Source organism: Streptomyces sp. A0958, assembly GCF_004795035.1.
Taxonomy (GTDB): Bacteria; Actinomycetota; Actinomycetes; order Streptomycetales; family Streptomycetaceae; genus Streptomyces.
The window spans coordinates 1-56,150 of sequence record NZ_SSBK01000039.1; the positions used below are offsets into that span (position 1 = coordinate 1).

The following is a 56,150-nucleotide window of genomic DNA, read 5'->3' on the forward strand; positions in this document are numbered from 1 at the left end:
GGGGGAGGCGGGGCTGGAGTGGACGGCCGAGGACGTCCGGCGGGCGCTGGCCGATTTCCTGGAGCGGCTGCCCCGCAAGGGGTGACAGGGGGCCGGCCCCGGCGGTGTCCCGCCGCCCGCGCCCGGCCGCCGTTTGACGTATGCCGTCAACCGGCGGCCGGGCCGGCACACCCGCCCGGCACCATGGACGGGTGAGCGTGACCATCGACATCGCGGGGCTCGACCCCGCCCGCATCGTCTTCGAGACCTCCCCGCTCGTGGAGCTGGGGGTCGCCCTGCACGCGCTCTCCGAGCCGGGGCACCACCCGGCCGTGCACGGCTGGATGACGGCCACCGCCACGGCGCTGGAGCCCGACCTCGCCGACCGGCTGCACGAGGCGGAGTTCCTGTGGCGGAACACCTTCTCGGACATCTTCATGCCGTTCGCCGGAGTGCGCGGCGGCGACGGCAGGACGGGCGCCGACCTCGCCGCCGACCTGGACATCCTGGACCGGCTGGACGACGACCGGTTCGTCTCCGCCGCCCTGGAGTTCACCTGCGCCGCCTTCTACGGGACCGGCTCGACCTCCCCGCTGCGCGACGCCAGGATGCGCGCCCGGGCCCTGGACATGGCGGCGGCGCGCGGCCCGCGGCAGGTGGAGTTCACCCAGCGGCTGCTGGCCGACCCCGCACCCGTACGCCGCTGGCTGCGCCGCCTGTTCGAGGACTGCGACCAGGCGTTCTTCGCGGACACCTGGGAGCGGGTCCGCTTCCAGCTGGTGGCCGACGCACGGCACAAGACGGACCTGCTGCGGCACAAGGGGGTCGGCGAGGCGATACGGGCGGTCTCCCCCGCGCTGGCGGTGGCCGAGGACGGTGGCCGGATCAGCGTGGACAAGCTGACCGAGGGCGCGACCGACGCGACCGACCCCGCCGTCGGCCCCGGGCTCACGCTCATCCCCACCAGCTTCGGCCGGCCCCATCTGATGGTGCTGCACGCCCCCGGCTGGCGCCCGGTGATCCACTACCCGGTGCACCGGCCCGAGCTGCCCTCGCCCGCCTCGGTCGAACTGCTCCAGCTGCGGCTGGAGGCCCTGGCCCACCCGATGCGCATGCGGCTCTGCCGGAACATCGCCCGTTCCCCGTACACGACCGGCGAACTCGCCGACACCAACGGCATCACCCCGCCCGAGGTCTCCCGCCATCTCGCGGTGCTCAAGAAGGCCGGGCTGGTCACGACCCGGCGCCGGGGGCGGTACGTCCTGCATCAGCTGGACCTGACCGTGGTGGCCCGGCTCGGCAGCGACTTCCTGGAGGGAATCCTGCGCTGAGCGGCGATCCGGGCTGCTCAGCCCGCGCCGCCGCCGGCGCGCACCAGACCCGTCTCGTACGCGAGGACGACGACCTGCACCCGGTCGCGCAGGGACAGCTTCGTCAGGATGCGGCCGACATGCGTCTTCACGGTCGCCTCGGAGAGCACGAGGCGCCCCGCGATCTCGCCGTTCGACAGGCCCTGGGCGACCAGCAGCATCACCTCGCGTTCGCGCTCGGTGAGCTTGGCGACGTCCTTGTGCTGCGGTTCGGGGTTGCCGCTGGGCAGCATCGGCGAGAACCGGTCGAGCAGCCGGCGGGTGGTGGACGGGGCGACGACCGCGTCCCCGCTGTGCACGGAGCGGATCGCGGCGAGCAGTTCGCCCGGCGGCACGTCCTTCAGCATGAATCCGCTGGCCCCGGCCTTCAGCCCGGAGAACGCGTACTCGTCGAGGTCGAACGTCGTCAGGATCAGCACCTTCGGCGGATCGGGCTGCGCGCAGATGCGGCGGGTGGCCTCGACGCCGTCCAGCCTCGGCATGCGTACGTCCATCAGCACCACGTCCACCGCGGTGGAGCGCAGGTTCTCGATCGCCTCCGCGCCGTCACCGGCCTCGGCGACCACCTCCATGTCGGGCTGCGCCGCGAGCACCATCCGGAAGCCGGTGCGCAGCAGCACCTGGTCGTCGACGAGCATCACGCGGATCGCCATGGGGTCTTGTCTCCTCTTTCGGTGGGCAGGCGCAACTCTTTCGGTGGGCAGGCGCGACGGTCTAGTCGGCGGTCTTGAGCGGCAGCAGCGCGCTGATCCGGAACCCTCCGCCGGGGCGCGGCCCGGCGTCCAGTGTGCCCCCGACCATGCCGACCCGTTCGCGCATGCCGATCATGCCGTGGCCGGCTCCGTCGGCCCCGCCGTCCTCGTACAGCTCGTGCGCCGCGCCCCGGCCGTCGTCCTCGACCAGCAGGCCGAGCCCGTCGTCGAAGTAGACCAGCCGCACACTGGCCCCGGCGTGCGGGCCGCCGTGCTTGCGCGTGTTGGTCAGGGCCTCCTGCACGATGCGGTACGCGGTCAGTTCGACGCCGCTGGGCAGTGGGCGGGCGGTTCCCTCGACCTTGAAGTCCACGGCCAGACCGGCCGCCCTGACCTGGTCCACCAGCTCCTCGATCTGCTCGACGTCGGGCTGCGGGACGTACTCCCCGCTCTCCTGCGCGTCCCCCGTCCGCAGCACCCCGAGCAGCCGCCGCATCTCCGCGAGCGCCTGCCTGCCGGTGCTGGAGATGGTGTCCAGCGCCTGCCGGGCCTGATCGGGTGCCGCGTCCATGACATAAGCGGCACCGTCGGCCTGCACCACCATCACCGAGACGTTGTGCGCGACGACGTCGTGGAGTTCACGGGCGATACGGGCCCGCTCGGCGGCCACCGCCACCTTCGACTGGGCCTCGCGCTCCCGTTCGAGACGGGCCGCCCGCTCCTCCAGCTGGTCGAAGTAGGCCCGCCGGGTCCGCATCGAGTCACCGAGCACCCAGGCCAGCACGAACGGCACCGTCATCACGACGACGACGAACGCGGTCTCCGCCCAGCTGCGCGGCCCCCCTTCCTCGTTGGGCCAGCGGAGCTGGGAGAGCGTGGCCGCGCCCAGGCTGCACGCCAGGGCGAGCCGGGAGGCCCAGCGCTCACCGATGGTGGCCACCGTGTAGGTGATCACCAGCATGGCGAAGTTCGCGACGGTCGGCCTGACGCCGAGGACCAGCTGCGCCACCCCCATCGCGATGGCGAGCAGCAGCATCTTCTCGGGCGCGCGCCGGCGCAGGGCGACGACGGCGCAGAGACCGACGACGACCGGCACGATGGCGACGCGTTCGAGGCTGCCGCCGCGTCCGGCGTCGCCCGCCACGATGGTCACGCCGGAGAGCCCGAGGAGGAAGACAGCCCAGAAGCTGTCGACGCCCGTCGGGTGTCTGCGGATGAAATCGTAGAGGCGCTGCACGTAACCCAGCGTAGGGAAGGCCGAGGGGTGCCGGGTCAGCCGAAGGGTCGATCCGGGTCCAGGGACCGTACTCCCCAAGGTGGAGACTGGGAAACGTGACGGATGAGTGGCGTGGGTGGCAGGAGGCGGCCGAGACCGCTCTCTACGGCGACGAGGGTTTCTACCGGCGCCCCGAGGGCCCCGCGGGCCACTTCCGTACCTCTGTGCACGCCTCCCCGCTGTTCGCCGCCGCCGTCGCCCGGCTGCTGGTCGCGACGGCGGCGGAACTCGGCACCACGGACGTGGACCTGGTCGACATGGGTGCCGGGCGCGGGGAGCTGGTGACGGGCGTGCTCGCGGCGCTGCCGGCCGAAGGCGGCGCCGGCCTCACCGTACGGGCGTACGCCGTCGAACTCGCCGCCCGCCCCGAGGGCCTGGACCCGCGCGTGCAGTGGTGCGCGAAGCCGCCGCGCGGTGTGCGCGGGCTGCTGTTCGCCAACGAGTGGCTGGACAACGTGCCGCTGCCGGTCGCCGAGACGGACCCCGACGGCGTCGACCGGTACGTCGAGGTACGGACCTCGGACGGCGCGGAGCGGCTGGGCGAACCGGTGGGCGGGGCGGACGCGGCGTGGCTGCGGGACTGGTGGCCCTCGGCGGGCCCCGGCAGCCGGGCGGAGATCGGCCGCCCCCGCGACGAGGTGTGGGCGGACGCGGTGTCGACGCTGTCCGCGGGGCTCGCGGTGGCGGTGGACTACACGCACGTACGCGCGGAACGCCCGCCGTACGGGACGCTGACCGGCTTCAGGGCGGGCCGCGAGGTGCGGCCGGTGCCGGACGGCAGCTGCGACCTCACCGCCCACGTGGCCCTGGACGCCTGCGCGGCGGCCGCCGGCCCGGACACGGAGCTGCGCACCCAGCGCGAGGCGCTGGCTGACCTGGGCATCAGCGGGGAACGCCCGCCCCTGGCGCTGGCGTCGACGGACCCGGCCGCGTATGTTCGCGCCCTGTCGACGGCGGGCGAGGCGGCGGAACTCACCGCCCGGGGCGGCCTGGGCGACTTCGGCTGGCTGACGCGGCGCGTACGAAGCCCCTCCGGCGCGCACCCAAGCCCCTCCGGCGGTTGAGGAGCGGGGTCCGGGGCAGCGACCCGGGGGGCTCCGCCCCCGAACCCCCGCTCCTCAATCGCCGGAGGGGCTGGATTTTGCGCACCGCTCCTCAATCGCCAAAGGAGCTCGATTTTGCGCACCCCTCCTCAATCGCCGGAGGGGCTTCGGACGAGCGATACTGTCCCGCATGACGGAGACGACAGTCGGCATCGGCGGCGCAGCGGAAAGCACCGACATGGTGCTCAACATCGGCCCGCAGCACCCCTCCACCCACGGCGTGCTCCGCCTGCGCATCGTTCTGGACGGCGAGCGCATCCAGCACGCCGAACCGGTCATCGGCTACATGCACCGCGGCGCGGAAAAGCTTTTCGAGGCCCGCGACTACCGCCAGATCATCATGCTCGCCAACCGCCACGACTGGCTGTCCGCGTTCTCCAACGAGCTGGGCGTCGTGATGGCCGTCGAGCGCATGCTCGGCATGGAGGTCCCCGAGCGCGCGGTATGGACCCGCACCCTGCTCGCCGAGCTGAACCGGGTCCTCAACCACCTGATGTTCCTCGGCTCCTACCCGCTGGAACTCGGCGGGATCACCCCGGTGTTCCACGCGTTCCGCGAGCGCGAGGAGGTTCAGGCCGTGATGGAGGAGGTCTCCGGCGGCCGGATGCACTACATGTTCAACCGGGTCGGGGGCCTGAAGGAGGACCTGCCGGCGGGCTGGCTCGGCCGCGCCCGGGACGCCGTCGCCTCGGTCCGCTCCCGGATGGACATCTACGACGGACTGGTCCTCGGCAACGAGATCTTCCGGGCCCGCACCCGCGGGGTGGGCGTGCTGTCGGCCGGCGCGGTGCACGCGTACGGGGTGTCCGGGCCGATCGCCCGCGCTTCTGGCGTCGACTTCGACCTGCGGCGCGACGAGCCGTACCTCGCGTACGGGGAGCTGCGGGACACCCTGAAGGTCGTCACCCGGACCGAGGGCGACTGCCTGGCCCGGTTCGAATGCCTGCTGGAGCAGACGCACAACGCCCTGGACCTCGCGGACGCCTGCCTGGACCGGATGGCGGCGCTGGCGCCCGGCCCGGTCAACCAGCGGCTGCCCAAGGTCCTGAAGGCCCCCGAGGGCCACACCTACGCCTGGACCGAGAACCCGCTCGGCGTCAACGGCTACTACCTGGTGTCCAAGGGCGAGAAGACCCCGTACCGGCTGAAGCTGCGCTCCGCCTCGTTCAACAACATCCAGGCGCTCACCGAACTGCTGCCGGGCACGCTGGTCGCCGACATGGTGGCGATCCTGGGCTCGCTGTTCTTCGTCGTCGGCGACATCGACAAGTAACGGCCGCGCGCGCCGCAGCCGTTACGAGATCGCGCTGCGCAGCTCCGCCACGTCCAGCTGCTCCGTCTCGTCGTGCGCGGTCAGGTCGATGACCTTGCCGACGGCCCGGTTCTCCGGCGTGCCCGAGCGGTGCGCGGCAAGCGCCTCCTCGCCCACCACGTCGGCCAGGTCCTCGTTCTGCACGGACTCGATCGCGGCGTGCGCCTTCTGCGTACCGAAGAAGTCGAAGCTGCCCTGCGGCACCAGGTGGCGGCGGGACGCGCTGTACGGGACGACCGCGCCGACGGCCGGCACCGGGCGCGGGGCGGGCAGCTCACCGGCGGGTCGGGCCGCGGGCAGGGCGGCGGGTGAGCGGTGCTCCTGACCGGCACCGGCACCGGCCTCGGGCGCCCCGGGCGCCCCGGCCGCCGCCTGCTTCTCCTGCGGCTCCTCCGGCTCCGGGGCCCGCTCCGCGATATCCCGCTGCTTGGCGTCCTCGGCGGTGCGCCGGGCCCCCTGGAGCGCGGCGTTGCGCGGGAGGTCGGCCAGCGCGCGGGCGGCACGGGCGTACGCGTCCGGGGTCGGGGTGCTGCGCGCGGCGGGCAGTGAGCGGGCCGGGGCGGACGCCTCGATGGCGAGCTGCCGGCGGCTCTCCAGGACGCTGGCGCGCTCGGTCTCGGCGTTGGCGTACCGCCGCAGCAGCGCGGCGTGTTCGCCCCGCAGCCCGGCGAGCTCCACCCGCTTGCGGCGCAGCTTCGTCTCCAGGCGGGCGCGCAGCTCGCGCGACTCCTCCAGATCGGCTTCGAGTTCCGCCACGCGTTCCTCGGCGCGCCACTCGTCGCCGGCGCGGGCGCGCGTCAGCTCCGCGACCCGGCGGCCCGCCTCGCGGTCCCAGCCGCGCATCAGCACCGCGCCGGTGACGGCTGCGGCCGCGGCGGCCGCGACCAGTGCGCGCAGGACCAGGGGGTCGGCGAGCAGCCAGGCTCCCGCGGCACAGACGACCGAGGCCCCGGCGACGGCCGAAGGCGGAAGGATTCTGTGCAGTGGTGGCGAATGGCGATGGCGTCCACGTGGCATGGCTCGAAATTTACCGTGTGTACGGCGTACTTGGGGAGCCGCCCGGCAATCTGTGCCCCGCAAGTTACCTGGCGGCCCCCGATTCCCCTTCTTCGGGGGACCTTCGCTACTTCTTGATCAGCCCCTTCGACTGGAGGTATTCCCGGGCCACATCGGCGGGCTTGGCGCGTTCGGCGTCGACCTTGCGGTTCAGTTGCGCGAGGTCCTCGGTGGTGAGTGCGCCGGTGAGCCTGCCGAGCGCGTCGGCTATGTCCTGCGCACCGGCGTCCTTGGCGTTGAGGACCGGCAGGACGTTGTCCGCGTTCTGGAGCTTCTTGTCGTCCTCCAGGAACACCAGGTCGTAGCTGTCCAGCACCGCGTCGGTGGTGGTGGTGAGAACGAGCTGGTCCTTGCCGTCCTTGACCGCCTGCTTGGACTGCGGGGTGCCGACGCCCTTGGGGTCGATTCCGGTGACGTCGATGCCGTACGTCTTCTTGAGTCCGGGCGCGCAGAACGGCCGCACCTCGCACTCGTCGCCCGCCGCGACCTTGACGCCGACCTTGGCGGCGCCGAGATCCGAAAGGGTCGTCAGCTTGTGCTTCTCGGCGAATTCCTTGGTGACCGCGAAGGCGTTCTGGTCGACGGCCTTCCCGGCCGGCAGCACCTTCAGTCCGCGCGGCTCGGCGAGCTTCTTCAGGGCGGCGACGGTGGCGGCGGTGTCGGCCGAGGCGACCGGCTTCGACTCGGCGGCCTTCGCCCCGTTCACCTTCGCGTTGAGGAATTCCGCGATCGTCGCCGCGTATTCCGGTACGACGTCGATCTCTCCCTTCTCGAGCGAGGGTTCGTAGAGTTCACGGTTGTTCACCGTGGTGACCGAGGTGCTGTATCCGGCGTCCCCGAGTATCTGCGCGTACAGCTGAGCGAGCACCTTGGACTCGGTGAAGGACGCGGCGCCGACGACGAGCGAGCCCTTCTCGGCGGAGTCCTTGTCCCCGGCCGGGGCGCCCTTGTCCTTCTCCAGGCTGTCTCCGCCGCAGGCGGCGAGCGAGCCCGCCAGCGCGATGACGCCGACGACCGCGCCGGCCATACGTGAGGTCCTGCTCATGTTCTTCTCCGTCCACGGCGGCGAGGCCGTATGCGACAAGGGTTATCGGTTGGCTGGGCCGGGCCGGGCACTCACGCCGGCCGGCGGCGGCGCAGCGGGGACAGCAGGCGGTCGACGCCCACCAGGACCGCTTCCACCAGCAGGGCGAGCACGGCGACCAGCAGCGCCCCCGCGACCACCTGCGGGGTGTCGTACGTGTTGAACCCGGCGGTGATGATGCGGCCGAGGCCGCCCTGCCCGACCATGGCGGCGATCGTCGCCGTGGCCACGACCTGGACCGCGGCCGACCGCAGCCCGGTCATGATGAGCGGGTAGGCCAGCGGAAGCTCGACGCGCAGGAAGAGCTGACCGCCCGACATGCCCATCCCGCGCGCGGCCTCCGCCACCGAACGGTCCACCTCCGTCATCCCGACGTAGGCGTTGGTCAGCAGCGGCGGCACGGCGAACAGCACCAGGGCGATGATCGTCGGTGTGTATCCGGTGTTGCGCAGCGGCGAGACCATGAAGAGGGCCAGGACCGCGAAGACGGGGATCGCCCGACCCACGTTGGCCAGGTTGACCGCGAGCGCGCCGCCCTTGCCCATGTGGCCCAGGTAGAGCGCGAGGGGCAGGGCGATGGCGCAGGACAGGACGAGCGCCACGCCGCTGACGTACAGGTGCTCACCGAGCCGGTGGGCGACCCCGCTCTCGCCCGACCAGTTGGCGCCGGTGGTGAGCCAGGTCCATGCCTCGCCGAGAACTCCCATGGTCAGACCGCCTTCGCCGGGCCGGGCGCGCCCGCGCCGCCGTGCGTGGCGCGTATACGGGTCCAGGGGGTGAGCAGCCGCTGCAGGCCGAGCAGCAGCAGGTCGGCGACGACCGCGAGCAGCACGCAGAGCACCGAGGCGGCCAGCACCTGGGCCTTGAAGAAGCTGGGCAGCGCGTCCTGGATGAGGTTGCCCAGGCCGCCCCGGCCGACGATCGAACCGACCGTCGTCAGCGCGATGGTGGACACCGTGGCGATGCGTATCCCCGCCATCAGCGCGGGGAGCGCGAGCGGCAGTTCCACCTCCCACAGCAGGCGGGCCGGCCCGTACCCCATGCCGTGCGCGGCCTCCTTCGCCTCCTGCGGGACCGCTTCGAGACCGGCGAGGATGTTGCGCACGAGAATGGTCAGCGAATACAGCACGAGCCCGGTGACCACGAGCGCCGCCGAGAGCCCGAACAGGGGCAGCAGGAGCGAGAACATCGCGAGCGAGGGCACGGTGTAGAGCACCGTCGTCAGCCCGAGCACCGGTCCGGCGAAACGCCGGCTGCGGCGCGCGAGGAGCGCCAGCGGGAAGGCCACGGCCACCCCGATCACGACCGAGACGGCGGTGATCCAGATGTGCTGGACCGTCGCGTCCGTCAACTCGTGGCTGCGGGAACGGAGGTACTCCCCGCAGATCCAGTCGTTCGTCACCAGGCAGCTCTGTCCGGCCATCCGTCCCCCCACCTCCCGATTGCCCTCTCGTACTGATGTCCGGCGAGCCTATCCTCGACCACTGACAATCGCCGAGGCCGTTGTATTCCAGCAACATGTCCTTCACAGAACACGCGCGACAATGGGGAACCATGATCCGTTTCGAGCACGTCACCAAGCGGTATGCGGACGGCACCACCGCCGTCGACGACCTTTCCTTCGAGGTCGCCGAGGGTGAGCTGGTCACGCTCGTCGGACCGTCGGGCTGCGGCAAGACGACCACCATGAAGATGGTGAACCGGCTGATCGAACCGACCGAGGGCCGGATATTCCTCGACGGGGACGACATATCCGCCGTCGACCCCGTCCAACTGCGCCGCCGTATCGGCTATGTGATCCAGCAAGTCGGCCTCTTCCCGCACAAGACGGTCCTGGAGAACACCGCGACCGTTCCCCATCTCCTCGGCTGGAAACGCGGAAAGGGCCGCGCCCGCGCCGCCGAGCTCCTCGATCTGGTCGGACTCGACCCTTCCATTTATGGCGACCGATATCCGGAACAGCTGTCCGGCGGCCAGCGCCAGCGCGTCGGCGTGGCCCGGGCACTCGCCGCCGACCCGCCGGTCCTGCTGATGGACGAACCTTTCGGCGCGGTCGACCCGGTCGTGCGCGAGCACCTTCAGAACGAATTCCTGAAACTCCAGGAACAGGTCCGAAAAACCATCCTGTTCGTCACGCACGACATCGAGGAGGCCGTCCGGCTCGGCGACCGCATCGCCGTCTACGGGCAGGGCTCGATCGAGCAGTTCGACTCCCCCGCCACCGTGCTCGGCGCCCCCGCCACCGGCTACGTCGCGGACTTCGTCGGCGCGGACCGCGGCCTCAAGCGGCTCTCGGTCACCCCCGTCGAGGAGAGCGACCTCGACCACCCGCCGGTCGTCCACCTGGACGACCCGCTGGCCGCCGCCACCGAACGGCTGCGCGCGGAGGGCGCCCGCTGGGCGGTGGTCCTGGACGGCGAGGACCACCTGCACGGCTGGATTCCCGCCGACGACGCGCGCACCGGCGGCAAGGGCACCGTCCGCGACCACGCCCGCCGCATGGAGGCGTGGCTCCCCCTCGGCGCCCCGCTGAAACAGGCCTTCGCCACCATGCTCCAGCACGACGCCGGCTGGATCGCCGTCATCGACGAGGCGGGCGAGGGCCGGTTCCTGGGCGTGCTCACCCCCGCCCGCCTCCACGAGGCGCTGCGCCGCTCGGTCGGCGCGGACGGCCGCTCGGTGTCCCGCGCCGAGGTGGCCGTCGAGAGCGTGACGGGCGTGGCGGAGACCGCGGCGACCTGAGGCGGCCCCGTCAGCTCTCGCTGAGCCGGCTGCTCAACCACTCCAGGGCGGCGGGGATCTCCCGGCGCCAGGTGTTGAAGTTGTGCCCGCCGCTGTCCAGCACGATCGAGGAGACCTGGGCCGGCTGCTTCACCTTGGCCAGGAACCGCCGCGTGTCGGCGTAGTTCGACTCGCCGTGGCGGGAACTCGTCACCAGGAACGACGAGTCCGGCTGCGGCCGGTTGTCCAGCGTCCACAGCAGGTCGGCGCGGCGCCGCGCCCCCTCGTCGCCGTGGAAGAGGTCACCGGTCGTCGGGTCCTCGGCCGCCTTGTAGTACGCGGAGAGCCCCGCGCTCGCGGTGAACCTGTCCGGGTGGTGCAGCCCGATCTTCAGGGCGCAGTACCCCCCGGTCGAGTTGCCGATGACGCCCCAGTTGCGGGCGTGCTTGCCGACCCGGTATTCGGCCGAGATCGCCCGGGGCAGGTCCTCCGCGAAGAACGTCTCCGTCTTCGGGCCGCCCTCTATGTCCACGCACTCGGTGTCCCGCGGCGGCGCAAGCGTGGGGCGCATCATCACCAGGATCATCGGCTGCGCCCGTCCGGCCTTCACCCGGTCGAGTGCCGTACGCGGATAGCGCAGCCCCTTGATGAGGTTCTCCGAGGTGCCCGGGTACCCGGTGAGCACCAGGACCGCCGGGAACTTCCGCCGCGCGAAGGCCGGCTGGAAGTACTCCGGCGGCAGATACACGTACGCCGAACTCTCGATCCCCGAGTGCCGGCCCGCGACCACGACCTTGTCGATCCGGCCGCCCACCTCCGGCCGCCCACCACCCGGCACGTCCGGCCGCTGCGTCCCCACCCGCACGATGTTCTTCGCGGCCAGCGCCCCGGCGGCGTGGTCGGTGACCACGCCCAGCTCCTGCTTGCGGCCGAGCAGGTCGGCCCAGGAGCCGTAGAACAGGAAGGAGTTGTTGGCCAGCAGGCCGACCGTCACGAACACCGCCACCTGGGTCGCCAGCAGCATCCCCACCCGGCCGAGCACCGCGGGTGCACTGCGCCGGGCGAGCCTCGGCCAGTACCAGATCGTGACGGAGAACAGCACGACGGCCAGCACGATCGCGACGATCAGCACTGCCTTGCCCGTAAGGCCCATGACCGGTGAACTTTCTGTAAGGAAATTTCCGGGTTGTGGGTGAACCCACGGCCCGGAAGCCTCGTCCTAGAGGTCGCACATCGTCCGCAGGGCTCCGGCCGCCGGACTCCAGGAATCTCTCGCGGAACCACGGGAAGCGATGTCTGTCACGCTAGATGGGGATAAATCAGGATCGGTTCCGGCCCGCGCACGCACGTTCGTGCGCGGCCCGAAGCCGGAAGCCGTGCCGGCGCTCGTCGGCACCGCCTGCGCCGCCGTCGGACTGATCGACGTCGCCGCCGGGGTCTTCCCACGGTTCCGGCACAGCCGCATGCACAGCCTGGCCGAAGTGCTGCCCGGCGCCCTCGGCCCCTTCGCCGCCGCCCTCTCACTGAGCGCCGGCCTCCTCCTGCTGCTCCTCGCCCACGGCCTCAAACGGCGCAAGCGGCGCGCGTGGCGGGCCGCCGTCGTCCTGCTCCCGGTCGGTGCGCTGGCCCAGTTCTCCTACCGGCACTCCGTCCTCGGCACCCTCGTGTCGCTGACGCTGTGTTACCTACTGGTACGTCACCGGAGCGAATTCGCCGCGCTCCCCGACCCGCGCAGCCGTTGGCGGGCCCTGGCCAACTTCGTACTGCTCGGCGCGGCGTCGCTCGGCCTGGGCCTGGTCATCGTCAGCGCCCACCCCCGCCGTCTCGTCGGCAACCCCAGCATCGCCGACCGCCTCCAGCACGTGCTGTACGGCCTGTTCGGCTTCGAGGGGCCCGTCGACTACGCCGGGGACACCTCCTGGACCGTGGCCTACTCGCTGGGCGCCCTCGGCCTGCTGACCGCCGTCACCACCATCTACCTGGCCTTCCGCCCCGAGCACCCGGCCGCCCGCCTCACCGAGGACGACGAGGCCCGGCTGCGCGCCCTGCTGGAGCGGCACGGCCGCCGCGACTCGCTCGGCCACTTCGCGCTCCGCCGCGACAAGGCCGTGGTCTTCTCACCCAGCGGCAAGGCCGCCGTCTGCTACCGCGTGGTCTCCGGCGTGATGCTGGCCAGCGGCGACCCGATCGGCGACGTGGAGGCCTGGCCCGGCGCCATCGAACGCTTCATGGACGAGGCACGGGCGCACTCCTGGGCCCCGGCCGTCATGGGCTGCAGCGAGACCGGCGGCGAGGTCTGGACCCGCGAGACCGGCCTGACCGCCCTCGAACTGGGCGACGAGGCGGTGGTGGACGTCGCGGATTTCTCCCTCGCCGGACGCGCGATGCGCAACGTACGCCAGATGGTCAAGCGCATCGAACGCGGCGGCTACGAGACCCGCGTCCGGCGCGTGGCCGACATCTCTGAGGCCGAACTCGCCCGCATCCGCCACGCCGCCGCCGACTGGCGCGGCACCGACACCGAACGCGGCTTCTCCATGGCCCTCGGCCGCATCGGCGACACCGCCGACCAGGACTGCTTCGTCGCCACCGCCCACAAGGCCGACGAACACAGCGCCGACTCCCCCCACGGCGACCTGAAGGCCGTACTCCACTTCGTCCCCTGGGGCACCGACGGCATGTCCCTCGACCTCATGCGCCGCGACCGGTCCGCCGACCCCGGCATGAACGAACTGCTCATCGTCGCCTCCCTCCAGGCCGCGCCCCGCCTCGGCATCGCCCGCGTCTCGCTGAACTTCGCGATGTTCCGCTCCGCCCTGGCCCGCGGCGAGAAACTGGGCGCCGGACCGGTCCTGCGGGTCTGGCGCGGGCTGCTGATCTTCCTCTCGCGCTGGTTCCAGATCGAGTCGCTGTACAAGTTCAACGCCAAGTTCCGCCCCCGCTGGGAGCCCCGCTTCGTGGTCTACCGCACCGCCCGCGACCTGCCCCGCATCTCGTTCGCCGCGATGCAGGCCGAGGGCTTCGTGAACTTCGCGCTCCCCCGCCCCCTGGCCCGCCGCCTCCCCGTCGGCCCCCGCCGCCCCTGCGCCCATGTACCGCCTCAGGCCGGCGAACAGGGCGCCCGCGCGGCGTAGAGGCAGCCCGTACGGGCCTACGCTGGTCGTATGAGTACGTTGCGTGGACGAGGCACGGTCCAGGGTCTGCCGGAGTGGGACCGCTGCGCGGTCATGGGTGTCGTCAACGTGACCCCCGACTCCTTCTCCGACGGGGGCCGCTGGTTCGACACCACGACGGCCGTCAAGCACGGCCTCGACCTGGTCGGCGAGGGCGCCGACCTGGTCGACGTCGGCGGCGAGTCGACCCGGCCCGGCGCCAGCCGGGTGGACGAGACCGAGGAGCTGCGCCGGGTGATCCCGGTGGTCCGCGGCCTGGCCTCGGAAGGGGTCACGGTCTCCGTCGACACCATGCGGGCCCGCGTCGCCGAGCAGGCGATCGCCGCCGGCGCGGTCCTGGTCAACGACGTGAGCGGCGGCCAGGCCGACCCGGACATGGTCCCGGTCGTCGCCGCGGCCCGGGCCCCCTTCGTCGTCATGCACTGGCGCGGCTTCAGCGAGTCGATGAACAGCCGGGCGGTGTACGGGGACGTGGTCGCCGAGGTCGTCGAGGAGCTGAAGGCCCGGATGGACGCGGTGATCGCCGGCGGCGTCGCCCCGGAACGCCTCGTGGTCGACCCCGGGCTCGGCTTCGCCAAGGACGCCGCCCACGACCTCGCGCTCCTCGCCCGGCTGGACGCGCTGCACGCCCTCGGCCGGCCCCTCCTGGTCGCCGCCTCCCGCAAGCGGTTCCTCGGCCACGTACTGGCCGGCGAGGGCGGCCCGCCGCCCGCCCGCGAGCGCGACGCGGCCACCGCCGCCGTCTCCGCGCTCTCCGCCCGGGCCGGCGCCTGGGCCGTCCGCGTCCACGAGGTGCGGGCCACCGCAGACGCCGTACGGGTCGCCCGCGCCATCGAGGGAGCCGCGTGAGCGAGCCGAGGGACGACCACGCCGCCGCGGCCGCCGACATCGCCGCCGTCGAACAGGCCCACACCGCCTTCTACGAGGCCCTGGAGCAGGGCGACCTCGAAGCGCTGACCGCCCTCTGGCTGCCCGGCGAGGACCTCACGGTCTCCTGCGTCCACCCCGGCTGGCCGGTGCTCAGCGGGCGCGGCGAGGTGCTGCGCAGCTACGCGCTGATCATGGCGAACACCGAGTACATCCAGTTCTTCCTGACCGACGTCGGCGTCTCCATGACGGGCGACACCGCGCTGGTGACCTGCACCGAGAACATCCTCAGCGGGGGCCCCGCCGAGGAGGGAAGCTCGCTCGGCCCGCTCGTCGGGCAGCTCGTGGTCGCCACGAACGTGTTCCGCCGCACGCCGGACGGCTGGAAGCTCTGGTCCCACCACGGTTCGCCCGTACTGGCCGAAACCGGTGAGGAAGAGGACGAAGAGACCCCGTCCTGAGCGGCCCCTGCCCGAATCGGGCGCCAAAGCCGGCCCATCGGGATTGGAACCGGCCACATCGGGGTATCAGCGGCTATCTGTTCCGTGCCCGCACGCCCGAGCCCCCGCGGGGGAGGGCTGTCGGTGCTCGCAGGTAGATTCGAAATCGGGTACCCGGCCGCCCGCACGCGGCCCCGTGCCCTACGACCAACGACAGCAGGAGTGATTCGCGTGGATCGTGTCGCGCTGCGCGGCCTCAAGGCCCGAGGGCACCATGGCGTCTTCCCCCGGGAACGGGAAGAGGGACAGACGTTCATCGTGGACCTGGTGCTCGGCCTCGACACCCGCCCCGCGGCAGCCGCCGACGACCTGACGAAGACCGTGCACTACGGCGTGGTCGCGGAAGAGGCCGTCGAAGTGGTCCGGGGCGAACCGGTCGACCTGATCGAGACGCTCGCGGAGCGCATCGCCCAGCAGTGCCTGAAGCACGACGGCGTCGAGGAGGTGGAGGTCGTGGTGCACAAGCCGGACGCGCCCATCACCGTTCCCTTCGACGACGTCACCATCACCATCACCCGGAGCCGAGCATGACTGCATTTTCTACCGAGGGGCAGAGCGACCCGACCGTACAGCCGGTGCCCGCCTCCGTGGTCGAGCAGGTGGACGCGGCGGACATCACCCTCTCCAACCCCAAACTCGCCGTGCTCTCCCTCGGCGCCAACCTGGGCAACCGCCTGGAGACCCTTCAGGGCGCGATCGACGCCCTGGAGGACACGCCCGGCCTCCGGGTCAAGGCGGTCTCCCCCGTATACGAGACGGAGCCCTGGGGCGTCGACCCCGGCTCCCAGCCGTCGTACTTCAACGCGGTGATCGTCGTGAAGACGACCCTGCCCCCGTCCTCCCTGCTGGAGCGCGGCCAGGCCATCGAGGAAGCCTTCGAACGGGTCCGCGAGGAGCGCTGGGGACCGCGCACCATCGACGTCGACATCGTCGCGTACGCCGACGTGGTCTCCGACGACCCCGTGCTCACGCTGCCCCATCCCCGGGCCCGGGAGCGCGCCTTCGTCCTCGCCCCGTGGCACGACGTGGACCCCGAGGCCCAGCTCCCCGGCCTCGGCCCGGTCGCCGATCTGCTGACCGGTGTCGGACGCGGCGGCGTGCTCCCCCGGGCCGACCTGGAACTCCGGCTGCCCGAGTAGTCGTTAGGCTCACAGAAGACAGCAGGACGATCACAGGCGGCGGAAGGCGGCTCACCCGGTGAAGCAACTACGGCTCGGAGTCCTGGCCGGCCTCTTCGCCGCCGCCGGCATCCTCTCCTGGGGCGCCGCCCGCCTCTGGGACTCCTTCGGCACCCTGCCCAGCGTCCCGCTGGCCGCGCCCATCGTGCTCGCGGTGATCGCCGTCGTCCTGCTGGCCACGGCCCTGTCCATCCGCTCCCGGCTTCGCGCCCAGCGCGAGCGCCGGCCGGGCGCGAAGGGCGTCGAGCCCCTGATGGCGGCCCGCGCCCTGGTCTTCGCCCAGGCCAGCGCCCTCGTCGTCGCCCTGGTCACCGGGATGTATGGCGGCACGGGCGTCTTCCTGCTCGGCTCCCTCGACATCCCGCCCCGCCGCGACCAGGCCATCTACGCCGGCTTCGCGGTCCTCGCCGGCATCGCCGTCATCGCCGCCGCCCTCTTCCTGGAACACGTCTGCAAGCTCCCGGACGACAAGGACGACAACACGGGCGCGGCAGCGGCGTAGGGGCGGGGCGGGCGGGGCGGGCGGGGCGGAGCCCGGAAAGGCCCGGCACGCCGCCTCTGTCAGGGCGTCAGGGCGTCAGGGCGTCAGGGCGTCAGGGCGTCAGCGCGCCAGGGCGTCAGCGCGCCAGGGCGTCAGCGCGCCATGATCAGGCTCATGGCCTCGGCGCGCGTCGCGGGGTCCCGGAGCTGTCCTCGGACGGCCGAGGTCAGCGTCTTCGCCCCGGGCTTGCGGATGCCGCGCATCGACATGCACATGTGCTCGCACTCGATGACGACGATGACGCCGCGCGGCTCCAGGATCTCCATCAGGGACTCGGCGATCTGCGTGGTCAGCCGCTCCTGCACCTGCGGCCGGCGGGCGTAGACGTCCACCAGCCGGGCCAGCTTCGACAGGCCGGTGATCTTGCCGCTGGTGGCCGGGATGTACCCGACGTGCGCCACCCCGCGGAACGGGACCAGGTGATGTTCACAGGTACTGAACACCTCGATGTCCTTGACCAGCACCATCTCGTCGTGGCCCAGGTCGAACGTGGTCGTCAGGACGTCCTCCGGCTCCTGGTACAGGCCGGCGAATATCTCCTTGTACGCCCGCGCCACGCGCCCCGGGGTCTCCCGCAGGCCCTCGCGGTCCGGGTCCTCGCCGACGGCGATGAGCAGCTCCCGTACAGCGGCCTCGGCACGCTTCTCGTCGAACTCGCCGATCGGTCCCTGGCCGTCCAGCGTCACCGGGTCGGTCATGTGTGCCTCGTTCCTTGAGCCGTCACTGCGGGGGCATTCGCGCAGGTGTACGGAAAAGCCGCGCCCCCAACAGGCTAGAACCTGGGGGGCGCGGCATCCATTCCGGGCCCGGTGGTAACCCCGTGACAGGGAACACACCGGGTTCGGTGACTAGCTCTCGGGTCGCTCCTCGGGGATCGACTCGGTGGCCGGGACGGTGTCCGTGACCGAGCCGTTCGCCGTACTCGCGCCGTTGGTGAGGGCGAGCTCCTTCGGGGAGAGCACCGGCGGGCGGGTGGACGGTGTGCGCCGGGAGGAGCCGGTCCACGCGGGGCGGGCCGGGCGCTTGACGATCGGGGCGAAGATCTCGGCGATCTCCGCCTTGCCCAGGGTCTCCTTCTCCAGGAGCTGGAGGACCAGGGCGTCCAGCACGTCGCGGTTCTCGACGAGGATCTCCCACGCGTCGTTGTGCGCGGTCTCGATGAGCTTCTTGACCTCTTCGTCGACCAGCGCGGCGACCTCTTCCGAGTAGTCGCGCTGGTGGCCCATCTCGCGGCCCACGAAGGGTTCGGTGTTGTCGCCGCCGAACTTGATCGCGCCGAGCCGCTCCGTCATGCCGTACTGCGTGACCATCGCGCGGGCCGTTGCCGTGGCCTTCTCGATGTCGTTCGCGGCGCCGGTGGTCGGGTCGTGGAAGACCAGCTCCTCGGCCGCGCGCCCGCCCAGCATGTATGCCAGCTGGTCGAGCATCTCGTTGCGCGTCGTGGAGTACTTGTCCTCCTCCGGGAGCACCATCGTGTAACCGAGGGCGCGGCCGCGGGAGAGGATCGTGATCTTGTGGACCGGGTCCGACTGGGGGGAGGCCGCCGCGACCAGGGCGTGTCCGCCCTCGTGGTACGCGGTGATCTTCTTCTCCTTCTCGGACATGATCCGGGTCCGCTTCTGCGGGCCCGCCACGACGCGGTCGATGGCCTCGTCGAGCATGGCGTTGTCGATGAGCTTCTGGTTGCTGCGCGCCGTGAGGAGCGCCGCTTCGTTCAGCACGTTCGACAGGTCGGCGCCGGTGAAGCCGGGGGTGCGGCGGGCGACGGCGCCGAGGTCGACGTCCGGGGCGACCGGCTTGCCCTTCTGGTGGACCTTGAGGATCTCCAGACGGCCCAGCATGTCCGGACGGTCGACGGCGATCTGCCGGTCGAAGCGGCCCGGGCGCAGCAGCGCCGGGTCGAGGATGTCCGGCCGGTTCGTGGCGGCGATCAGGATGACGCCGCCCTTCACGTCGAAGCCGTCCATCTCCACGAGCAGCTGGTTCAGCGTCTGCTCGCGCTCGTCGTGGCCGCCGCCCATGCCGGCGCCGCGGTGGCGTCCGACGGCGTCGATCTCGTCGACGAAGACGATCGCCGGGGCGTTCGCCTTGGCCTGCTCGAAGAGGTCACGGACTCGGGAGGCACCGACACCGACGAACATCTCGACGAAGTCGGAACCGGAGATCGAGTAGAACGGGACGCCCGCCTCGCCCGCGACGGCGCGTGCGAGCAGCGTCTTGCCCGTACCGGGAGGCCCGTACAGCAGGACGCCCTTGGGGATCTTGGCGCCGACGGCCTGGAACTTCGCCGGCTCCTGGAGGAACTCCTTGATCTCGTGGAGCTCCTCGACCGCCTCGTCCGAGCCCGCCACGTCGGCGAACGTCGTCTTCGGGGTGTCCTTGGTGATCAGCTTGGCCTTGGACTTGCCGAACTGCATGACCTTGGAGCCGCCGCCCTGCATCTGATTCATCAGGAACAGGAAGACGACCACGATGAGGACGAACGGCAGCAGCGAGAAGAGGATCGAGACGAACGGGGACTGCTTCGACGGCGAGACGGTGTAACCCTTCTCGATGTCACCGCTCTCGAACTTCTTCTGCAGCATGTCGGCGAGCTGGACGCCCTGGTTGCCGATGTAGCTCGCCTGGAACTTGCTGCCGGACTCGCCGGTCAGCTTCTGGCCGTCCTTCAGCTCAATCTTGAGGATTTGATCGTCACCGGTGGTCAGCTTGGCCTGCTCCACCTGGTTCTTGCTGATCGCCTGGATCACCTGGCCGGTGTCCACCGTCTTGTAGCCGCCGCCAGAGCCGACGACATTCATCAACACGACCACGGCGAGGACGGCCAGCACGATCCACATGACCGGCCCACGGAAGTATCGCTTCACGTCCATCCATACGGAGCGAAGTCGCCCCGTCCCTCCTGCCCGTAGGTAAATGCTGCTGTGAGTAAAGACTGTTCCTCGGACGGTACCCCAGCATGGGCACCGGCGTCCGCCTCGGACGCCCGGCGAACCCGCCTTCGAAGGCTCAACGGCGGGGGGCCTGTGAGGGTTCCCGGTGTCCGCCGCGGCGGGGCCGCGGGGCCTCAGCCTCCGTAGACGTGCGGAGCCAGGGTTCCGACGAAGGGGAGGTTGCGGTACTTCTCCGCGTAGTCCAGCCCGTAGCCGACGACGAACTCGTTGGGGATGTCGAAGCCGACCCACTTGCAGTCGAGCGCGACCTTCGCCGCGTCCGGCTTGCGCAGCAGGGTGCAGATCTCCAGCGAGGCCGGCTCGCGCGAGCCCAGGTTCGACATCAGCCAGGACAGGGTCAGTCCGGAGTCGATGATGTCCTCGACGATCAGGACGTGCTTGCCCTTGATGTCGGTGTCCAGGTCCTTGAGAATCCGGACGACACCGGAGGACTGGGTGCCCGCGCCGTACGAGGAGACGGCCATCCAGTCCATGGTGACGGGGGTGGACAGCGCACGCGCGAGGTCCGCCATGACCATGACCGCGCCCTTGAGGACTCCGACGAGGAGCAGGTCCTTGCCGGCGTACTCCGCGTCGATCTTCGCGGCCAGTTCGACGAGCTTCGCGTCGATCTCTTCCTTGGTGAGGAGCACCGACTGGAGGTCGGTGCCCATGTCCTTCTCGTTCACCCGCGTCTCTTTCTGTGCCTGCCGGGTCCGGGGTGGAGCCCCGGGCCTGCGCGGCCGATCGCCCTGCGTGTCAGCCGCTTGTGCTCAGCTCTGCCGGATGACCAGTCTGCCACCCTGCCGCAGGGCTTCGACGCGGCCGGGGAGGTTGATGGCCTGCTGGCCGCGCCAGCCGGTGACGAGCCGGTCGACTTCCTCGATGTGCCGGGCGAAGAGCGAACCGGCCGGGGAGCCCGCCTCTATGGCGGCCCGGCGCAGCACCCGGCGGCGTACGGCAGGGGGCAGTGCGTACAGCTTGGCGCACTCCAGGCGGCCCGCGTCGTCGCGTACGTCACGGTCCGCCGCGGCGGCCCAGGTGTCCAGGGCGTCGGCGTCGTCGCGGGAGAGCTGCGCGGTACGGGCGAGCGCTTCGACGACGCCTTTGCCCAGGGCCTTCTCCAGGGCGGGCAGGCCCTCGTGGCGCAGCCGGGAGCGGGTGTAGGCGGGGTCGATGTTGTGCGGGTCGTCCCAGACGGGCAGGGATTGGGCCAGGCACGCGGTGCGGGCGGTCTGGCGGTCGAGCTGGAGGAAGGGGCGGCGGTAGCGGCCGGCCGGGCCGGAGGCGGCGGCCATGCCGGACAGGGAGCGGATGCCGGAGCCGCGGGCGAGGCCGAGCAGGACGGTCTCGGCCTGGTCGTCGCGGGTGTGGCCGAGCAGGACCGCGGCGGCGCCGTGGCGTTCGGCGGCGGCGTCGAGGGCGGCGTAGCGGGCGTCGCGGGCGGCGGCCTCGGGGCCTCCGTCGCGGCCGACGCGGACGGAGACGGCTTCGACCGGGCCGAGGTCCATGGCGGCGAGCCGGGCGGCGACCTCGGTGGCGCGGGTGTCGGAGCCGTCCTGGAGGCCGTGGTCGACGGTGATGCCGCCGGCCCGGACGGGGAGTTTGCGGGCCTCGAAGGCGAGGGCGGAGGCGAGCGCCATGGAATCGGCGCCTCCGGAGCATGCCACGAGCACCAGAGGGGTATCGGGTCGTTCGGGGAGTGCGGTGCGGCGGCTGCCCGCTCCGGCCTGTGCGAGCTCGGGGTGCGGGGCGTGCCCGGCGCGTTCGGTCTGTTCGGCGTGTTCGGCGATGACGTCGTGGAGTACGCGGCGGACCGCCAGGCGTATCGCCGCGACCGCAGGATGGGGACCCATGTCCGGTGCCCTTCGTGAAGTTCTGGAGGGGAGTCTCGGAGTGCCGGGACGGAAGAAGTGCCGTCACTCAGAGTGCGTCGATGGTGACAGAGCAATGCCGTTCACCGAGCATTGCACGCCTTCCCATGCCCCCACGGTCCCTCGGATGGGTGATTACCGGCGCGTTGCCTTCGGGTTCCGGGCCCGTGCGCGGGCCGTGATCATGACTCTGCCTTACGGTGCACCCTCGTGATCCAGTCCTCGGGCCGGGCGATCTCGGCCTTGGTCGGGAGGGTGTTGGGCGAGGTCCACACGCGGTTGAAGCCGTCCATGCCGACCTCATCGACCACGGCGCGCACGAACCGCTCGCCGTCCCGGTACTGGCGCAGCTTGGCGTCGAGCCCCAGCAGCTTGCGCAGCGCCTGGTCCAGCCGGCTCGCGCCGCGGGCCCTGCGCTGCTGGAACTTCTCGCGGATCTCGCCGACGGAGGACACCACCCCGGGGCCGACGCCGTCCATCACGTAGTCGGCGTGCCCCTCCAGCAGGGACATCACGGCGGTGAGCCGGCCGAGGATCTCGCGCTGGGCGGGGGACTGGACGAGCTCGACCAGGCTGCGGCCCCCGTCCTCGCCGTCCTCGCCCTCGGGGCGGCCTCCGGCGAGCGACTGGGCGGCCTCGCGCAGCCGCTCCAGGAAGGTCATCGGGTCGACGTCGGTCTCGTCCAGGAAGGACTGGATCTCGCCCTGGAGATGGTCGCGGAGCCAGGGCACCGCGGTGAACTGGGTGCGGTGGGTCTCCTCGTGGAGGGCGACCCAGAGGCGGAAGTCGTGCGGGTCGACCTCCAGCTCGCGTTCGACGTGGACGATGTTGGGCGCGACCAGCAGGAGCCGTCCGCCGCCGTCGGCGGAGGCGGGCAGTTCGCGGGTGGCGGGGGCGAAGGTCTCGTACTGGCCGAGGACGCGGGAGGCCATGAAGGACAGCAGCATCCCGACCTCGACGCCGGTCACCTTCGAGCCGACCGCGCCGAGCACGGCGCCGCCCGCGCCGCCGCTGCGCCGTTCCTCCATCTTCTCCAGGAGGGGGCGCAGCAGTTCGCGGAAGCCCGCGACGTTCGCCTTGATCCAGCCCGTGCGGTCGACGACCAGGACGGGGGTGTCCTCGGGTTCGGTCCCTTCGGGGATCATCCGGGTGAAGGAACGGACGTGCTCCTCCGCGGCCTTCGCGTGCCTGCGCAGCTCCGCGACGACTTCGCGGGCCTCCTCGCGGCTGATCTCGGGGCCCGGCCGCACAAGCCGGGTCGCGGTCGCGACCGCGAGGTTCCAGTCGACCATCCCTGCACCACCGATGCTCGTCATGCGTCAACCGTACGTGCTCGGCCCTTGATGCGGTGAGGTGTTGACCGGCTCATCGCTTGCCGGCGGCGAGCGCGGTGGCGAGTCCGTCGAGGGCCGCCTGCGCCTCGGAGGGGTCGGTGGTGCCGGATGCGAGGAAGGCGAAGGCGAGGAGTCTGCCGCGGGTGTCGACGACCGTGCCGGCGAGGGTGTTGACGCCGGTGAGGGTGCCGGTCTTGGCGCGGATGAAGCCGGTGCCGCCGGCCTTCGTGGTGTAGCGGCCGCTGAGCGTGCCGCTGAATCCGGCCACCGGGAGGCCGCTGAGGACGGGGCGCAGTTCGGGGTGGTCGGGGTCGGCCGACCGGGCGAGGAGGCCGGCCAGCAGGGCGGCGGTGACCTTGTCCTTGCGGTCGAGTCCGCTGCCGTCGGCGACGTTCACGCCCTTGAGCGGCAGACCGAGCTTCTTCAGCTGGGCGGTGACGGCCCGTCGGCCGCCGTTGAAGTCGGCGGGTTCGCCGGCGGCGATGGCGGTCTGCCGGGCAAGGGCCTCGGCGATGTCGTTGTCGCTGTTGGTGAGCGCCCGTTCGACCAGGCCGGAGAGCGGGGCGGACAGGTGCGTGGCGACGGTACGGGACGTCTTGGCGGCCCGGCCGGCGGCGGGGGCGGACCTGGTGGTGATCCCGGCGTCGTCCAGGAGTCCGGCGAAGGTGCGGGCGGCGTCCCGGGCCGGGTCCTCGCTGCGCGCGGCGGGGCCGCTGGAGGAGTTGTCCTGGCGGCCCTCGTTCATCATCAGGGCGCTCATCGGAGCGATGTTCTCGTTGGGGCCGATCGGGTGGTGCGAGGGCCCCGAGTAGCCGGATGTGTCGTAGTGGAGCCGTACGGAGGTGACCTTGCCGGCCTTCAGGGCGCGGGCGGTGTCGGTGGCCAGGGCGCGCAGGGCGGCCCGGTCGAGGGTGGGGTCGCCGCCGCCGACGAGGGTGACGGTGCGCTGGTCGGCGGAGGCGCGGACGGTGGTGGGGATGCGGTGGGCGGGGCCGAGCGCGGTCAGGGCGGCGACGGTGGTGGCGATCTTGACCGTGGAGGCGGGGGTCATGGGGGCGTCGGCCCCCTTGCCGTAGAGCCGCTTGCCGGTGGCGGTGTCGATGACGACGGCGGCGCGCCGGTCGCCGAGCGCGTCGTTCTTCAGCAGGGGGTCCAGAACGGCGCTCAGGTCGCGCGAGGGACCGGCCGGGGCGTCCTGGACGGCGGCGGGGAGGGCGGCGAGGACGGCCGGGGCGCTGGGCGCGGGTGCGGGGCCCGAGGAGTCGCCGGAGGCGTGATGTGCGCCACCTGTACGGGAGCGGGCGGCCGCCCAGTCCTGCTCGGCCTTACGCTGACCCGAGTCCCAGGGGCCGGCGGCGAGGACGGCGCCGGCCGCGAGCGCCAGGCCGGCGACGGCGGAGACGGCCGTGAACTGCCAGTTGTTCGGTCCGCGACGCATGCCCGGACGGCCCGTGAGGGTTCCGCTCGGCTTGCCGGGCGGGTCGATCGACGGTCTTTCCACCGGCTCGGCCACCGTTGACCAGCCCCTTTCGCGAGCACACATCTCCGTGAGGGACACTTAACCACCAGTCGTATGTGTTGATCATGGAGGAGCCACCCGTGGAGTTCGACGTCGTTATCGAGATCCCGAAGGGTTCGCGCAACAAGTACGAGGTGGATCACGAGACCGGCCGGATTCGTCTGGACCGTCGACTCTTCACCTCGACCAGCTACCCGGCGGACTACGGCTTCGTCGAGAACACCCTCGGCGAGGACGGCGACCCGCTGGACGCGCTGGTCATCCTGGAGGAGCCGACGTTCCCGGGCTGCCTCATCAAGTGCCGCGCGATCGGCATGTTCCGGATGACCGACGAGGCCGGCGGCGACGACAAGCTGCTGTGCGTCCCGGCGTCCGACCCCCGGGTGGAGCACCTGCAGGACATCCAGCACGTGTCGGAGTTCGACCGCCTGGAGATCCAGCACTTCTTCGAGGTCTACAAGGACCTGGAGCCGGGCAAGTCCGTCGAGGGCGCCGACTGGGTCGGCCGCGCCGAGGCGGAGGCCGAGATCGAGGCCTCCCGCAAGCGTCTTGAGTCGCACGGCGCGCACTGACGTTCCGCTCGCGGAAACGGACCACTGAACGGGCGGTGCACCCTCACGGGTGTGCCGCCCGTTTCGTGTGCGCGCCCGCCCGGTGGATCAGCGCTCAGTCCCTTTGAGCGTGACCATACTGGGCAGGAGCGCAGCCGAGGACGCGCAGCGGATGAGGAGCGAAGGCGAGTGGTGGCGGAACCGGGCGGACCCGATGACGAGAAGCCCCAGTCCGACGAGGCGCACAGCGCCTTCGCCCGGCCTGCTGGGACCGACCGTCCCGCGGCGCCGCCGGAGGAGGACCACCCGACATCGGAATTCGCGCTTCCGGCCGGTCTGACGCCCGAGCCGCAGGGGCCGGGCTCCGGTCCGGGTACGGGTTCCGCTTCCGGGCCGGAGACGACCGGTTCGGCGTTCGCCCTGCCGAGCACGTACAGCGTGCGGGACTCCCCGCCGGCGTTCACTCCGGCGCACGGCATCCCGATGGTCCGGCTGACCAAGGAGGCGCCCTGGCAGGACCGGATGCGCACGATGCTGCGGATGCCGGTCGCCGAGCGCCCGGCGCCGGAGCCGGTCCAGCGGCACGACGAGGCGGGGCCCGCGGTGCCGCGCGTGCTCGACCTGACGCTGCGTATCGGGGAGCTGCTGCTCGCGGGCGGTGAGGGCGCCGAGGACGTCGAGGCGGCGATGTTCGCGGTGACGCGCAGCTATGGCCTCGACCGCTGCGAGCCGACCGTGACGTTCACGCTGCTGTCCATCTCGCACCAGCCGTCGCTGGTGGACGACCCGGTGACGGCGAGCCGTACGGTACGCCGGCGGGGCACCGACTACACCCGGCTGGCGGCGGTCTTCCGGCTCATCGACGACATCACCACGGTCGAGGGCGAGATCTCGCTGGAGGAGGCCTACCGGCGTCTCGCGGAGATCCGGCGCAACCGGCACCCGTATCCCGGCTGGGTGCTCACGCTGGCCGCCGGTGGGCTGGCCGGCGCGGCGTCCGTGCTGGTCGGCGGCGGCCCGCTGGTGTTCGTGATCGCGGCGCTGGGGGCGATGCTCGGTGACCGGCTGGCCTGGCTGTGTGCGGGGCGCGGGCTGCCGGAATTCTACCAGTTCGTGGTGGCGGCGATGCCGCCCGCCGCGATGGGTGTGGCGCTGACGCTGACCCACTGGTCGGACGTACGGCCGTCGGCGGTGATCACCGGTGGGCTGTTCGCGCTGCTGCCGGGGCGCGCGCTGGTGGCGGGCGTGCAGGACGGCCTGACCGGGTACTACATCACGGCCTCGGCGCGGCTCCTGGAGGTCATGTACTTCTTCATCGCCATCGTCACCGGTGTGCTGCTGGCCCTGTACGGGGGGCTTCAGCTGGGCGCGGAGCTGAACCCGGAGGCGCGGTTCATCACGCACGACCGGCCGGTGATCCAGATCCTGGCGTCGATGGTGCTGACCCTGTCGTTCGCGATCCTGCTCCAGCAGGAGCGGGCGACGGTGCTCGCGGTGACCCTCAACGGCGGGGTGGCCTGGGTCGTCTTCGGGGCGATGGCCCGGACGGGCGGCCTGTCGCCGGTGGCCGCCACGGCGACGGCGGCCGGGCTCGTAGGGCTGTTCGGGCAGTTGTTCTCGCGCTACCGGTACACCTCGTCGCTGCCGTTCATCACGGCCGCGATCGGGCCGCTGCTGCCCGGTTCGGCGACGTACTTCGGTCTGCTGGGCGTCGCCCAGAACGAGCTGGACCGGGGGCTGGCCTCGCTGTCGACCGCGGTGGCGACGGCCCTGGCCATCGCCATCGGGGTGAACCTGGGGAGCGAGATCTCCCGGCTGTTCATGCGGGTGCCGGGCGCGGTCGGCGGAGCGAACCGCCGCGCGGCCAAGCGGACGCGCGGCTTCTGACCGGGTCGGGCCGGCTTCCGGCCCGGCCGGGCGGTGCCGGGGAGGGGGTCAGCGCTTGGCGTGCCGGCCGCGACGGCCGGCGGCCTGGTCCTGGGGCGGGGGCGGCACCTCGCCGTCGCCGGCGACAGCCGCCTTCTTCGCCTTGCCGCGGGCGCGCAGGAACTCGATGGCGATCGGCACGACCGAGATCAGCACGATCAGGACGAGCATCGCCTCGATGTTCTCGTGCACGAACGCGACGTTGCCGAGGGCCGCGCCGAGGAGCGTCACGCCGACGCCCCACAGGACGCCTCCGATGACGTTGAACACGATGAACGAGCGGTAGTTCATCCGGCTGACCCCGGCGATGATCGGGGTGAACGTCCGCACGACGGGCACGAAGCGGGCCAGGATCAGCGACTTCGGGCCGTGCTTCTCGAAGAACTCGTGGGCCTTCTCGACGTTCTCCTGCTTGAACAGGCGCGAGTCGGGCCGGCTGAAGAGCGAGGGCCCGACCTTGCGGCCGAAGAGGTATCCCACCTGGTCGCCGATGATCGCCGCCAGCGCCACCAGGACGCAGACCAGCCACAGCGGGGTGTGCAGCTTGTCCGTCGTCACCAGCAGACCCGTGGTGAACAGCAGGGAGTCACCGGGCAGGAAGAAGCCGATCAGGAGCCCGGATTCGGCGAAGACGATGGCCAGCACGCCGGCCAGGCCGAACTGACCGATGAGATAGTCCGGGTCCAGCCAGCTCGGTCCGAGCGCAAGCGTATTCAAGGGTCCGGGCTCCAGGATGAGGTCGATAAGCGGCTGCGTGGCCGCCCCAAGCTATCAACGCGGCGCGGCGCCTCCGGGTTCCACCGGCCCCTGTGGAGATGCACAGGGGATGAACCGGGGCAAAACTCGGCCCCAGGAGGTTCCATCCATGGGTATCGAGGATTACGGCGGCGGCCAGGCGGCCCAGGCCGACGTGCTGGTCGTCACCACGAACGACGTCCCGGGCCACCAGGTGACGCAGGTCATCGGTGAGGTGTTCGGCCTGACGGTCAGGTCCCGTCACCTCGGCAGCCAGATCGGCGCCGGTCTCAAGTCCATGATCGGCGGCGAGCTGAAGGGGCTGACCAAGACGCTCGTCGAGACCCGCAACCAGGCCATGGAACGGCTGGTCGAGCAGGCGAGGGCGCGCGGCGCCAACGCGGTGCTGATGATGCGGTTCGACGTGACCGAGGCGGCGGACGTGGGCACGGAGGTCTGCGCGTACGGCACGGCCGCGGTGATCAGCCGGTCCTGAGCCGGGCGCGCCACGGGGGCGGGGCTCCCCGCCCCCGTGACAGACCCGTACCGCCTACTCCCGGCGCCGCGCGTTGGCGTCGATCGCCTCGCGCAGGTGCTCGGCCAGGCCCGGCCGCATCGACTCGTAGAACGCCTTGAACCGCGGGTCGGCGACGTACATCTCGCCGAGGCACCGGTGCATCTCGTAGCCGCACTCGTAGAACCAGCCCGAGATGTGGAGCCGGTGCTCCTCGGCCATGTCCATGGCTCGCTCACCGGTCGCCGGCTCACCTGCCTCCATCAGCGCCTGGTAGCGCTCGGCCCAGGCGTCGACCTCGGCCTTCATCCGCTGCCAGTCCTCCTTGGTGTAGCGGGCGGCCCGGCGCTGCGACTCGGCGTAGGTGTCGGTGCCGCCCCAGCGGCGCTCGGCCTCCTCGGCGTACTGCTCCGGGTCCTTGTCCCCGAAGACCTCGAACTTCTCCTCGGGCGTGAGGTTGATGCCCATCCTGTGTGCCTCCATGGCTGTCTCGACGGCGGCGGCCATCCGCTGGAGTGCGGCGATCCGGTGCGACAGCAGCGCGTGCTGCCTGCGCAGGTGCTTCTGCGGGTCCGCGTCCGGGTCGTCGAGCAGGGCCGCGATCTCGTCGAGCGGGAAGCCGAGCTCCCGGTAGAACAGGATCTGCTGCAACCGGTCGAGGTCGGCGTCGTTGTAGCGCCGGTGGCCCGCGTGGCTGCGCCCGCTCGGTGAGAGCAGGCCGATGGAGTCGTAGTGGTGCAGCGTGCGCACCGTTACCCCGGCGAATCCGGCGACCTGTCCCACGGAGTGCTCCATGGCTCCCCGCTCCTTCCTGTGTGGGTACGTGTCCGAGCCTGGGTCCTGACGTCGCGTGAGGTGCAAGCCGGACGGCGGGCGCGCACTGCACCTTTTGTAGTCTTCTGCGGCTTTTGCGTCGCTATGGTGTGCGCGTGTCCACCGATACCGCCGTCGCCGCCGAGCCGGCCCCCGCGCGCCGGCTGCTCGCGCTCATCGTGCCCGCCTTGGCCGTCGGCGTGGTCTCGGCGCTCGTGCTGCTCGGCGTCAGCCTGCTCGCGGAGAAGTTGCAGGACGTGCTCTGGGAGACGCTGCCCGACGCGCTTTCGGTCGGGCGGTACTCCTCGCTGTGGATGATCGTGATGCTCACCGCGACCGGCCTGGTGACCGGTCTGGCCATCCGGGCGGTACCCGGGCGCGCCGGTCCGGACCCGGCGACCATGGGACTGGTCGACCCGCCGCTGCCGCCGCATGTGGTCCCGGGGCTCATGGTGGTGACCGTCCTGGCGCTGGCGGGCGGGGTCAGCCTGGGCCCGGAGAACCCGATCACCGCCGCCAACATCGCGCTGGCCGCCTGGGCCGGCCGCCGCCTCGCGCCCGGCGCGCCCGGTGAGCTGTGGCTCGCGCTCGCCGTCGCCGGCACCATCGGCGCGCGCTGTTCGGCACCCCGGTGGCCGCCGCGCTGATCCTCACCGAGTCGCTGGCCACCGCCCCCGGCCGGGGCGCGCTCTGGGACAAGCTGTTCGCACCGCTCGCGGCCGGCGCCGCCGGGTCCCTCACCATGACGCTGGCCGCCCACCCCAGCTTCGACCTGTCCCTGCCCGCGTACGGGCCCCCGCACTGGGGCGACCTGCTCGCCGCCCTCGTGATCGCGTCCGCCGGAGCGGCGCTCGGCCTCGCGGCGGTGTACGCCTTCCCGCTGGCGCACCGCGCCTTCCGGGCCCTGCCGTACCCCGTCCTGGCGCTGGCCCTGGGCGGGCTGCTGCTCGGCCTGCTCGGGGCGCTGGGCGGGCATCTCACCCTGTTCAAGGGGCTGGACGAGGTGAAGACGATCGCCTCCGACCCGGACGGGCGGTCGGCCGCCGGTTTCGGGGCGATGGCCGTGGTGAAGACGGCGGCCCTGGTGATCGCGGCGACCTGCGGCTTCCGGGGCGGCCGGATCTTCCCCGCGGTGTTCACCGGCGTCGCGCTCGGCCTGTGCGCGCACGCGCTCGTCGACGCGGTGCCGGTGGCGCTCACGGTGACCTGCTCGGTCCTCGGCGTCCTGCTGGCCGTCACCGGGCAGGGCTGGCTGAGCCTGTTCACAGCGGCGGCGCCGGCCGCCGACATGTCCCTGCTGCCGGTGCTGTGCGTGGCCTCGCTGCCCGCCTGGCTGCTGGTGACGGGGCGCCCGCAGATGCAGCTGCGCGAGGACGGTACGGCGCTGCGCTGAACCGGACGGCCCAGCACCGGTGGCGGCCCCCGCCACCGTCCGTATCGTCGGAATCGTCCGGCCTCGCGGGCGCGGGCCGAGAAAGGCAGGTCTGCGATGCCGCTCCACCAGGGCTCGGCGCACAGCAAGGAACCCTCCCCCGAGCAGCGCAGGCTCGCGCTGAACCCCTTCTACGGGGTGGCCGACCCGGTCGCCGGCATGGAGGCGGCGCCGCCCAGGCACCGCATGCCGGACGGGCCGCTGCCGCCCAACACCGCGTACGGGCTGGTCCACGACGAGCTGATGCTCGACGGCAACGCGCGGCTCAACCTCGCCACCTTCGTCACCACCTGGATGGAGCCCGAGGCCGGGGTGCTGATGGGCGAGTGTCTCGACAAGAACATGATCGACAAGGACGAGTACCCGCGCACCGCCGAACTGGAGCGGCGCTGTGTCTCGATGCTCGCCGACCTGTGGCACGCCCCCGATCCCTCGTCGGCCATGGGCTGTTCCACGACCGGGTCGAGCGAGGCCTGCATGCTCGCCGCGCTGGCCCTCAAACGGCGCTGGTCGGCCAAGAACGCCGACCGCTACCCGGCGACCGCCCGGCCCAACCTCGTCATGGGCATCAACGTCCAGGTCTGCTGGGACAAGTTCTGCACGTTCTGGGAGGTCGAGCCGCGCCTCGTGCCCATGGAGGGCGACCGCTTCCACCTCGACCCGCAGGCCGCCGCCGACCTCTGCGACGAGAACACCATCGGCGTGGTCGGCGTCCTCGGCTCCACCTTCGACGGCAGCTACGAGCCCATCGAGGAGCTGTGCGCGGCGCTGGACGACCTCCAGAAGCGCACCGGACTCGACATCCCCGTCCATGTGGACGGGGCCTCCGGGGCGATGGTGGCGCCGTTCCTGGACGAGGACCTGGTGTGGGACTTCCGGCTTCCCCGGGTCGCCTCCATCAACACCTCGGGCCACAAGTACGGCCTGGTCTACCCGGGCGTCGGCTGGGTGCTGTGGCGCTCGCCCGCCGATCTGCCCGAGGAGCTGGTCTTCCGGGTGAACTACCTGGGCGGCGACATGCCCACCTTCGCGCTGAACTTCTCCCGGCCAGGCGCCCAGGTCGTGGCGCAGTACTACACCTTCCTGCGGCTCGGCCGGGAGGGCTACCGGGCCGTGCAGCAGGCGGCCCGGGACGTGGCGGGCGGACTGGCCGCGAAGATCGAGGAGCTGGGCGACTTCCGTCTGCTCACCCGGGGCGACCAGCTGCCCGTCTTCGCGCTGACCACCAAGCCGGAGGTGACGGCGTACGACGTCTTCGACGTGTCGCGGCGGCTGCGCGAACGGGGCTGGCTGGTGCCCGCGTACACCTTCCCCGCCAACCGCGAGGACCTGTCGGTGCTCCGGTTCGTGTGCCGCAACGGCTTCTCGTCGGACCTGGCGGAACTGCTGCTGGAGGACCTGCGGCTGCTGCTGCCGGAGCTGCGCGCCCAGCCGGGCCCGCTGACCCGCAACGAGAACGCGGCGACCTCGTTCCACCACTGAGGCCGCCGAGGGCTCAGCGGGCGTCCCCCGGGTCCGGTACCCCGGTCGCGTACGGGTTCTCCTCGCCCTCGGCGAGCACGCCGACGAATGGGTCGCCCTCGCCCGCGAAGACGTACGCCCCGCCCTCGATCCGCTCGATCAGGCCGCGCGTCCACTCCGCACCGGCGTCCGCCGAGTGAATCCACATGTTCATGATCTCGCCGATGTGACCGGCCGACCCGGGCGCGTAGCGCCCGGCGACGTCGGCGCGCCAGGCCGCCAGATGCGCCACCCGCTCCCGCAGCAGCGCCACCGCCTCGGAGCGCTCCAGGTCCACGATGAAGCCGATGCCCGCGGAGAGCACGTCCGTCTTCTGGTCGTACGAGGTCAGCGAGGCGCGCAGCAGGGCCAGGTACTCCTCGGTGCCCCGCTCGGTGATCTCGTACTCGATGCGCGGGGGGCCGCCCGCGGTGCTCGGCGCCACCTCGTGGGCGAGCAGCATGCCCTGCTTGGCCAGCTGTTTCAGGGCGTGGTAGACGGAGCCCGGCTTGGCGTTGGACCACTCGTGGGCACCCCAGAACTCCAGGTCGTTGCGGACCTGGTAGCCGTGGGCCCGGCCGTGCTGGCGTACGGCACCGAGGACCAGCAGCCGGATCGCGGACATGCCCTCCACCTCTCTGGTCAACTTGACCAGCGTAGCGGGACGTGCCCCTCGGGTGTTCGCGGAGGTCAGAAGGGGAAGACGCTGCGGCCGTACTGGACGGAGATCCACTTCTGGGTGGTGAACGCCTCGATGGCCGCGTCCCCGTTGAGCCGGCCGAGGCCCGAGTTCTTCTCGCCGCCGAAGGCGATGCCGGGGTCGTCCTGGACGGTGGAGTCGTTGACGTGGAACATCCCGCTGCGCACCCGTCGGGCGAACCGCACGCCGCGCTCGGTGCTCGCGGTGTGCACGGCCCCGCTGAGCCCGTACGGGCTGTCGTTGACGAGCCGCACCGCGTCGTCGTCGCCGTCGAAGGGCATTAGCAGCGCCACCGGGCCGAAGACCTCCTGCGAGAGCAGCGGGGAGTCCTCGGGCAGGCCGGTGAGCACGGTCGGCTCGACCAGGTTGCCGCGCACCCGTCCGCGTACCGGCGCATGGGCGCCCTCGGCGAGCGCCTGGTCGACCAGGGCGGCCAGCGAGTCGGCGCGGAAGGTGTTGATGACCGGGCCGATACAGGTGTCCGGCTCGCGCGGGTCTCCGGTCTTCAGGGCGGCCACCCGGGCGCTGAACCTCTCGGTGAACTCCGCGGCCACCGGGCGGTCCACCAGGATGCGGTTGGCGGCCATGCAGACCTGGCCCTGGTAGACGAACCGGCTGTGGACGGCGGCGTCCACCGCGTAGTCGATGTCGGCGTCCGCCAGGACCACCAGGGCGCTGTTGCCGCTGAGTTCGAGGATGGTCCGCTTGAAGAGGCCGCCCGCCGTCGCCGCGACATGGCGGCCCACCCGGTCCGAGCCGGTGAAGGAGATCACCTTGGGGACGGGGTGCTCGATGAAGGCGTCTCCTATCTCGGCGATGTCGGTGACGACCACGTTGACCAGACCGGCCGGCAGTCCCGCGTCCGCGAAGACCTTCGCGATCAGACCGCCGCCGACGACGGGGGCGTTCTGGTTGGGCTTGATGACGACCGCGTTGCCGAGCGCCAGGGCCGGTGCGACCGACTTCATCGTCACCAGGAACGGGAAGTTGAACGGGCCGATGACGCCGACGACCCCGACGGGCAGCCGGTAGAGGCGGTTCTCCTTGCCGTCCACCGCCGAGGGCAGGATGCGGCCTTCCGGGGACAGCGCCTGCCGGGCCGCCTCGCGCAGGAACTCCTGGGTCAGGGCCAGCTCGTACTCGGCCTTGGAGCGGGTACCGCCCAGCTCGTCGATGATCGCCTCGACGATCTCGCCGGCCAGCTCCTCGGTGACCCGCAGCGCCCGCTCCAGTACGTCGCGCCGCCGGTAGGGGCTCGCGGTGGCCCACTCGCCCTGGGCGCGCTCGGCGGCGCGGTAGGCGCGGTCCACCTCGGCGGCCGTGGCGACGGTGATCGCGGCGAGCTTCTCGCCGTTGTACGGGTTGAAATCGATGATGTCCCAGGAGCCGGTACCCGTCCGCCATTCACCGTCGATGTACTGGTGGGCCAGCTCGTGGAAGAAGGACATGCGATCCCTTAACTCAGGTGCAGACTCCTGTAGGAGCGCCATCCTACTTAAATTTCAGGAGAGTTGGAGAAGTCCTCGAAGCAGGTCACGGCTCTCTTCGGGGCCCGGACTCTCGTCGTGGAGCCGCGTCATCGCCCTTTCGTACTGGGCGACTTCTTCGCCCTTGTCCAGATAGAGAGCACTTGTCAGCTGCTCCAAATAGACAATGTCCGACAGATCGGATTCCGGGAATCGCAGCATCGTAAAGGAACCGCTCTCGCCGGCATGTCCGCCGAAACTGAACGGCACCACCTGGAGCGTGATGTTCGGCTGCTCCGACATATCGATCAGATGCCGCAACTGCGCACGCATCACTTCACGTCCGCCGTACGGCCGGCGCAGCGCCGCCTCGTCCAGCACGGCGTGGAAGCGGGGCGCGCGCTCGGAGACGAGGGCCTTCTGCCGCTCCAGACGCAGCGCGACCCGGCGGTCGATTTCCGCGGCGGGGGCACCGCGCATGCCCCGCGAGACGACCGCGTGGGCGTAGTCCTCGGTCTGCAACAGCCCGTGCACGAACTGGACTTCGTAGATCCTGATGAGCGAGGCCGCCCCCTCCAGACCGATGTACGTCTGGAACCAGCCGGGCAGCACGTCGCCGTAACTGTGCCACCAGCCCGCCACATTGGCCTCACGGGCCAGGCCGAGCAGGGAGTCGCGCTCCGCCTCGTCCGTGACGCCGTAGAGCGTGAGCAGATCCTCGACGTCCCTGGCCTTGAAGCTCACCCGTCCCAACTCCATGCGGCTGATCTTCGATTCGGAGGCCCGGATGGAGTAGCCGGCCGCCTCGCGCGTGATGCCGCGCGATTCACGCAGTCTCCTGAGCTGAGAGCCCAGAAGGATGCGCCGCACCACGGACCCACTCGACTCGCCTGCCGCCACTGGTCCAACCCTCCCCATCGCTTCCTGGCATCGGGGCTCCCCCTGAACCCCAAGTGCCGGATTCTGCCATCAAAACGCTTCAGCCCGTACTCATTCGATTACGCAAAGGCGAAGACTTCTCCAGGACGGCAGAACTGCCGGTGGGAAGAAATGAGCAAGAACCGGCACGGGAGCGGACAGGTCCGGCGCGTGCACGTGCATCTGCCCTTGCATCTGCCCTGCGCATTCGGAAGCATGGAGCCCGCGCACCTGCGTGCTCGTTCGTGTTGTTGTGCCGCTGTACCCGTGTACGCAGTACCGATACAGCCGCGATTCCCGGGAGTGCCTCGCATGGGGACGAATGGATCGACGATGCTCGAGCCGTTACGGCAGGGGCTTCCCCCCATCGATCCCTCAGCCGTCTCCGGATCGGCCACCTGCACACTGCCCGCCCGCTACGAAGCGGTCGGCGGGGCCAGGCAGTTCACCCGGGCGACCCTGGGGGGCTGGGGCCTGAGCGAGCGTTTCGACGACGTCGCGCTGGTCGTCTCCGAACTGGTCACCAACGCCCTGCGGCACGCGCTGCCGGCCGACACCCCGCGCGAGTCCCAGGACCCGCCCGTCCGGCTGCACCTGATGCGCTGGACCTCACGGCTGGTGTGCGCGGTACGCGACCCGAGCCACGCGAGCCCGGTCGCCTCCGAGGCGGCCGACTCCGCGGAGTCGGGCCGGGGCCTGTTCCTCGTGGAGTCCTTCAGCGACTGCTGGGGCTGGCACCCGTCCCCCGTACTGAGTACGGAGAGCATGGCGAACACGGGCACCCCGCGCGGCAAGGTCGTCTGGGCGCTGTTCCGGCTGGCCGATCCGGTGTGACGCGCCGGCACACCCCGTAGGAACCGGACCCGAGGGCTGAACACCGCTATGGAGCGGCGGCGTTCAGCCCTCGGTCACGAGGTGGTCGAGTTCCCCGGTCACGAGGTGGTCGAACTCCCCGTCCTTCACGCCGAGCAGCAGCGCCTCTATCTCGGCCGGTGTGTAGACCAGCGCCGGCCCGTCGGGATGGCGCGAATTGCGCATCGCCACATCTCCGTCGGGCAGTTTCGCGAACTCCACGCAGGAACCCTGGGAGTTGCTGTGTCTGCTCTTCTGCCAGACGACTCCGCGAAGCTCTGTGGCCGCCATGCCGTTGTACACGTGGTGCACAGGACGCTCCCCGAGTTGCAAGGTGCAAGTGTCAACTGTCTCGGATCATAGCTGTGTTCAATTCCTGCTGCATGAGCGGATGCATGAGCAGATGCACGTGCACGCGCGGTGTTCCCGCGATTACAGCTTCCTCTCAGGAGAGACGTACGAAGGCCCACTTGCGCTCCCGATTCGCGGAGTTGACTCATCGGCGGCTCTTGCGACCCACTGGTAGCTTGGACGGCCATTCGTCTTCCAGGGGGAATTCCACATGTACAAAATCGCACGTACCGGCGCAGTCCTCGCCACCGGTCTGCTGACCGCGCTCGCGCTCACAGGTTGCGGGAGCGACGGCGACAAGGGCGACTCGGGCAAGGACTCCGCGGCCACCACCACCCCGTCGGCGGGCGGCGACAGCGCCTCGCCCTCCGAGGCGGACGGCGGCGACTCCGCGGGCGGCGCCAAGGCCCTGGAGGGCGCCTGGGCCGGGCAGACCGACGGCAAGCCGGTGGTGCTCTCCGTCGCGTCGGGGAAGGCAGTCGTCGTCGCCGACTCCCACGTCTGCTCGGGCACCGTCTCGGATCTCGGCAAGCCGACGCTGGAGCTGAAGTGCGCCGACGGCGACACCGCCCGGACGATGGGGGCCGTCGAGTCCAACGACGGCAAGACCGTCGTCATCTCCTGGGACGCCGGCGCCAGGGACAAGCTCGGCAAGGCCGACGCCGACGCCCTGAAGAACCTCCCCGACCTGGCGGACCTGCCGACGCCGTGACGTCGTGACGTCGTGACGTCGTGACGTCGTGACGTCGTGACGTCGTGACGTCGGGGCGCCGGCGTCACGGCGTCACGGCGTCAGACCCCGGGAGAAGTCCTCCAGCGCTTCGAGCAGGAAACCGGCGCTGTTGCGCAGGACCGGGTCGGCCACCTGCGCGGCGGCAGGCTCCGGCTCCGCCGCGTCCTCCCCCACCGCCTCCCCGTCCCCGTCCTCCCGCACCGCCTCCCCGTCCGCCCGGCTCTCCCCGTCCCAGCGCTCCAGCGCCTCCCGCACCGGCGTCCAGTCCGGCACCCGCCGCTCCCGCACCGCCTTCGCGCCCCGGTCGGTGGCCCGCCGCAGCGCCTCGGCGAACGGGGCGGCCCCCGGTACGGGCGTGGCCCCGCCCCCCGGCAGGTGCGCCTCCATCAGCATCGCGACCCGGCCGAGCTGGGCCAGCGCGTGCTGGGCGGCGTCGGCGGCACCGCGCGAGAGGCCGCGGTGGCGCACCGGTTCGTGCTGGGCGGTCGCCACCGCCTCCTGCCAGGCGACCCGGGCCTCCCGGGTGGCGAGCAGGGCCCGGCGTACGTCGTCGTGGCGGCGCGCGGCCGGGTCGGCGTACTGGTCGACGACCGCGGCGGCGTACCGGCCGTCCGCCTTCAGCCAGTCACCGAGCCGGCCGCGCAGCCGCGGGGTCTCCCAGGCCGGGTAGACGGCGTACGAGATCATCGCCAGGAGTCCGCCGACCAGGGTGAGGAGGACCCGCTCGAACTCGGTCTGGGACCAGGCCTCCCCGGCCATGCCGAGCAGGAGGACGACGTACGCGGCGACGCAGGCCTGGCCGACCGCGTAGCCGGTGCGCATCAGCAGGTACATCAGCAGGGCGCAGACCACCGCGAAGGCGGCGGAGAGACCGGGGCCCGGCTGGGCGGCCTGGACGATGGCGGTGGCCACGAACACGCCGACGACGGTGCCGACGAACCGGGCGGCCGAGCGCGCGTACGTCTGGGAGAACTCCGGCCGCATCACCATCACGGCCGCCAGGGGCGCCCAGTAACCGTGCCCGAACGGCAGGGCGCGCCCCAGCAGATAGCCGACCGCGGCGACGGCGGAGAGCCGGACGGCGTGCCGCAGGATCGGGGAACCGTGGTGCACCTCGCGGCGCATCGCCCTGATCACGACCGGCACCAGGCTCAGCAGGGTGGGGCGCTGCTGGTGCTCGGAGGGCTGCGGGCCGCCCCGCCCGGCCTTGATGGCGTCGGCGGCCTCCTCGGCCCCGGCCCGCTCCCCCTTCGTCCCGTCGCCCTCGGCCGCCTCGATCACGTCGGAGAGCAGGGCGGCCAGCCGGTCGGCGGCGCGCAGCGGCGGGCCGGTGAGCAGGGCCCCGGTGTCGGGGGTCTTCAGCGCGGCGACGGCGGCCGCGGGCAGTCTCACCGGGTCGCCTTTGCGGATGGCGCGGGCCGCCGCGTCGAGCAGTGATCCGGCGGCGGCCAGCAGCTCGCGGACGCGGTCGCGCTCGGGGCCCTCGGACGGTACGCCCATGGCCGGGTCGGCGAGCGAGGCGAGCACCGGCCTGATGCGTTCGGCGACCCCGCGTGAGCCGTGCAGTTCGGCGGGGCGGCGCCGGGCCTCGCGCGGGGTGACGGCGGCGGCCCGGCGCGCGAGCATCAGCGGCGCCGGGTCGAAGTGGGCGACCGGGTCGTGGCGCAGCCGCCGCGCGTAGTCGGCCTCGGCGGCCAGCGCGTCGGCGAGGGCGTCGCGCTGGGCGCCCCATCTTCGGATCGGGAAGAGCACGATCAGCACCGCCTGGACGATCCCGCCGAACATGATCATCGCGCCGTGCAGGGCCGCCTCCGCGACGGAAGTGGGCAGGGTGATGGTGACCAGCATGATCGCGACGTTGGACGCGGCGATGATGCCGCCGGTCGGGCCCGCCGCCCAGGCCAGCCCGGCGAGGAAGGTCCAGAGCACCAGGAGGACCAGGAAGAGCGGCAGATGGGAGCCGGTGACGTAGCCGATGAAGGTGGACAGGCCGAGGCTGACGCCGGAGATCAGGGCGAGCACGGGCCGGGGGCGCCAGCTGCGCTGGAAGGTGGCGATGGCCGCCTGGAACGCGCCGAACGCGGAGCTGGCGGCGACCACGGGTCCGAAGATCGCCAGGCTCACCCCGATGACCAGGGCGAGACCGGCCGCGCCGCGCAGCGCGATCAGCGGTTCGAGGCGCCGCCGCTCGATCGTCAGGCCGGAGCGGGCGGTCTCCCTCAGCGCCCGGAGCCAGCTCATGACCCGAGCCTAGCGGGATTTCCCCTTTTGCCCGAGTTGTCGGACGGATGGCTGTGGACTCAGCCCCGGATCTCCGGCGCCTTCCCGCCCATTTCGGCCCGGTCGGCCGCTCGGGTGCCGTGGGTCCAGCCGTCCAGGTCGGTGGCGCCCCTGACCCGGGTGGTCGTCGTCCGGGGGAACATCTTCTCGGCGGTGTCGGTGACCGCCAGATCCCGCGCGGCAAGCACCGGCAGCAGCCCGGAACCGGCGGCCGTCGCACCGCTCTCGGCGTCGGCCTCGGCCGTGGCGCGGGCGGTGCCGTCGGCCAGCCGGCTGCCGAGGCGCTGGGCGTACGCCATCAGGAAGGATTGCCGGAACGTCTTGGTCCGTTTGCGTCCGCCGGCCCGCTGGCCCGCCTCGGCGCGGGTCATCGCCGCGGTGCCCTGCACCAGCAGCGAGGTGTGGAGCAGTTCCACGGCCTCCAGGTCCGCCTCGAAGCCCACGACCGTGGTGAAGCCGAGGTCGCTGTTCCACACGGCCCGGCAGCGGTTCGCCGAGGCCACCGCGTCGAGCAGGATCGCCTTGGCCGTCTCGTACGGGGCGTCCACGCCGATCCGGCACGCGCCCGGCGTGCGGTCGCTGTGGGTACGGGCGGCGAGCAGCGCCTCGTCGATGCTGTGCCGGGCCATCAGCTCCTGCGCCTTGGCGGAAAGCGCCTCCGCCTCCTCGGGGAAGCCGGTCGCCTCCGCCTTCGCCAGCAGCGCGCGGATACGGGTCAGCATGCGGGGTTCGCCGGCGACGGGCGGCCGGTACAGGGCCTCGCGCGCCGCGCCGGGCGGGGGCCCGACGGGCTCGATGACCGGCAGGGCGAGCAGCAGCCGGTAGAGCCCGAGCAGCACGGAGGCGTACGAGAACCGGTCGGGCCGGCCCGGGGTCGGCGGGGCGGGCAGCTCGTCCAGCTGGGACCGCCAGCGCGGCGGCAGCTCCGCGTAGCGCCGGACCTCGGAGGCGATCAGCCCGGCGGCCAGGCCCGCCGCGTGCTCGTCCAGGTCGCGGCGGACGAGGCGTACGACGTCGGCGGGCAGCCAGCCGCGCTCCCAGCCCCGCCGGACGAACTCCTCACCCCGGCGCACCAGCTCCGCGTCGGCGTCGGGGGCGGCGGCGAGCAGCGAGGCGCCGGTGTCGAGACCGGCGTCGCCCTCCGCGTAGAGGGCGGCCGCGAACGCCTGGTCGATCACCGGTTCCATGAGGTCAGGGTAGGCGCGGCGGGGTGCGCGGAATTCATCCACACCCTGTGGATATCGAACGCGCGGCCGACCCGGGGGCGGTCCGCGCCCCGGCCGCCGTTGTCAGTGCCGGGTGCCAGACTCGGTCGTATGACCGAACGCTGGGCGCTGGCCGTCACGGAGGGCGGGGGCGCGCGGCTCGCCCCGCTGGACCGCACGGGCCTGCCCGCGGGCCCGGTCCTGGCCGAACCCGACGTGGCGGCGGCCGTCCGCTCCCGGCCGGACGTCACCCGCTGGGTGTGGCGCTCGACGGCCGAGGTCTACCCCCGCCTGCTGGCCGCCGGGGTGCGGGTCGAGCGCTGTTACGACGTGGAGGTCGCCGAGTCCCTGCTGCTGGGCCACGAGGGCCGGCTCGGCGAGCCCCGCTCCGCCGCGGCCGCCCTGGCCCGGCTGCGCGGCGGCCCGGTGCCGCCCGACCCGCCGCCCCGGTCCGCGGTGCCCGGCTCCCAGTCCTCCCTGTTCGAACCCCCCTCGGGCCCCGGGCTGCCCTTCGACGCCCTGGTCGAGGTGTACGCGGCACAGCTCGCCCGCCACGACGCCACGGACCGGCCGGACCGGATGCGCCTGCTGACGGCCGCCGAGTCGGCGGGCATGCTGGTCGCCGCCGAGATGAACCGCTCGGGCCTGCCCTGGCGGGCCGACGTCCACCGCGAGGTGCTGCACGAGATCCTCGGCGAGCGGTACGCGGGCGGCGGCGAGCCCCGCCGGCTGGCCGAGCTGGCCGACGAGGTGTCCGCCGCGTTCGGCCGCCGGGTCCGCCCGGATCTGCCCGCCGATGTGGTGAAGGCGTTCGCGCAGGCCGGGATCAAGGTGCGTTCGACCCGCCGCTGGGAGCTGGAGGCCCTGGACCATCCGGCGGTCCGGCCGCTCGTCGCGTACAAGAAGCTGTACCGGATCTGGACGGCGCACGGCTGGAGCTGGCTCCAGGACTGGGTCCGCGACGGCCGCTTCCGCCCGGAGTACCAGCCGGGCGGCACGGTCAGCGGGCGCTGGACGACCAACGGCGGCGGGGCGCTCCAGATCCCCAAGGTGATCCGGCGGGCCGTCGTCGCCGACGCGGGCTGGCGCCTGGTCGTCGCGGACGCCGCCCAGATGGAGCCGAGGGTGCTGGCCGCCATCTCCCGCGACCCGGGCCTGATGGAGGTGGCGGGGCACGAGGGCGACCTCTACACCGCGCTGTCCGACCGCGCCTTCCACGGCGACCGCGACCACGCCAAGATCGCGCTGCTCGGTGCCGTCTACGGCCAGACCTCCGGGGACGGCCTGAAGAATCTGGCGGCCCTGCGCCGCAGGTTCCCGCGCGCGGTGGCCTATGTGGACGACGCCGCGAAGGCGGGCGAGGAGGGCCGTCTCGTACGCACCTGGCTGGGCCGCACCAGCCCGCCGGCGGCCGGGCACGGGGAGGACGGGGAGGCCGGCATCCCGCAGGAGGACGGCGAACCACCCCCGGACGGGCCCGAGCGGGCCGCGGGCTACGGCTTCCTGCCCGGCTACGCCTCGTCCGACGCCCGGGCCCGCGGCCGGTTCACCCGCAATTTCGTGGTCCAGGGCAGCGCCGCGGACTGGGCGCTGCTGCTCCTGGCGGCGCTGCGCCGGTCGGTGGCGTCCGCCGGGCTCCGGGCCGAGCTGGTCTTCTTCCAGCACGACGAGGTGATCGTGCACTGCCCGCTGGAGGAGACCGGGGCGGTGGTGGCGGCGATCCGGGAGGCCGCCGAGCTGGCCGGGCGGACGGCCTTCGGCGAGACGCCGGTGCGCTTCCCGTTCACCACAGCGGTGGTGGAGCGCTACTCGGACGCGAAGTGAGGGGCGCGACGAACGGGCCGGAGGGGGACCGGCCCGAGCCGAACCCCCTCCGGCCCGGGCCGTGCGCCCTACGTGCCCCGGGAAGAGAGCCCGGGGCACGGGGCGCGGCGGTTACGGCCGCCCGCCGGTCTGCCTGTCTACCCGCGTTCCCACAACGCGGGGACATTCGGCGGCTCCCAGCCGGTCAGGGCGGTGTGAGCCTGCAGACAGCGGTACGCGACCCCGCCGTATGTGACGCGGTCTCCCGCGCGGTAGGCCGTCCCGGCCGCCCAGGTGCCGCCCGGGGTGGTCGGCGGGTCGGTCGGGTCGGTGGGGGGATCGGTCGGGTCCTTCGGGTCCTGGGCGACGTCGAGGACGAAGTCGAAGGTGCCCTCCTTGCCGGAACCGACCGACCGGACGTTCATGAGCAGCGCCGCGTCGTACAGCATGTCGGTGTTGTTGCGCGGCTCGCCCGGGAAGTACAGCTGGGTGGTGAGGATGCCGGAGCCGGGCGCCTGGGCCTTGACGTGGATGTGCCGGGTGCGGCCGGGGTAGAGCCCCGGCACGATCGTGGTGAGGGTGAAGGCACCGTTCTGGTCGGTGAACTGGTGGCCGCGGAAGTTGAATCCGCTCATGTCGTACGCGCCGTTGGTGTCCGCCTGCCAGAAGTCGAGCAGCACACCGGGGATGGGCCGGCACGCGCGCCCGAAGACGTAACCGCTGACGGTCAGCGGCACGCCGGGGGTCGACGAGGTCACCAGGCTGGTGCGGAGCGGGGAGTTGGGCTTGAAGTACGGGCCCTCGATCTGGTCGTGCGTCGGCTCGTCGCCGTCGTCGCAGTCCGGGGTCGGGGCGAGCGGTCGGCCGCTGTCGCCGGCGTCCCGCGCCAGCGCCACCCCGCCGCCCGCGAACAGGGGTACGGCGGTGGCCACGAGGGCCGCCTTGAGCAAGGACTTGCGGCTGATCGCCGGGCCGCCGGCGGCTTCTGGGGCGCCTGCGGACCCGTTGACCTCGGGTAACTCGGGGGATGCTGGGGGCATGGCCGACTGACTCCTCGGATGGTGGGGAAGGGCACGTGCGGGGGCGGGGGCCCGGGGCGACGCTGCCCCGGGCCCCCGGCTCCTCAATCGCCGGAGGGGCTGGGTGCGGGCTCTACAGCGCCTGCCACAGGGCCGGGACGTTCGGGGGCGTCCAGCCGGGCTGCGCCAGGTGGGCCTGGAGGCAGCGGTAGCTCGCCGAGCCGTACGTCACGACGGCACCGGCCGCGTAGTTGGTGCCGGCCGCCCAGGTGCCTCCCGGGTTGGTCGGCGGGTCCGTCGGGCCGGTGGGCGGGTCGGTCGGGGTGCCGCTGGTGACCAGGGTCAGCCCGTACACCTGGAGCGCCGGGTTCAGCGGCTGGAAGTACGTCGTACCGCCCTGCGAGCAGTTGCCGGTGCCGCCGGAGGTGACGCCCTGGGCCTGGCTGCCGGAGATGAACGAGCCGCCGGAGTCACCCGGTTCGGCACACACGTTGGTCCGGGTCACCCCGGAGACGGTGCCCTCCTGGTAGGTGACACTGCTGTTGCGCTGCTGGACCGTGCCGCAGTGCCAGCCGGTGGTCGAGCCGGACCGGCAGACCGATGAGCCCTCGATCGCCTCGGTGGAGCCGGTGACCGTCACATCGCCGGTGCCGTAGCCGTTGACCAGCGGACGCGGGGTCCAGTTGGTGTTGGTGGCGACCCAGGAGTAGTCCCGGCCGGGGAACGTGGAGCCCTGGAAGGAGCCCTGCGCCTGCTGGTTGTAGCCGCTGGTGCTGACGCCCGGTGTGCCGCAGTGCCCGGCGCTGACGAAGCCGCCCTGGGTGCCGCGCTTGACGGGGAAGCCGATGGAGCAGCGGCCCGAGCCGTTCATGTAGTACGCGTCGCCGCCGCGCAGGTCCGTGAACGTACGCGGCTGCCCGGCCGACTGGGTGACCGCCACCAGTTCACGGGAGACGCCGGCCTTCGCGAGGAACGCGTCGGCGGCGGACGCCTTGCCCGCCTGGACGACGACCCGGTTGGTGCGCACGTCCACGTACCAGGCGGGTATGTCCTTCGGCGCGGTGCGCAGGGCGACCCGGTCCAGGGCGGCCTTGGCCGAGTCGAGTTCGGCCAGGCTGTGGTCGACGACCTCGGCCCGTGCGCCGGCCTTCGCGATGCGCGCGGCGTCCGAGGCGTCGGTGGTGGCGACGGTCAGGTCCGCCGCGTCACCGCTGACCCGGGCCCCGGCGAACCGGTCGCCCAGCGAGTACCGCAGCCCGGCGGTCACGGCGGCGGCACGGGACTCGTTGCCGATCCGGCTGCGGGCCTCGGTCGCGGTGAGCCCGAGGTCCCGCTGCATGGCCTTCAGCAGGCCGGGCGAGAGCTGGGCGGCCTGCGCGGCGGGGGTGGGGGTGTGGGGGGCGGGGTCGGCGGACGCGGTGCCGGTCAGCCCGGCGACGGCTAGCGCGCCGATGGCCACGGTGGCGGTACACGCGGCCAGGGCCCGTCTGCGGAGCATGGATCTCTCCACGTGACTCTCCTTGACTCAAGGGGGGGTTGCGGGGGAATTGCCGCCAACGTAGCCGCGTACACGTCATCCACAGGAGATCCCGTCCGCCCCATCGCGTCGCGTTATGGGGCGCCCCTGACCGGCCGCGCCACGGTCGGGCGGGCCCGCACTCCCCCCGTGCACGGGGCCCGAGTAGGTTCCCCTCATGCGAATAGGCCAACTGCTGGGCAGCGGACGCAACGCGGACGTGTACGAGCTGGACGAGACGTGGGTTCTGCGGCGCTACCGCGACGGGATGGACGCCTCCCGCGAACTGCCCGTCATGTCCTACCTCTCGGCATCCGGTTATCCGGTCCCACGGCTGGGCCCGCAGCCCCCGTCGGCCGGCCCCGGCGACCTCGTCCTTGAGCACCTGCACGGCCCGACGATGCTGGAGTCCCTGCTGTCCGGGGCGGTCGGCGCCGACGAGTGCGCCGCCCTGCTGGCCGGTCTGCTCGCGGATCTGCACACGGTCCCGGCCCGGCTCTCGCCCGACCCCGAGGACCGCGTCCTCCACCTCGATCTGCACCCGGACAACGTGATGCTCACGGCGGACGGCCCCGTGGTGATCGACTGGAGCAACACCGAGGAGGGCCCGCCGGCCCTGGACCGGGCGATGTCGTCGCTGATCCTGGCGCAGGTGGCCGTCGACCCGGCCCATCCGGCGACGAACGACGCCCGGATGCTGGTCACCGCCCTGGTCCCGCTCCTGGCCGCCGACGACGGCATCCCCGCCCGCAACCTCGCCGACGCGGCCGCCCGACGCACCCTCAACCCGACGATGAGCCCGGCGGAGAGGGGGCTCATCGGGGAGGCGGTGGCGCTGGTCACCGCGCTGGCGGGCCGGTAGCGGGGACTGGCCCGAGGCGGCGTCTGTCGAAGTCCACCCGGTACGGCAGCACGGGCGCGATGACGTTGTCCAGCGCGGTCGGTGCGGGCAGCAGGTGGAACCGCTGGAACACGAACCCCACCCGGCCCCGGTACGCCGCGAGCCCGGCACATCGAGGTGACACGCAGCCCGTCGACATCGATGGTTCCCGCATCGGGCCGGTCGAGCGCACCGAGCAGGTACAGCAGGGTGGACTTGCCCGAGCCCGACGGCCAGCCGCACTGGCGGCCCGCGACGACTCCCACAAGTCGCCGGCGTGGGAGGCAGCGGTAAAGCGCGCCGAGGCTCTCGATGAGGCCGATGCCGCGCTCAATGATCTCGGCATCACACGGGCTCCCTCACCGCTCAACGACTGGCAGCGCCCCGCCCTCAGCGGGCTGGCGATCGGCGACGGACCCACTCTGGCCGATGCTGCCCGCACCCTCCTCACTTGCCACTTTCGCGCCGACGTGCCTGGTGAGATCGAGAGCGCATTTGGCATTCACTTCGCGGCCCAGCCACTTGGCCCAGGTTTCGACGGCCTCTCTTGGCGGAGCGAAGACACCCGCATCATCGTGATCAACACCGATGCGGCCTGGAGTCGCCAACGTTTCACCCCGGCGCACGAGCTCGGCCATCACCTACCGGGCGATGTCGACACGCGGGGCCTCCTGGTCGACACGAACGTGATGTCGACCGGTCATCGCATCCCGGAGATGCGCGCCAATGCCTTCGCCGCCGCGCTGCTGATGCCGGAGCGCGAGATTCGGGAGCGGATCACGGGCAGAGTGACACCACCGCTGTTCGCCTCCCTGGTCGGCCTGTTCCTTGTCTCTTCCGACGCGCTGGCATGGCGGCTGAAGAATCTCGGCTTCGTGGATGACACCGAGCGGAGCGACTTCGGGTGACATGGATGTGCTCAAGTCCGGCCTCATGGTCCGCACGGCTCGTTGCACACAGGCAGTGGACGCCGAGCTGCGCAATGGGTCGCGCGCAACGCCTCGCCCCGCCGACCGTCGCTCCTCTTAGCTGTCACAAATACAGCTGGCGGTTGCACTCCCGGCAGTGCGTCTTGCCTTCGCGCTGTTCGATCTGCCGATGTTCGCAGACTCCGGCCGTCGCCGCTGTCGCCCGGCGTCGGCGGGAGGCGTCACGGGGCAACTGGGCGGCCGGGTCCGCGATCCCGTCCCGGACGTGCGCCTGTACGCGGACCATGCGGGCCAGCTCCGCGACGCACGGGCCGCAGGCGTAGACGTCGCCCGTCGCGCCCGGTGTGGCCACGGCGCCGACCCACAGCACCGCGACCCCCTCACGGCGGCAGTACAGCCAGCACGTCCCCGTCACCCACGCGTTCCCGTCGCCCGCCTGCGCGGCCAGGGGCCACGCATCCCGCCACGGACGCTCGACGGCCGGAGGGAACATCACACCGCGCCGCCGTTCGAACCCGCGAGTCCGGCCGGCCGCATCACCGCGTAGTCGCCGAAGTTCCGCCGGTACCGCCGGTGCCCGCTCTCCTGCGTGTGGCGGCGCTGCCACTCCTCGACCGGCTCCGGCCCGATGCACGTACCCGACCAGGCCCCGCACTCGACCTCGTCCCCGGACACGCACCGTGCCTCGTACTCCGGTTCGACCGTCCCGTCCTGCTCGATGGTGAACGGAACGTAGCGGAACACGCGCCGCGTCACCGCGCCGCGCCCTGCGGTTCGCCCGTGCCCGGCCGCCGGAGCGCCACGGCCAGTGCGCGGGCCGTGACCGCGTTGCACCGCCCCAGGTCGATCAGTACGAGCGGGTACGTCCCCGCGAGCGAGACGGAGTCGAGCCCCAGGGACGGCAGGGTCACCCCCGCCGCGTCCAGCGCCTCCCGCAGCTCGTCCCTCGCCCGTTCGGCCTCCGCCACCTTCTCGTCCGCCGTCCGCCGCCAGTCTTTCGTCGCCATGCCGTCTCTCCGTACGCCCTCGTGCGCCCGCTGCGCTCCGTATGCGCCGGGTGCTCTCTGTGACCAACCACTCACACCATGGCGCCTGGACGCGTACGCTCAACAGGTCTGCGGACATTCCAACGCATAGTGAATGGCGGGGAGTTGAACAGATGAGCGAACAGGCGGACCAGGACCGGGAGCCCTCGAACGGCGCGGCGTACTTCGGCGAGGAGGTCAAGGCGTTACGGGAGGCGCTGGACCTGTCCCAGACGGGGTTCGCGGACCGGCTCCACTACCAGCAGGCACAGGTCAGCAAGGTCGAGAACGGAGCCGCGCTGGCCTCCGAGGCGTTCGCCCAGGCGATGGACCGCGTGGCGGGCACACCGGGCACGTACGTCCGTCTCCGTGCCAAGCTGAGCAAGCGCGGCCACCCCGAGTGGTTCATCCCGTACGTCGAGCTGGAGAAGACGGCGGCGAAGGTCGAGGACTATTCCAACGCGTTCGTCATGGGCGCGTTGCAGACCCCGGAGTACGCCGAAGCCGTCTACCGGGCGGCGCATCCGCGCGAGTCCGACGCCCAGATCAAGCAGCGGGCCGAAATTCGGCTGCGCCGTCAAGAGATACTGGAACGCGAGGCTCCGCCCCTTCTGTGGGTGATCCTGCACGAGTCCGTTCTCCGTACGGTCGTTGGCAGCTCCGCCGTCATGGTCGGCCAGCTCGAGCATCTGCTCGCGATGGCTTCCAGCCCCCATGTCTCCCTGCAAGTACTGCCGTTCGCAGCAGGCGCTCCCGCGTCGGGGCTCCCGTTTACCATGCTTACGCAAGCCGATGGGACAACAGTCCTGTACTCGGAGACGACAGGGCAGGGGCACGTGAACGACTCCACGGCGGCCGTACAGGAGTGGACGGCCACCTACGAGCGGCTACGCGCTTCGGCCGAGTCAGAGGCCCGGTCACTGCGCCTTATCCACTCGATCATGGAGGAACACGCGAATGAGCAGCACCCCGGACCCGCGTGACGTGCGTTGGGTCAGCAGCACCTACAGCGATGGACAGGGTGGCCAGTGCGTCCAGTGGGCTCCCGAGCACGCTCTCGCCACGGGTGAGTACCTGGTGCGCGACAGCAAGGACCCCCACGGCCCGCACCTGGCCCTGTCCTCCACCGGGTTCACCGGCCTCGTGAAGTTCGCCAAGAACTGCGCGTAGCCCGCCTTCCGGTGACGGCCACCGCCCCTCGGCGGGGCCGTCACCGTGCCACCCACCCGGCCGGACGCAAGCGGACCGCGAGGTCCGCCCGGCCGGCCGCCTACGGGTTCGCTGTGTCCTTCGTCGTGGTGGGCCGGTCGGCGGTCAGTGCCATGGGAGGACTCCTCGGAGCAGAAGGGGAGGGGCACCGTTCGATGGCTTCAGCGTGCCCGGCTTCCCGCCGCCCCGGTCAGCTCCCTCTTCGAGCTGTCCGCCCGGCCCGCCCGACCGGTGTGGCCGCCGGGTGTGACCGCCCGATGTCCCCTGCCGCCCCGCCCGTACGGGCTCCTCGGACGGCCAGGGGTACGGCCCCGAATTCCGTTGCCGGGACAGGAGATCGCCCAGCAGGATGAGGCCCTGTGACCACACCCGGACAGCCTCCAGCAGCCGAACAGCCCACGACCGCCCCGCCCCGCCCCCTCGCCCTGATCACCGGGGTCGGTCGCACGGTCGGCATCGGCGCGGGCATCGCGCGCCGCCTGGCCGCCTCCGGCTGGGACATCGCCTTCACCTACTGGACGCCGTACGACCGGCGCATGGCCTGGGGCGAGGAGCGCGGGGCGACCGCCGCCATCGAGGCGTCCCTCACCGAGCACGGCGCCCGCACCGCGGCGATCGAGGCGGACCTCATCGACCCCGACGCCCCGGCCCGGGTCTTCGACGAGGCCGAGCGCCGGATAGGACCCGTCACCGCGCTCGTGCTGAGCCACGCGGAGTCGGTGGACTCCGGGCTCCTCGACACCACCCTCGCGAGTTTCGACCGTCACTTCGCGGTGAACGCCCGTGCCACCTGGCTGCTCATCCGTGAGTACGGGCTGCGCTTCCGCTCCCCCGCCGGGTCGGGCCGGATCATCGCGCTGACCAGCGACCACACCGTCGGCAACCTCCCGTACGGGGCGAGCAAGGGCGCCCTGGACCGCATCACCCTGGCCGCCGCCCGCGAACTGGCCCACCTCGGCGTGACGGCCAACGTCATCAACCCGGGCCCGGTGGACACCGGCTGGATGACCGATGAGCTCGCGGACCTCCTCACCCGCGAGACCCCGCTCGGCCGCCTGGGCACCCCGCAGGACACCGCGCACCTGGTCGACTTCCTCTGCTCACCGCAGGGCCAGTGGATCAACGGCCAGTTGCTCAAGAGCAACGGTGGCGCGGCGTGACACCCAGGACAGGGTCCAGGACCTGACCGACGACCTACGACGTAAGCGCTTCCGCCCCCTTGTCGCGTACCCACCGGGTTACTAGGGTCACCCAGTATCGAAGCGCTTCGACACACACCCCCTTCGACACACACCCCTCGACACACACGCTTCGACACCCACGCCTCGCCATCCCCGCGGCGGCACGCGCGCGACGTACAGGAACGGATGTCATGCCAGCAGTCCCCGACCGGACGGGCACGACCGTCAGCAACCCCGTGATCCCCGGGTTCCACCCCGATCCCAGCGTCTGCCGTGTGGGCGAGGACTACTACCTGGCGTGCTCCAGCTTCGAGTACTTCCCGGGCGTCCCCCTCTTCCACAGCCGCGACCTGGTCCACTGGACGCAGATCGGCAACGTCCTGGACCGGCCGGAGCAGCTGCACCTGCCGGCCGGCACCCGCGCCTCCGGCGGGATCTACGCGCCGACGCTCCGCCACCACGACGGCCGGTTCTGGCTGATCGTCACCAATGTCGCCGTCGGCAACCTGTTGTTCACGGCCACCGACCCGGCCGGCCCCTGGTCCGACCCGGTCCCGCTCCCCGGCGTCCCGGGCATCGACCCCGACCTCGCCTGGGACGAGGACGGCACCTGCTGGTGCACCGTGGCAGGTGTCTCCCAGGTCCGCATCGACCCGCACACCGGCAAGACGCTCGGCGCACCCCGCCGCATCTGGTCCGGGACGCCCGGCGCGAAGGCCCCGGAGGCGCCCCACCTCTACCGGATCGACGGCTACTGGTACCTGCTCATCGCCGAAGGGGGCACCGAGCGCGGCCACGGCGTCTCGATCGCGCGCGGCCCCTCACCGGCCGGCCCGTTCGAGCCCTGCCCGGACAACCCGGTGCTCACCCATCGCGGCCGCGAGCACCCCGTCCAGAACACCGGCCACGGCGACCTGGTGCAGGGCCCCGACGGCTCCTGGTGGCTGGTGCTGCTCGGCGTGCGGCCGGGCGGCGGCTCCCCCGGCTGGCACGTGCTCGGCCGGGAGACCTTCCTGGCCCCGGTGACCTGGGTGGACGGCTGGCCCGTCGTCGGCGAGGTGTCCCCCGAGCTCCCCGCGCCGCCGTGGCCGCTCGTCCCCGCCCCCGCCGTTCCCGCCCGGGACGACTTCGACCGCGCCGAGCCGCCCCCGTACTGGATCTCGCCCCGCCGCTCAGCCGCCGGCCGGTCCGGTACGGAGGAGCGCCCGGGGTGGCTGACCCTGCACGGCCGGGGCGGCACCCTGGACGACCCGGACGCGGTGTTCGTCGGCCGCCGCCAGCAGCACCTGTCGTGCCGGGTGCGCACCCTGGCCGACGCGGCGGACGGCCACGGCGGGCTCGCGGTCCGGCTGGACGAGCTGCACCACTACGCGATCGAGGCGGGCGGCTCCGAGGTCCGGCTGATCGCCCGCATCGGCCCCCTGCGCACGGTGGTGGCCTCCCGCCCCACCGCCGCCGGCCCCCTGGTCCTCGGCATCGACGTGACCCGCACCGAGGCCTCCCACGACCCCTGCGCCGGCCCGGACACGGTGTCCCTGGGCGTCGAGGAGCCGGACGGCACGTTCACCGTGCTCGGCGCCCTCGACGGCCGCTACCTGTCCACCGAGGTCACCGGCGGCTTCACCGGCCGCGTGATCGGCCTGTACGCCGCGAGCGGCACCGTCCACTTCGACTGGTTCGACTACGCGCCGCTCGACGGGTGAGCGCCGGGCGGACGCGGATTCCCCGGGCGCCGGGCGGTCGCGGATTCCCGCAGCCGTATTCCTCGGCATACGGGGGGACATATCCCGCCCGGAGGCCGTAGCCTGACGCGAGGGGGGCCACAACCTCTCTGCCGAACACGCCAGTTGGCCCTGCGGACGCGAATCCGCCGGGGCCGGGGCCGGGTACGGCGTAGCGCGAGAGGCGGGTCATGGCGTCCATCCCCGAGCTGTACACGCGTGAAATGCACACGAAGTACCAGTACCTCGCCTGCTGGCTGCCCTCGACCCCCATGGCACCCGGCGACGTGGGCGTCCTCTCGGGGCACACGTTCAGGAAGCTCACCACCCTAGCCGAGCTGGGCATCCCGTTCACCAGGAACCCGGACAGCCCGTTCGCCAACCTCAACTACTCCTCCACCGACTGCGTCGCGGTGGCACCCGGGGTCCGCGTCGGGCCCACCGCGGACGACGCGCTCTGCACCCTGTCCGTCACCTTCACCCGGGACGGCGCCACACTGTTCCAGGCGTCGGACTGCGTGCAGGAGACCCTCGGCAACCTTCCGGCGCTCGAAGCCGCACTGCGCGCCCGGCACGAGAACCGGGCCTGGCGCCTGGAGTACGTCGTCGTCACCGAAGTGGTGCGTACCGGCCCCACCGCCATCCTGGTCGCCGAGCACCGCGGTGCACAGCTCGACCTACAGGTCAGCGCGTCCGCCCTGACGAATCCGTTGCCGGTCGCCAGTGCCGCGGCGAATTGCGTGATCACCCGCCGGCACGGGATCGCGGCGGACGTACTGGTCCCCGACGGCGCCACACCGCTGTTCAGAGCCGTGCAACTGCGCAAGAGGCCGCTGCGCCCGTACGACCTGGTCTTCCGTTCCGACGACGACGACTTCTCCGTGACGGAGGACGTGGACGAACCGGACGAGCCCGAGGAGACGGACATGGTCCGCGTCACCTGGGCCGACCTCGGACGGGGCGACGCCACGGCGCCCATGGACGTATAAGTCCCTACGACAGCCGAGAGCGGGCCGGTGACCGCATGAGCCGTACCACTGAAGAAGCAGGCATCGGCGCGGCCCCGCCCGCCGTACTCCGGACACCCGCCCTGCGCAGGTGCGTCGAGGTCGCGCAGGCGCTGGCCCACGGCGAGGGCGGTCCGGTCGACGTCCTGCACCTGTTCCTCTCGGTGGCCTGTGACAGCGAGGCGGACACCCGTTCCCGGCTGGTGATGAGGGCCACGGCCTGGCACCACTTCTTCACCGACGAGACGTACCGGGAAGTGGCCGAGGGCGCCGGCCGAACCGACGCGCGGACGCGGGCGGTCCCCTTCGCCCCGGCCGCCGCGGCCGTGCTCTCCCGGCTGGCGTACTGGACGACAAGGACCGGCGACGAGACCGCCGACACCGCCCACCTGCTGCTGGCCTGCCTGGAGACGGGCACCGACGACAAGGAGATGCGGAAGGCCATACGCACGCTGGGGCTGAGCGGTCGGGTCGCTCTGTCGCAGGCCATGACGGTGCGCCGCGAGGTCGCCGCCGCGGACCGCCAACTGAACCACCGCGGACCCATCCTCTCGCGCAGTCGAAGGGACCGGCCGACGCCGTACCACTTCCAGGCGCCGCACCGCGCGATCGGTCCGCGGAAGGGGCGGGCCATCAGCCTGCGCTCGCAGATGACAAGTGCGGCGCACGTCTCCTCACACCTTCAGTCCCACCTGATCCGGTTGCACGTATGGGTGGGGTGGTGGCACCAACTCGGCATCTTCGCGGCCCTGTCGGTGACCATCTGGGCTTCGCTGACGGTGACGCCCTGGTCGGCGCTCTGGCTGATCAGCGTGTCGATACGCCGTCACGTCGCCTCACCGGGCCCCCGCCTCGGGTGCGACGCCGCTCTCGTCGTCGCCTCGGCGTTCCTGGGCATCCCCTGGCTGCTGGTCGCGACGGCCCTGGTGTGCCGCCTCATCGATCTGCTGGACGGCCGGCTGGCACTGCTCCAGATCCGCGGGGACGTCGGCGACCCGGCCCTGACGGAGTCCGCCCTGCAGTCCGATCGCAGGGCGGACCGCCGCGCCGCGCACTTCTACCGCACGCTGAAGTTCCGACGGAGGCTGACGCCGGAATGAACCTCTCGGTCTTCGACCCGTTCGGCGCCGACGCCGCTGACGAGCTGCCCGACTGGCTCGCCCGGCGCAACCGGCGCACCGATGACGAGGCCGTCATCGAGTACGTGCTGCCACTGGCCCTCCTGTTCAGTCGCAAGGTGGGGATCGGCACTCGGTTGCGCGTGCTTCCCCAGGTCGCCCGCTCCTGGTCCGTCATACGCCGGGGCCGGTCGCGGGAGTCCCGCATCGGGCTGCACGCGTGCGACCTCCTGACGGTCCACGACCGCGTGCTGTGGTGGCGGGCTCTCGCCGTCCGGTCCGCCGTCGTGGCGCTGGCGCTGACCGCGTGCCTGCTGCTGTCACCACCCGGGTGGGTCGATCTCTGGTTCCCGGCCACCGCATGGGCCCTGACGGGCTGGCGCAGGGCCCCGGCCGCCGCCCTGGTCGTCGCGGTCCTTGCCTGGATCGCCTGGCAGCAACCGGCGTGGCTGGCGTCCGCGACGGCCGCCGCCGTCCTCGTCGCCCACGTCCGCCTGATGCTGTCGATGCAGGAGGTGGGGCTGATGGCCAGGGCGTCGTCCGGCAGCCCCACCGGTTTCCTCGGACGGCGTTTCCTCCTTCGCGCCCTGTGGGATTCCGAAGCGGCCACCATCGCCCTGGCCGTCGACAAGGCGACCGGCGACGACCGGGCTCGTACCGCGTGCTTCACCGACGAGGCGCCGGGCGGCGTGCCGGACCGCCTGCGGCCGGTGGTCGTGCAGTGCAGGGCGCTCGCCGCCCTGGCCGGCCTGGAGTTCCGGTCGGCGATGGTGCTGTCCGAGGAGGCCCGGAGCCTCGCCGCCGACGCCTCGCCCGGAATCCGGGGCTGGTGTGCGCTGCAAGCGGGCGACGTACTGTTCGCGGCGGGCCAGCCGGCCGCGGCCGAGGCGCGCTGGCGGGAGGCCCGGGGCCTTCTGGAGACCGCGCCGCGATGCCGCTACTGGGCGGCCGAGGCCGAACTGCGGATGATCGAAGCCCTCACCACCGACTCCGCGAACACTTCCCGGTGCGTCGAGGGCCTGAAGATCCTGTGCCGCACACGGCACGGCGCGATCCGCGCGAGCGATCCGGTACTCCTCGCCAGGACGGAGCGGTATCTGCTGCGGCTGATGCACCAGGCCGGCAACACCGTCGGCGTGGTCGAGCAGCTGGCGGACCAGTACGAACGGACCGAGGGCAAGATGCTCCCGGAGGAGTCCGTCTCCGAACACGGCGCCGAGCTGCTCCTGTTGGCGACCCTCTACCTCGACGTCATCGAGAACCCCGACCGCTACCCGGACACCATGCGCGTCGACGAGGACGGACAGCACGAACGCTACGTCTACGCCGCCTCGATGATGGACAACGTGCTCAGGCAGCTGAGCAGATCGAAGATGCCTCATCTCCAGGCGCAGGCCCACGCGGTGCTGGCACACATCCAGCGCGCCGTCGGCATGCGCGAAGAGGCACTGGGCAACGTCCTCGAAAGCCTCCACGCCATCCAGCACGTCCGCTACCAGCTGCCCACCGCACAATGGCGCACGCACTGGATCGCCGCCCACGCACACGTCTACGTCCTCGCGCTGGACCTCGCCGACTCCGACCCGGCACTCGTCGCCGAGCTGCTGGAGACCGTTCGCTCCCAGTCCGTGCCCGTCGAGTCGGACGAACCCGGCGCCCGGCTGCGCGCCGTCCTGGATGCGCTGGTCTCCAGCACCGGACTGCCGCTCGGAGCCGAGGGAGCGCCGGAGGAAGCGCGGAGCCCCGATCCCCGGCACACCGACCCGCTGCTGACCGACCGCACCGTGCTCGTGGACCACGCCTCCTGGGTCGGCGGTGGGGAGTCGAACGCCATCGACCTCGACGGGGAGCTGGACCTGATGTTCCCGGGCGGGTGGTACTGGAGCTACGCGCGGGCCGGGGAATGGATCTACCACTCGGTACGCACGCCCTCCGGCGCCTGGCACTCCGAGCGACGCCCCCACGCGCAGCTCGCCGACGCGTTCGAAGACCTGGTCCTCCACCTGCCCGTCACCGTGCCCGGCGCGGAACCGGTCAAGCCGAGGCTCCACGACAGCGCGCTCGCCGCCACCGGCTCCGACGACCCCGTCAAGGGGTATCTGATCGCCGGACAGGTATGGGCCCGCATCTTCGACGGACTCGGCTCCGCCATGCTCCCCGCCGCCCTCAGGGAAGCCCTCACCGCCACCACCGCTCCCGTCCCGCTGGCCCTCGCCCCCACCGGCGCCCTCGCGCTCGTACCCGTCTGCGCACT

52 protein-coding genes and 1 pseudogene (1 of these 53 running past the window's edge) are annotated in these 56,150 nt (G+C 72.0%); 27 read left to right on the forward strand and 26 right to left on the reverse strand.

All coding sequences use genetic code 11. The annotated features are described in order from the left end of the window. Positions 1-197 precede the first annotated feature (197 nt). The gene (locus E6P78_RS27655; RefSeq protein WP_136206423.1) at positions 198-1,310 is read left to right on the forward strand and encodes a DUF5937 family protein; all 1,113 of its coding nucleotides are present in this window, start codon (positions 198-200) and stop codon (positions 1,308-1,310) included. A gap of 17 nt (positions 1,311-1,327) precedes the next feature. On the opposite strand, the gene E6P78_RS27660 is transcribed toward E6P78_RS27655, so the two are convergent. Together E6P78_RS27660 and E6P78_RS27665 are read right to left on the reverse strand one after the other, a co-directional pair. After that, complete coding sequence (locus E6P78_RS27660; protein WP_136206379.1) at positions 1,328-2,002, reverse strand: response regulator transcription factor; 675 nt, start codon at positions 2,000-2,002, stop codon at positions 1,328-1,330. Between the two features lie 61 nt (positions 2,003-2,063). After that, the gene (locus E6P78_RS27665) at positions 2,064-3,278 is read right to left on the reverse strand and encodes a sensor histidine kinase (protein WP_136206380.1); all 1,215 of its coding nucleotides are present in this window, start codon (positions 3,276-3,278) and stop codon (positions 2,064-2,066) included. A 95-nt stretch (positions 3,279-3,373) separates the two neighbouring features. Between E6P78_RS27665 and E6P78_RS27670 the strand changes: the two genes are divergently transcribed. Both E6P78_RS27670 and E6P78_RS27675 read left to right on the forward strand, forming a co-directional pair. After that, a complete protein-coding gene (locus E6P78_RS27670; protein WP_136206381.1) occupies positions 3,374-4,381 on the forward strand; it encodes an SAM-dependent methyltransferase in 1,008 nt (335 codons plus the stop codon). A gap of 169 nt (positions 4,382-4,550) precedes the next feature. Further along, the gene (locus tag E6P78_RS27675; RefSeq protein WP_136206382.1) at positions 4,551-5,693 is read left to right on the forward strand and encodes an NADH-quinone oxidoreductase subunit D; all 1,143 of its coding nucleotides are present in this window, start codon (positions 4,551-4,553) and stop codon (positions 5,691-5,693) included. A 21-nt stretch (positions 5,694-5,714) separates the two neighbouring features. Here the strand turns inward: E6P78_RS27675 and E6P78_RS27680 are convergent, their stop codons facing one another. The 4 genes from E6P78_RS27680 to E6P78_RS27695 all read right to left on the reverse strand — a co-directional run bounded on the left by E6P78_RS27680 (position 5,715) and on the right by E6P78_RS27695 (position 9,295). Beyond that, positions 5,715-6,749: a hypothetical protein gene (locus E6P78_RS27680; protein WP_206307932.1), complete on the reverse strand. Its 1,035-nt coding sequence runs from the start codon at positions 6,747-6,749 to the stop codon at positions 5,715-5,717. A gap of 106 nt (positions 6,750-6,855) precedes the next feature. Beyond that, positions 6,856-7,833: an ABC transporter substrate-binding protein gene (locus E6P78_RS27685; protein WP_136206383.1), complete on the reverse strand. Its 978-nt coding sequence runs from the start codon at positions 7,831-7,833 to the stop codon at positions 6,856-6,858. A gap of 71 nt (positions 7,834-7,904) precedes the next feature. Further along, positions 7,905-8,579: an ABC transporter permease gene (locus E6P78_RS27690; RefSeq protein ID WP_136206384.1), complete on the reverse strand. Its 675-nt coding sequence runs from the start codon at positions 8,577-8,579 to the stop codon at positions 7,905-7,907. Positions 8,580-8,581: 2 nt separating this feature from the next. Beyond that, on the reverse strand, positions 8,582-9,295 hold the full coding sequence (locus E6P78_RS27695) for an ABC transporter permease (protein WP_136206385.1): 714 nt from the start codon (positions 9,293-9,295) through the stop codon (positions 8,582-8,584). A 131-nt stretch (positions 9,296-9,426) separates the two neighbouring features. Between E6P78_RS27695 and E6P78_RS27700 the strand changes: the two genes are divergently transcribed. Further along, positions 9,427-10,614, forward strand: coding sequence for a betaine/proline/choline family ABC transporter ATP-binding protein (locus E6P78_RS27700; protein ID WP_136206386.1), 1,188 nt, complete (start codon positions 9,427-9,429; stop codon positions 10,612-10,614). A 10-nt stretch (positions 10,615-10,624) separates the two neighbouring features. Here the strand turns inward: E6P78_RS27700 and E6P78_RS27705 are convergent, their stop codons facing one another. Continuing rightward, positions 10,625-11,746, reverse strand: a complete 1,122-nt coding sequence (locus tag E6P78_RS27705) for an alpha/beta hydrolase-fold protein (RefSeq protein WP_136206387.1) — start codon at positions 11,744-11,746, stop codon at positions 10,625-10,627. Positions 11,747-11,885: 139 nt separating this feature from the next. Between E6P78_RS27705 and E6P78_RS27710 the strand changes: the two genes are divergently transcribed. From E6P78_RS27710 to E6P78_RS27735, 6 genes are all read left to right on the forward strand, one after another. Further along, complete coding sequence (locus E6P78_RS27710) at positions 11,886-13,727, forward strand: phosphatidylglycerol lysyltransferase domain-containing protein (RefSeq protein WP_206307933.1); 1,842 nt, start codon at positions 11,886-11,888, stop codon at positions 13,725-13,727. Positions 13,728-13,820: 93 nt separating this feature from the next. Beyond that, on the forward strand, positions 13,821-14,615 hold the full coding sequence (gene folP / locus E6P78_RS27715) for a dihydropteroate synthase (protein ID WP_136206425.1): 795 nt from the start codon (positions 13,821-13,823) through the stop codon (positions 14,613-14,615). Next, positions 14,612-15,094 (forward strand): nuclear transport factor 2 family protein, encoded by a 483-nt coding sequence (locus tag E6P78_RS27720; protein ID WP_136206389.1) that lies wholly within the window; start codon positions 14,612-14,614, stop codon positions 15,092-15,094. The genes folP and E6P78_RS27720 overlap by 4 nt, the downstream gene beginning before the upstream one ends. Positions 15,095-15,304: 210 nt before the next feature. Continuing rightward, entirely contained in the window at positions 15,305-15,664 is a 360-nt protein-coding gene (folB, locus tag E6P78_RS27725; RefSeq protein WP_136206390.1) for a dihydroneopterin aldolase, read from the forward strand. Next, positions 15,661-16,272, forward strand: a complete 612-nt coding sequence (gene folK / locus E6P78_RS27730; RefSeq protein ID WP_136206391.1) for a 2-amino-4-hydroxy-6-hydroxymethyldihydropteridine diphosphokinase — start codon at positions 15,661-15,663, stop codon at positions 16,270-16,272. Before folB ends, folK begins: the two co-directional genes overlap by 4 nt. A gap of 58 nt (positions 16,273-16,330) precedes the next feature. Further along, positions 16,331-16,813, forward strand: a complete 483-nt coding sequence (locus E6P78_RS27735; protein ID WP_136206392.1) for a DUF3180 domain-containing protein — start codon at positions 16,331-16,333, stop codon at positions 16,811-16,813. Between the two features lie 131 nt (positions 16,814-16,944). Here the strand turns inward: E6P78_RS27735 and folE are convergent, their stop codons facing one another. The 6 genes from folE to dacB form a co-directional block, all read right to left on the reverse strand. Beyond that, positions 16,945-17,550, reverse strand: coding sequence for a GTP cyclohydrolase I FolE (gene folE / locus E6P78_RS27740; RefSeq protein WP_136206393.1), 606 nt, complete (start codon positions 17,548-17,550; stop codon positions 16,945-16,947). Between the two features lie 150 nt (positions 17,551-17,700). Next, on the reverse strand, positions 17,701-19,725 hold the full coding sequence (gene ftsH / locus E6P78_RS27745; RefSeq protein ID WP_136206394.1) for an ATP-dependent zinc metalloprotease FtsH: 2,025 nt from the start codon (positions 19,723-19,725) through the stop codon (positions 17,701-17,703). A gap of 194 nt (positions 19,726-19,919) precedes the next feature. Beyond that, entirely contained in the window at positions 19,920-20,459 is a 540-nt protein-coding gene (gene hpt, locus E6P78_RS27750) for a hypoxanthine phosphoribosyltransferase (protein WP_037777945.1), read from the reverse strand. A gap of 99 nt (positions 20,460-20,558) precedes the next feature. Then, positions 20,559-21,641 carry a tRNA lysidine(34) synthetase TilS gene (gene tilS, locus E6P78_RS27755; RefSeq protein WP_136206395.1) on the reverse strand — a complete coding sequence of 361 codons (1,083 nt, stop codon included), beginning with the start codon at positions 21,639-21,641 and terminating at the stop codon, positions 20,559-20,561. Between the two features lie 200 nt (positions 21,642-21,841). Then, the gene (locus tag E6P78_RS27760) at positions 21,842-22,975 is read right to left on the reverse strand and encodes a zinc-dependent metalloprotease (RefSeq protein ID WP_136206396.1); all 1,134 of its coding nucleotides are present in this window, start codon (positions 22,973-22,975) and stop codon (positions 21,842-21,844) included. A gap of 49 nt (positions 22,976-23,024) precedes the next feature. After that, on the reverse strand, positions 23,025-24,506 hold the full coding sequence (gene dacB / locus E6P78_RS27765; protein WP_136206397.1) for a D-alanyl-D-alanine carboxypeptidase/D-alanyl-D-alanine-endopeptidase: 1,482 nt from the start codon (positions 24,504-24,506) through the stop codon (positions 23,025-23,027). Positions 24,507-24,592: 86 nt separating this feature from the next. Here dacB and E6P78_RS27770 point away from each other — a divergent pair, with 86 nt between their 5' ends. After that, positions 24,593-25,084, forward strand: a complete 492-nt coding sequence (locus E6P78_RS27770) for an inorganic diphosphatase (protein WP_018551198.1) — start codon at positions 24,593-24,595, stop codon at positions 25,082-25,084. Between the two features lie 168 nt (positions 25,085-25,252). Further along, positions 25,253-26,950 carry a threonine/serine exporter family protein gene (locus E6P78_RS27775; RefSeq protein WP_136206398.1) on the forward strand — a complete coding sequence of 566 codons (1,698 nt, stop codon included), beginning with the start codon at positions 25,253-25,255 and terminating at the stop codon, positions 26,948-26,950. 48 nt (positions 26,951-26,998) lie between these two features. On the opposite strand, the gene E6P78_RS27780 is transcribed toward E6P78_RS27775, so the two are convergent. Continuing rightward, on the reverse strand, positions 26,999-27,706 hold the full coding sequence (locus tag E6P78_RS27780) for a VTT domain-containing protein (protein ID WP_136206399.1): 708 nt from the start codon (positions 27,704-27,706) through the stop codon (positions 26,999-27,001). A 148-nt stretch (positions 27,707-27,854) separates the two neighbouring features. Between E6P78_RS27780 and E6P78_RS27785 the strand changes: the two genes are divergently transcribed. After that, positions 27,855-28,220: a YbjQ family protein gene (locus tag E6P78_RS27785; RefSeq protein ID WP_018551195.1), complete on the forward strand. Its 366-nt coding sequence runs from the start codon at positions 27,855-27,857 to the stop codon at positions 28,218-28,220. Between the two features lie 54 nt (positions 28,221-28,274). On the opposite strand, the gene E6P78_RS27790 is transcribed toward E6P78_RS27785, so the two are convergent. Next, on the reverse strand, positions 28,275-29,033 hold the full coding sequence (locus E6P78_RS27790; RefSeq protein WP_136206400.1) for a MerR family transcriptional regulator: 759 nt from the start codon (positions 29,031-29,033) through the stop codon (positions 28,275-28,277). 134 nt (positions 29,034-29,167) lie between these two features. Here E6P78_RS27790 and E6P78_RS27795 point away from each other — a divergent pair. Both E6P78_RS27795 and E6P78_RS27800 read left to right on the forward strand, forming a co-directional pair. Then, a pseudogene (locus E6P78_RS27795) lies at positions 29,168-30,444 on the forward strand (ion channel protein). Positions 30,445-30,540: 96 nt separating this feature from the next. Continuing rightward, positions 30,541-31,965, forward strand: coding sequence for a glutamate decarboxylase (locus E6P78_RS27800; RefSeq protein ID WP_136206401.1), 1,425 nt, complete (start codon positions 30,541-30,543; stop codon positions 31,963-31,965). A 13-nt stretch (positions 31,966-31,978) separates the two neighbouring features. On the opposite strand, the gene E6P78_RS27805 is transcribed toward E6P78_RS27800, so the two are convergent. The 3 genes from E6P78_RS27805 to E6P78_RS27815 all read right to left on the reverse strand — a co-directional run bounded on the left by E6P78_RS27805 (position 31,979) and on the right by E6P78_RS27815 (position 35,067). Continuing rightward, the gene (locus E6P78_RS27805) at positions 31,979-32,608 is read right to left on the reverse strand and encodes a PadR family transcriptional regulator (RefSeq protein WP_136206426.1); all 630 of its coding nucleotides are present in this window, start codon (positions 32,606-32,608) and stop codon (positions 31,979-31,981) included. 65 nt (positions 32,609-32,673) lie between these two features. Next, complete coding sequence (locus E6P78_RS27810) at positions 32,674-34,131, reverse strand: aldehyde dehydrogenase family protein (protein ID WP_136206402.1); 1,458 nt, start codon at positions 34,129-34,131, stop codon at positions 32,674-32,676. 54 nt (positions 34,132-34,185) lie between these two features. Then, entirely contained in the window at positions 34,186-35,067 is an 882-nt protein-coding gene (locus E6P78_RS27815) for a helix-turn-helix transcriptional regulator (RefSeq protein ID WP_136206403.1), read from the reverse strand. A gap of 333 nt (positions 35,068-35,400) precedes the next feature. On the opposite strand from E6P78_RS27815, the gene E6P78_RS27820 reads away from it, so the two are divergent. Further along, entirely contained in the window at positions 35,401-35,901 is a 501-nt protein-coding gene (locus tag E6P78_RS27820) for an ATP-binding protein (RefSeq protein WP_136206404.1), read from the forward strand. A 63-nt stretch (positions 35,902-35,964) separates the two neighbouring features. Here the strand turns inward: E6P78_RS27820 and E6P78_RS27825 are convergent, their stop codons facing one another. Then, positions 35,965-36,231, reverse strand: coding sequence for a DUF397 domain-containing protein (locus E6P78_RS27825; protein ID WP_136206405.1), 267 nt, complete (start codon positions 36,229-36,231; stop codon positions 35,965-35,967). Between the two features lie 250 nt (positions 36,232-36,481). On the opposite strand from E6P78_RS27825, the gene E6P78_RS27830 reads away from it, so the two are divergent. Further along, entirely contained in the window at positions 36,482-36,982 is a 501-nt protein-coding gene (locus E6P78_RS27830) for a hypothetical protein (RefSeq protein ID WP_136206406.1), read from the forward strand. 72 nt (positions 36,983-37,054) lie between these two features. Here the strand turns inward: E6P78_RS27830 and E6P78_RS27835 are convergent, their stop codons facing one another. Together E6P78_RS27835 and E6P78_RS27840 are read right to left on the reverse strand one after the other, a co-directional pair. Then, positions 37,055-39,244 carry an FUSC family protein gene (locus E6P78_RS27835; RefSeq protein ID WP_136206407.1) on the reverse strand — a complete coding sequence of 730 codons (2,190 nt, stop codon included), beginning with the start codon at positions 39,242-39,244 and terminating at the stop codon, positions 37,055-37,057. 59 nt (positions 39,245-39,303) lie between these two features. Then, the gene (locus E6P78_RS27840) at positions 39,304-40,470 is read right to left on the reverse strand and encodes a DUF2786 domain-containing protein (RefSeq protein WP_136206408.1); all 1,167 of its coding nucleotides are present in this window, start codon (positions 40,468-40,470) and stop codon (positions 39,304-39,306) included. 129 nt (positions 40,471-40,599) lie between these two features. Between E6P78_RS27840 and E6P78_RS27845 the strand changes: the two genes are divergently transcribed. After that, on the forward strand, positions 40,600-42,312 hold the full coding sequence (locus E6P78_RS27845; protein WP_136206409.1) for a bifunctional 3'-5' exonuclease/DNA polymerase: 1,713 nt from the start codon (positions 40,600-40,602) through the stop codon (positions 42,310-42,312). Positions 42,313-42,449: 137 nt separating this feature from the next. Here E6P78_RS27845 and E6P78_RS27850 read toward each other — a convergent pair whose 3' ends face one another. Both E6P78_RS27850 and E6P78_RS27855 read right to left on the reverse strand, forming a co-directional pair. Continuing rightward, entirely contained in the window at positions 42,450-43,331 is an 882-nt protein-coding gene (locus E6P78_RS27850; RefSeq protein WP_136206410.1) for a carbohydrate-binding protein, read from the reverse strand. Between the two features lie 112 nt (positions 43,332-43,443). Beyond that, the gene (locus E6P78_RS27855) at positions 43,444-44,808 is read right to left on the reverse strand and encodes an alpha-lytic protease prodomain-containing protein (RefSeq protein WP_136206427.1); all 1,365 of its coding nucleotides are present in this window, start codon (positions 44,806-44,808) and stop codon (positions 43,444-43,446) included. A gap of 196 nt (positions 44,809-45,004) precedes the next feature. Between E6P78_RS27855 and E6P78_RS27860 the strand changes: the two genes are divergently transcribed. Continuing rightward, complete coding sequence (locus tag E6P78_RS27860) at positions 45,005-45,688, forward strand: phosphotransferase (protein ID WP_136206411.1); 684 nt, start codon at positions 45,005-45,007, stop codon at positions 45,686-45,688. 59 nt (positions 45,689-45,747) lie between these two features. Then, the gene (locus tag E6P78_RS34035; RefSeq protein ID WP_136206412.1) at positions 45,748-46,614 is read left to right on the forward strand and encodes an ImmA/IrrE family metallo-endopeptidase; all 867 of its coding nucleotides are present in this window, start codon (positions 45,748-45,750) and stop codon (positions 46,612-46,614) included. Between the two features lie 124 nt (positions 46,615-46,738). On the opposite strand, the gene E6P78_RS27870 is transcribed toward E6P78_RS34035, so the two are convergent. Genes E6P78_RS27870 through E6P78_RS27880 form a run of 3 tightly spaced genes read right to left on the reverse strand, consistent with a single transcriptional unit; the run spans position 46,739 to position 47,642 of the window. Then, on the reverse strand, positions 46,739-47,128 hold the full coding sequence (locus tag E6P78_RS27870; RefSeq protein ID WP_136206428.1) for a hypothetical protein: 390 nt from the start codon (positions 47,126-47,128) through the stop codon (positions 46,739-46,741). Beyond that, entirely contained in the window at positions 47,128-47,379 is a 252-nt protein-coding gene (locus E6P78_RS27875) for a beta family protein (protein ID WP_240799392.1), read from the reverse strand. The genes E6P78_RS27870 and E6P78_RS27875 overlap by 1 nt, the downstream gene beginning before the upstream one ends. 8 nt (positions 47,380-47,387) lie before the next feature. Further along, positions 47,388-47,642 (reverse strand): hypothetical protein, encoded by a 255-nt coding sequence (locus E6P78_RS27880; protein WP_136206414.1) that lies wholly within the window; start codon positions 47,640-47,642, stop codon positions 47,388-47,390. Between the two features lie 152 nt (positions 47,643-47,794). On the opposite strand from E6P78_RS27880, the gene E6P78_RS27885 reads away from it, so the two are divergent. The 7 genes from E6P78_RS27885 to E6P78_RS27915 form a co-directional block, all read left to right on the forward strand. Next, positions 47,795-48,643 carry a helix-turn-helix transcriptional regulator gene (locus tag E6P78_RS27885; RefSeq protein WP_136206415.1) on the forward strand — a complete coding sequence of 283 codons (849 nt, stop codon included), beginning with the start codon at positions 47,795-47,797 and terminating at the stop codon, positions 48,641-48,643. Beyond that, on the forward strand, positions 48,618-48,830 hold the full coding sequence (locus E6P78_RS27890; RefSeq protein ID WP_136206416.1) for a DUF397 domain-containing protein: 213 nt from the start codon (positions 48,618-48,620) through the stop codon (positions 48,828-48,830). Before E6P78_RS27885 ends, E6P78_RS27890 begins: the two co-directional genes overlap by 26 nt. 398 nt (positions 48,831-49,228) lie before the next feature. Then, positions 49,229-50,029 (forward strand): SDR family oxidoreductase, encoded by an 801-nt coding sequence (locus tag E6P78_RS27895; RefSeq protein WP_136206417.1) that lies wholly within the window; start codon positions 49,229-49,231, stop codon positions 50,027-50,029. Between the two features lie 212 nt (positions 50,030-50,241). Further along, entirely contained in the window at positions 50,242-51,753 is a 1,512-nt protein-coding gene (locus tag E6P78_RS27900) for a glycoside hydrolase family 43 protein (protein WP_136206418.1), read from the forward strand. Positions 51,754-51,962: 209 nt separating this feature from the next. Beyond that, positions 51,963-52,760 (forward strand): hypothetical protein, encoded by a 798-nt coding sequence (locus E6P78_RS27905; RefSeq protein ID WP_136206419.1) that lies wholly within the window; start codon positions 51,963-51,965, stop codon positions 52,758-52,760. A 35-nt stretch (positions 52,761-52,795) separates the two neighbouring features. Beyond that, entirely contained in the window at positions 52,796-53,878 is a 1,083-nt protein-coding gene (locus E6P78_RS27910; protein ID WP_136206420.1) for a hypothetical protein, read from the forward strand. Continuing rightward, positions 53,875-56,150, forward strand: partial view of a CHAT domain-containing protein gene (locus E6P78_RS27915; protein ID WP_136206421.1) — the 5' portion only. The gene runs 1,693 nt beyond the window's last position; the window shows 2,276 of its 3,969 coding nt (coding positions 1-2,276); it begins with the start codon at positions 53,875-53,877; its stop codon lies beyond the right edge, outside the window. The genes E6P78_RS27910 and E6P78_RS27915 overlap by 4 nt, the downstream gene beginning before the upstream one ends.

Excerpts from the sequence above, each read along its gene's own strand:
- E6P78_RS27660 (WP_136206379.1), bottom strand. The coding sequence starts at position 2,002 with ATGGCGATCCGCGTGATGCTCGTCGACGACCAGGTGCTGCTGCGCACC.
- E6P78_RS27675 (WP_136206382.1), top strand. The coding sequence starts at position 4,551 with ATGACGGAGACGACAGTCGGCATCGGCGGCGCAGCGGAAAGCACCGAC.
- E6P78_RS27680 (WP_206307932.1), bottom strand. The coding sequence starts at position 6,749 with ATGCCACGTGGACGCCATCGCCATTCGCCACCACTGCACAGAATCCTT.
- E6P78_RS27685 (WP_136206383.1), bottom strand. The coding sequence starts at position 7,833 with ATGAGCAGGACCTCACGTATGGCCGGCGCGGTCGTCGGCGTCATCGCG.
- E6P78_RS27690 (WP_136206384.1), bottom strand. The coding sequence starts at position 8,579 with ATGGGAGTTCTCGGCGAGGCATGGACCTGGCTCACCACCGGCGCCAAC.
- E6P78_RS27695 (WP_136206385.1), bottom strand. The coding sequence starts at position 9,295 with ATGGCCGGACAGAGCTGCCTGGTGACGAACGACTGGATCTGCGGGGAG.
- E6P78_RS27700 (WP_136206386.1), top strand. The coding sequence starts at position 9,427 with ATGATCCGTTTCGAGCACGTCACCAAGCGGTATGCGGACGGCACCACC.
- E6P78_RS27705 (WP_136206387.1), bottom strand. The coding sequence starts at position 11,746 with ATGGGCCTTACGGGCAAGGCAGTGCTGATCGTCGCGATCGTGCTGGCC.
- E6P78_RS27710 (WP_206307933.1), top strand. The coding sequence starts at position 11,886 with ATGTCTGTCACGCTAGATGGGGATAAATCAGGATCGGTTCCGGCCCGC.
- folP (WP_136206425.1), top strand. The coding sequence starts at position 13,821 with ATGGGTGTCGTCAACGTGACCCCCGACTCCTTCTCCGACGGGGGCCGC.
- folK (WP_136206391.1), top strand. The coding sequence starts at position 15,661 with ATGACTGCATTTTCTACCGAGGGGCAGAGCGACCCGACCGTACAGCCG.
- folE (WP_136206393.1), bottom strand. The coding sequence starts at position 17,550 with ATGACCGACCCGGTGACGCTGGACGGCCAGGGACCGATCGGCGAGTTC.
- ftsH (WP_136206394.1), bottom strand. The coding sequence starts at position 19,725 with ATGGACGTGAAGCGATACTTCCGTGGGCCGGTCATGTGGATCGTGCTG.
- hpt (WP_037777945.1), bottom strand. The coding sequence starts at position 20,459 with ATGGGCACCGACCTCCAGTCGGTGCTCCTCACCAAGGAAGAGATCGAC.
- tilS (WP_136206395.1), bottom strand. The coding sequence starts at position 21,641 with ATGGGTCCCCATCCTGCGGTCGCGGCGATACGCCTGGCGGTCCGCCGC.
- E6P78_RS27760 (WP_136206396.1), bottom strand. The coding sequence starts at position 22,975 with ATGACGAGCATCGGTGGTGCAGGGATGGTCGACTGGAACCTCGCGGTC.
- E6P78_RS27785 (WP_018551195.1), top strand. The coding sequence starts at position 27,855 with ATGGGTATCGAGGATTACGGCGGCGGCCAGGCGGCCCAGGCCGACGTG.
- E6P78_RS27790 (WP_136206400.1), bottom strand. The coding sequence starts at position 29,033 with ATGGAGCACTCCGTGGGACAGGTCGCCGGATTCGCCGGGGTAACGGTG.
- E6P78_RS27800 (WP_136206401.1), top strand. The coding sequence starts at position 30,541 with ATGCCGCTCCACCAGGGCTCGGCGCACAGCAAGGAACCCTCCCCCGAG.
- E6P78_RS27805 (WP_136206426.1), bottom strand. The coding sequence starts at position 32,608 with ATGTCCGCGATCCGGCTGCTGGTCCTCGGTGCCGTACGCCAGCACGGC.
- E6P78_RS27810 (WP_136206402.1), bottom strand. The coding sequence starts at position 34,131 with ATGTCCTTCTTCCACGAGCTGGCCCACCAGTACATCGACGGTGAATGG.
- E6P78_RS27815 (WP_136206403.1), bottom strand. The coding sequence starts at position 35,067 with ATGGGGAGGGTTGGACCAGTGGCGGCAGGCGAGTCGAGTGGGTCCGTG.
- E6P78_RS27820 (WP_136206404.1), top strand. The coding sequence starts at position 35,401 with ATGCTCGAGCCGTTACGGCAGGGGCTTCCCCCCATCGATCCCTCAGCC.
- E6P78_RS27830 (WP_136206406.1), top strand. The coding sequence starts at position 36,482 with ATGTACAAAATCGCACGTACCGGCGCAGTCCTCGCCACCGGTCTGCTG.
- E6P78_RS27835 (WP_136206407.1), bottom strand. The coding sequence starts at position 39,244 with ATGAGCTGGCTCCGGGCGCTGAGGGAGACCGCCCGCTCCGGCCTGACG.
- E6P78_RS27840 (WP_136206408.1), bottom strand. The coding sequence starts at position 40,470 with ATGGAACCGGTGATCGACCAGGCGTTCGCGGCCGCCCTCTACGCGGAG.
- E6P78_RS27845 (WP_136206409.1), top strand. The coding sequence starts at position 40,600 with ATGACCGAACGCTGGGCGCTGGCCGTCACGGAGGGCGGGGGCGCGCGG.
- E6P78_RS27850 (WP_136206410.1), bottom strand. The coding sequence starts at position 43,331 with ATGCCCCCAGCATCCCCCGAGTTACCCGAGGTCAACGGGTCCGCAGGC.
- E6P78_RS27855 (WP_136206427.1), bottom strand. The coding sequence starts at position 44,808 with ATGCTCCGCAGACGGGCCCTGGCCGCGTGTACCGCCACCGTGGCCATC.
- E6P78_RS27860 (WP_136206411.1), top strand. The coding sequence starts at position 45,005 with ATGCGAATAGGCCAACTGCTGGGCAGCGGACGCAACGCGGACGTGTAC.
- E6P78_RS34035 (WP_136206412.1), top strand. The coding sequence starts at position 45,748 with ATGACGTTGTCCAGCGCGGTCGGTGCGGGCAGCAGGTGGAACCGCTGG.
- E6P78_RS27870 (WP_136206428.1), bottom strand. The coding sequence starts at position 47,128 with ATGTTCCCTCCGGCCGTCGAGCGTCCGTGGCGGGATGCGTGGCCCCTG.
- E6P78_RS27880 (WP_136206414.1), bottom strand. The coding sequence starts at position 47,642 with ATGGCGACGAAAGACTGGCGGCGGACGGCGGACGAGAAGGTGGCGGAG.
- E6P78_RS27885 (WP_136206415.1), top strand. The coding sequence starts at position 47,795 with ATGAGCGAACAGGCGGACCAGGACCGGGAGCCCTCGAACGGCGCGGCG.
- E6P78_RS27890 (WP_136206416.1), top strand. The coding sequence starts at position 48,618 with ATGAGCAGCACCCCGGACCCGCGTGACGTGCGTTGGGTCAGCAGCACC.
- E6P78_RS27900 (WP_136206418.1), top strand. The coding sequence starts at position 50,242 with ATGCCAGCAGTCCCCGACCGGACGGGCACGACCGTCAGCAACCCCGTG.
- E6P78_RS27905 (WP_136206419.1), top strand. The coding sequence starts at position 51,963 with ATGGCGTCCATCCCCGAGCTGTACACGCGTGAAATGCACACGAAGTAC.
- E6P78_RS27910 (WP_136206420.1), top strand. The coding sequence starts at position 52,796 with ATGAGCCGTACCACTGAAGAAGCAGGCATCGGCGCGGCCCCGCCCGCC.